Below are 57,360 nucleotides of genomic sequence, written 5' to 3' on the forward strand. Positions count from 1 at the left end.
CGCGTTGTCCACGAGGTTGGTGACGACCTGCTGCAGGCGGTCGGTGTCGCCCAGGACGGTCGCGGCCGCGCCGTTGACGGTGAGCGTCACCTCGCGGTCCTCCAGCAGCGGCTCGAGCATCGCCGCGGCACGATCCGCGGCCAAGCGCAGGTCGACCTGGGTTATCGGCAGCTCGCCCGTCGCGCCCTCGATGCGCTGCAGCGTGAGCAGGTCGTTCGCGAGCCTGCCGAGCCGCTCGGCCTCGAGCGCGATCGTCGAGAGGAAGCGCTGCTGGTCCTCGGCCTCGACATCGCCGTCGAGGAGTGTCTCGGCGGCGCCACGGATCGCGGTGAGCGGGGTGCGCAGCTCATGGCTGACATCGCTGACGAACTGCGTCTTGCGCCGCTCCTCGCGCTTGAGCTCCTCGAGCGCGTCGTCGATCTGGCCGGCCATCTGGTTGAACGCCTCGGCGACGATGCGCGTCTCGCGCGGTCCGCTGACGTCGGCACGTGCGGCGTGGTTGCCCGAGGCGAAGGCGCGTGCGGACACGCCGAGACGCTCGAGTGGGGCGACGATGCGCTGGCCCACGAGTCGGCCGATCAGCCAGCCCGTGATCGGTGCCGCGACGACGACGCCGATGCCGGTGCCGGTGCCGCCGAAGTCGAGGAGGACGTAGGCTGCGGTCGCCGCCGCAAGTGCGACGAGCCCCATCCAGATCGCGATCTTCGAGCGCAGGGTGGTGCCCATGTCAGGTCTCCTCGGGGTGGCAGGGCGACGGTGTCGCTCGAGCCGGTCGTGGGCGCTAGACGCGGAACCGGTAGCCGTAGCCGCGGACCGTCTCGACGAGCGCGGGGTCGCATCCGGCGGCCTCGAGCTTGTCGCGCAGGCGCTTGACGTGCGTGTCGACGGTCTTGGTCTCGACGAGGAACTCCCAGCCCCACGCCTCGCGCAGCAGTTGGTCGCGTGAGAGTACCTTGCCGCCGTGGCGCATGAGGCAGGCGAGGAGCTCGAACTCGCGGGGCGTGAGGTCGATGAGCGTCTCGCCGGCGGTCGCCTGGTGCGCGCCCTCGTCGAGGACGACGCCCGCGAGGTCGATACGCTCGCCGGCGACGCCGGGCTCGCGGCTGCCGGAGGGTGCGCGACGCAGCAGCGCCTTGACGCGGGCGGTCAGCTCGCGCACACCGAACGGCTTGGCGAGGTAGTCGTCGCCGCCGATCTCGAGGCCCACGACCTTGTCGAGCTCGGTGTCGCGTGCCGAGAGGAACAGCACCGGCACGCTCGAGTCCTGCCGCAGCCGGCGACAGACCTCGTAGCCGTCGATGCCGGGGAGCATGACGTCGAGGACGACGAGGTCGAACGGATGCTGCTTCGCGAGCGCCAGAGCGCTGTCGCCATCCTCGGCGACGGTGACGTCGTAGCCCTCCTTGCGAAGGTTGTAACTCACGAATTCGGTGATCGATGGTTCGTCGTCGACGACGAGGATACGAGCGGGGGAGTCGGTCAACGGAGGCCTCCAGACCGTCGGTGTCAGTGCATTGCCGCTGCTCAGACGCTTGACGGAAGCGCCGTGCTTGCAGGTGCGGGTATCTCGGCCGATGATAGCACCGGCGCTCGGGGTCAACCCGCCCGCGTCACCGTGCCGTGAAGAACTCCTACCACCCCGGAGGGGATTCGACCATGTTGCTCGCTGTCGACGTAGGCAATACCCAGACCGTGATCGGCCTGTTCGCCGCCGAGCGACTCGCCGGACACTGGCGCATCTCAAGCAACGCATCGCTGACCGCCGACGAGCTGCGCGTCAAGCTCGCGGGTCTGCTCGCGCTCGACGGCCTGTCGTGGGAGGACGTCAGCGACGTCATCCTCGCCTCGGTGGTGCCTCGGCTCACCGCCGCGTGGGAGGACCTCGTCGCCATCGCGTGCCGCTGCGAGGTCATGGTGGTCGGGCCGGGACTGAAGACCGGTATGCCCATCCGCTACGACAACCCCCACGAGGTCGGCGCCGACCGTATCGTCAACGGCGTGGCGGCGTTCGCGCGTCTCGGCGGGCCCGTCGTCGTCGTCGACTTCGGCACCGCGACCACGATCGACGTGATCGCCGAGGACGGCGGCTATCTGGGCGGTGCGATCGCGCCGGGCGTCGAGACGAGTGCAGAAGCGCTGTTCAGCAAGGCGGCCCGGCTCTCCAAGGTCGACCTCGAGGCGCCCTCGGCGGTCATCGGCACCAACACCCGCATGAGTGTGCAGGCGGGGCTGCTTCTTGGCGAGGCGGCGATGGTCGATGGACTCGTGCGCCGTGTGTGGGCCGAACTCGGCACCGAGACGCCCGTGCTTGCGACCGGAGGGCTCGCGGAGCGCATGGGCTCGTTGTGCGACACGATCACCGACGTCGACATGGACCTCACGCTCGAGGGGTTGCGCATGATCTTCGATCGCAACCGCGCCTAGGGCGTCTTCGGCGGCTTGGCTCCCATGTCAGCATCGTGCAGCGGACTCGTCTCCAGCAGATGGTCGCGCGCCAGCGTGACGACCGCTTCTCGCCGCGACTTGGACCACTTGAGGTAGAGCGCGAGCCGTTCCACGATCTCTGCGCCGAGCAGGTCGTGCTTGTGGTAGACGCTCCGGTCGGGCTTCTCGGCGCGCACGAAGGGCTTCGCGATGTCGTGCAGCAGGGCCGCCCACCGCAACGCCGGCTCCGGCTCGACGGCCGCGACCACCGCAAGGGTGTGCTCGAAGAGCGTGCGGTCGTGATGCGGCGAGTTCTGGTCGTAGCCGATCTGTAGCTCGAGCTCGGGCACCATGAAGCGCAGCAGGCCGGTACGCGCTAGCACGCCGAGTCCGTACGCCACGTTGTCGCCCACGAGCAGCTTGTCGAGCTCGATCATCCAACGCTCTCGCGCCACGTGCAGGATGCGGTGCGCGTAGCGCTCCATGGCGGCGGTGGTGTCGTGCTCGACGGTGAAGTCGAGCTGTGACGCGAAGCGGGCGGCGCGCAGCATACGCAGCGGGTCCTCTCGGAAGCGCTCACGCGGGTCGCCGACGGCGCGGATGATGCGCGCGTCGATGTCGGCTCGTCCACCGAACAGGTCGATGACCTCCTCGGCCTGCATCGCCATGGCGTTGATCGTGAAGTCGCGTCGGCCGAGGTCGCCCGAGAGCTCGGTGAGGAACTCGACGTTTGGCTTGCGCGTGTCGTCGGGGTAGACCTCCGAGCGGAACGTCGTCACTTCGACAAGGCGCCCATCGGCCTTGAACCCCACCGTGCCGTACTTCTTTCCGATGAGGTAGGGCTTGCGCCCCGCCTCGCGGACGGCAGCCTCGATGCGGTCGGGCAGAAGCGGCGTGGTGAAGTCGTAGTCGCTGCACGCTCGGCCCATGACCACGTCGCGCACCGAGCCGCCGACCAGGTAGACCGGGTCGACCACTCGCGCCACCGCCTCGTAAATCTCCAGCGCGTGCTTCAACGGGCAGCCCTCCTTCTGAATCTCACACCATGACCATACCCGAGACAGTCGATCGCGGCGCGCGAATCGGCGCTTCCAACCGCCCGTGCTCGCGTATACTCGGCGATGCACACACTTGTGTGTACACGCTTGAGGCGAGGAGGGGCGCGAGTGCGGCTGTACCGGATCGGCGATAAGGTCGTGAGCGAGGACAAGCTGCGCGACGCCATCGCCTCCATCCTCGAGGACCGCGAGGCCGGAGCCACGCAAGACGACGTCGCCAAAAGCCACGGGGTGCAGCGCTCGTTCGTGAGCTTCCTCGAGACCCTGGGCGAGGTGCGCAAAGGCAACCGGGTGGCGATGGTGGGCTTCCCGATCGCCAACGCCGCCGAGGTCAAGGCACTCGCCGAGAACCACGCGCTCGACTTCGTGCTTGTGCTCTCGCAAGAGGAGCGCGAGAACATCGAATCGGGCGAGGTCACGGCGGTCTTCAACACGCTGCTGGAGACCATCGCCACGCTGCGCGACTACGACACGCTCGTCCTGCTCGCCAGCGACTGGCGCATCAAGACCATGGAACGAATCCTCGGCACGGAAGTCGTCGGGGTACCACTCGGATCGTCCCCGCTTCGCGAGGCGGTCACAGTCGACGTCGAGGAGCTCGACGCGATCCTGACAGGCGTCATGTCGGCCCGACCGGCCCACGGCTCGACCAGCCGCGGTTCGGCGGCGCTCAAGGACGCATCCGGACTCCCCGGGAGGTGGCAGCCATCAAGGAAGTCGTAAGCGTGTCCATCGGCTCGTCCAGCCGAGACCACGAGGTCGAGATCGATCTGCTCGGCGAGCGATTCAAGATCCGCCGAGAAGGCCACAACGGCGACCTCGCGAAGGCGGCAGCGCGCTTCGCTGAGCTCGACGGCACCGTCGCGGCGTTCGGGATGGGCGGCATCGACGTCTACCTGCGCGCTGATGGCCGCAAGTACTTCTTCCGCGAGGCGAAGCGACTGCTGGCCGGCGTCAAGCAGACGCCTGTGGTCGACGGCAGCGGTCTCAAGGGGCCGGTAGAGGGCTCGACCATCGAGTACCTGCAGACGGCTCACGGCCTGGACTTCGCGGGCAAGAAGGTACTGATGACCTCTGCGGTCGACCGCTGGGGCATGGCCGAAGCGCTTCAGAACGCGGGCACGGAGCAGGTCTTCGGCGACCTGTTCTACGCGCTCGACCTGCCGATCATCATCAAGAAGTGGGGCACGCTCAAGACCGTCGTGCGCCTGCTCACGCCGGCCGTGGCTCAGCTGCCGTTCTCGGTGCTGTACCCGGTGGGGGACAAGCAAGACGAGGCGACGAAGGTCAACCCCACCGCGGGCAAGCTCTACACATGGGCCGACATCATCGCCGGTGACTGGCAGTACGTAAAGAAGTACATGCCGCCCGACATGCGCGGCAAGTGGATCATCACCAACACGACCACACCGGTTGACGTCGAGTTGTGCCGCGAGCGGGGTGTCGAGTTGCTCGTGACCTCGACGCCGAGGCTCTCCGGCCGTTCGTTCGGGACGAACCTCATCGAGGCGACCATGGTCGCGCTCGACAACGCGAAAGGTGAGTTGTCGCCTGAGCGGTATCGCGAGCTGCTCGACAGTGTCGGCTTCAAGCCCGACGTCGCCTGGCTGCAAAAGGACGTCGCCGCCGATAAGTAGGCGCGTTCTTTGCTGATGGCTCCACACAAACGGCACATCTTAAGGTGCCTTCAGCCTAGCCCCGAGGTCCTGACGGTGCTAGTATCCATGTGTTCAGGCAGGCGGTTCGGAAAAGCGGTGTGGTCCCTGCGCAGGGTCGTGCGCGGACGCCCATTCCAAGGATGTGCTCGGCTGTGCGCTGCAGTCGCGAGCATTAGGGAGTGAAGTACGTGAACAAGCGGGCTCGAATTCGTCTCATCGGCGTGACAGCGGCGATTCTCATCGCCGTTGCTGCGATGGTCTACTACACGGGTGGCAAGCAGGGTGCCTACGAGGCGGATATCGCCGCGATCACCACCGACAAGTCGCTCGTCGGTGAGCAGGTCAAGGTCGGCGGCACCGTGGTCGCAGGTTCGTGGGACAAGAAGTCCAACCCCATGCGCTTCACGATCAGGGGCGAGCAGGACAGTGCGAACACCGGTCCCACTCTGAAGGTCGTCTACACCGGCACCGTGCCCGCCACGTTCGGTGACGGCGTCGTCGCCATCGTCACCGGCAAGATCGATGACCAGGGCGTACTCACGGCCGGTGACATGATCACCAAGTGCCCGTCGAAGTACGAGTCCGCCACCGGCGCCACGCCGATCGCTGACGTCGTCGCGGGCGGCGCCACGCTCGAGGGCAAGCCGATGCGCGTGACCGGCTACCTCAAGCCTGCCTCGCTCGCGCCGGCCGGCTCGACCGGGGATCGCTTCATCATCGCCCAGAACGCCGACGGCAGCGGGCAGGCGGTTCCCGTCACGTTCGCCGGTGTACTGCCCGACGGCATCAAGGACGGCGTGCAGCTCGTACTGGGTGGAGAGCTCTCGGACGGCAAGTTCGTCGCCACGAGCGTCGCCCTCGAGCAGAGCCAGCAGTAAGCAAGGCAGCCCCGCCGAGACCGGCGCCGCCGGACTCGGCTTGTCGTGAATCGTGTACGAACGGAGTTGAGGTATGGCTACGCTCGGATTGGTGATGCTCGGACTCGCGCTGATAGCCAGCGTGTTGGCGGTGGGCTCGTTGCTTGCGGGTCACAACCGCAAGGGCGGCGAGATGATCTCGAAGCTCGGCTACTGGGGCACCTACGTCGCGGCGGGTTCTCTTACCATCGCCGTGACCATCATGGTGGTGGCGTTCTACACCAAGGACTTCACGTTCCTCTACGTCGCCGAGAACCACAGCCCGGACGTCTCGAGCCTCGCGTGGCTCTACACGCTCTCCGCGCTGTGGGCCGGTCGTGAAGGATCGTTCCTGTTCTGGACGTGGCTGATCTCGCTGTTCGCGGCGTGGATCGCCTATCGCCGCATCAACCTCATGGATTCGCTGTCGAACATGGGCCTCATGGTGACCAACGTCGTCATGACACTGTTCGCCTCGGGCATGCTGTTTTCGCAGCCCAACAACCCCTTCAAGCTCACCGACGCCGGGTTCCTCGGACCCGCGGGCGAGCTCGTCGGTGAGGCGGCCGCGTGGGGCATGAACCCGCTGCTGCAGCACTGGGCGATGATCGCTCACCCGCCCACACTGTTCATCGGCTATGCCGGTCTTACGATCCCGTTCGCGTTCGCCGTCGCCGCGATCATCGTCAACGACGGATCCGATGCATGGGTTCGTATCGTCGACCGCATCACGGTCTTCTCGTGGCTGTTCCTGGGCGCCGGCATCGGCCTGGGTTCGGTCTGGGCGTACGTCGTCCTCGGCTGGGGTGGCTACTGGGGCTGGGACCCGGTGGAGAACGCATCACTGCTTCCGTGGCTGACAGGCGTTGGTCTGCTCCATAGCTTCACGATCTATCGCAAGCGCGGCGGCTTCAAGAAGTGGGCGATCGCGCTGTCCTCGGTCACCTTCGCGCTCGTGATTCTCGGTACCTTCATCACGCGCTCGGGCATCGTGCAGTCGGTGCACGCGTTTGAGGCCGACCCGGTCTCGCTCTACCTGTTCCTCGCCATGATCCTTGTCGCGTTCGCGGTCGCGATCTTCGGCCCGATGCTCCGCAAGGGCACCTTCGAGGGCAACGACGAGTTCGAGTCGCTCACCGGTAAGGAAGCGGCGTACTACTTCAACAACGTCATCATGCTCGTCGCGGGCCTGCTCGTGGCCTACCTGACGATCACTTCGGCGCTCCCGTCGTGGATGCTGTTCGGCAAGCGCTCCATCCCGCCGAGCACCTTCGACGCGGTCGCGCGCCCCGTCGGCGTGCTCTACGTCTTCATCGTGGCGCTGTGCCCGATGCTCTCGTGGCGCACGACCGAGGGCAAGCTGCTGTGGAGCCGCATCAAGTGGCCGCTCGTCTCGGCGGCGGCGATTTTCGCGCTGCTCGTGGTCGAGTTCTCCACGACACTCAAGCCGATCTACGACCGCATGGTGCTGCTGACCTCGTCGCCGGGTCTCAAGATGGCTGAGGCCGGCCCGGCGTGGTACTACCACGCGATCGGCCTCCTCGGCCTGTTCGCGGGCTCACTGCTCATCTCCACTACCGGCGCGATGTTCATCACCGGTGCCAAGAAGCGTGCCGAGGCGCGCGGCGAGAGCTTCGGCGCAGCGCTGTGGAGCATCCTGTCCAAGGCTCGCAGCCAGTCGGGTGGTTACCTGGCCCACATCGGTATCGGCATCATCCTGATCGGCCTTGTGGGTTCGGCCATGTACGTCTACGACAACACCTACACGATCCCGCAGCAGCAGGGTGCCAAGTTCACTGTCGACCAGTACACGTTCAACTTCGTGGGCACCGATTCCGAGACCCTGAAGAACGGCAACACGGTCGATACCATCAATCTGCAGGTCACCCGTGGCGGTAAGGTCGTCGGCACCATCAACCCGGGTCAGACCACCTTCGCTGCCACACAGCAGACCCGTACCGACGCCCGTGTACTCTCCGAGCCTCTGCGCGACATCTTCGTCACCATGCAGGGCGCCGATGAGAGCGGCATCAGCATCAACGTGAAGATCAACCCGCTCATCTGGTTCTCATGGGGCGGCTTCATCATCCTGCTGATCGGCACGAGCATCGCGACCTGGCCCAAGGCCGGCGCGCGTGAGCTCGTCGTCGCGGGCGCACCGCTGCCCAAGACCGGCAAAGCCGTGGCCAAGACCGGCAAGCAGGGCAAGCGCTAAGGCATGACCGAAACCAACCAGACAGAATTCGCGTTGGAGGTCCGGGAGCTTTCCCGGACCTTCGGCGCGCGCAAGGCGCTCGACAAGGTCAGCTTCGAGCTGCCCCGGGGCGCCTTTCTCTCGATCTTCGGCCCCAACGGCGCCGGCAAGACCACCATGCTCAAGGTGCTCTCGACGCTGACAACGCCGTCGAGCGGCAAGGCGTTCGTGACCGGCCTCGACGTGGTCGAGGATGCGGTGGAGCTTCGCGAGCGGATCGGCTTTATCAGCCACAACCCGCTGCTCTACCCCGACCTCACCGCCGAGGAGAACCTCGAGTTCTTCGCGGACCTCTACTGCATCGATGACCCGAAGGGGCGCGTCAAAGAGCTGCTGACCGCGGTCGAGCTCGACCACCGGCGCCTCGATGCCGTGCGCACGTTCTCGCGCGGCATGATCCAGCGCCTCTCGATCGCGCGCTCACTGCTGCACAAGCCCGACGTCATCTTCCTCGACGAGCCGTACTCCGGCCTCGACCCGCACGCGATGGACATCCTCGACTCGCTCATCGCGCAGGTCCGTGCCGAGCACACCTTCGTGATGATCAGCCACGACCTGCAGAAGGGTCTTGAGCTCTGCAGCCACGCGCTCATCCTGGCGCGCGGCAAGATTGTGCTCTTCGACGAGCGCGAGGCCATCGACCCCGACGCTTTTGCGGCGACGTATCGCGCGACCGTCGGCATGGGGGTGTCGTAAGCCCATGGCCGAGCAGAAGCAGGGTTCCCACATCTCGAGCATGCGTCAGTTCAAGGCGATCCTGAAGAAGGACATCGTCATGGAGCTGCGCACCAAAGAGATGCTCACCTCGATGGGCCTCTACGCGTTGCTCGTGCTGCTCATCTACTACATCGCACTTTCGCAGGCGGGCAGCGAGTTCGACGTCACCAACATCGCGGGCGGGCTCTTGTGGCTCGCCATCGTGTTCACGTCGCTTCTTGGGCTGAACCGTTCGCTCGTGCATGAGAAGGACCAGGGGTGTCTCGACGCGCTCCTTCTCGCGCCGGTCGACCGACCGGTCATCTTCTTCGGCAAGGCGATCGGCAACCTGCTGTTTCTGCTGATCGTTGAAGTGTTCGTCACGCCGCTGTTCATGCTGATTTTCAACGCGGGCAAGTACTCTAGTGGCATCGCGACGTGGGGCTATCTATCGCTGATATTGATCGTCGGTTCGATCGGCATCGCGGGAGTCGGCACGCTGCTTGCGACCATGTCGGTGAACACGACCGGCAAGGACTTCGTGCTTGCGGTGCTGTTCATCCCGGTCATGTTCCCGCTCTTGCTTGCCGTGGTCGCCGCTACGTGGGCGATACTGAACGCGAGCCCGGACATGGCCGTGTACTGGAAGATGCTCGGTATCGCGGGTGGCTACGATGCAATCATGCTGCTCGCGGCGTACGCTCTTTACGAGTTCGTTCTCGGCGCGTAACTCGCGTCGAGTCGTTGTGACGAAGGGTCGGGAATGAAGCAGATTCGAATCGCTTTGTGGCTCGCGATCGTGGGTGGTATCGCGACTACCGCAGCGTTCCTCATGGCGTTCTTCACCGCCGAGGTCCAGCTGTTCGGTACCGTCTCGCTCGCCGAGCAGATCCAAACGGCGTTCCCGCTGCTGGGGCAGGACGCTTCCGGGTTCATGTTCGGGCGGCCGTGGTTCTCTCAGAAGATCTTCTACTTCCACGTTCCGTTCGCCGAGGCCTCGTTCCTGGTGTTCACGGTGGCCGCGTTCTTCGCCATCCGGTTCCTCATGACCAAGGACAAGGGCTACGACACCAAGTCGCGCGTCGCGATGGAAGTCGCACTTGTCTTCGTCGTGCTCACCCTCATCACCGGCGACCTGTGGACCAAGGCGTCCTGGGGCGTGTGGTGGGAGTGGGAGCCGCGCCTGACGACGTACTTCATCATGACGCTCTTGATGATCGCGTACTTCGTGCTGCGCAACTCGCTCGAAGACGAGGAGCGCCGCGCCGTGTACGCCTCGGTGTACGGCATCATGGCGTGGATCACCGCGCCGATCTCGTTCTTCATCACGCGCGTCATCCCGTCCGATCACCCCGTCGTGTTCAAGTCGGGTATGGCGACGTCGAACCTGCTGCCGTTCATCGTGGCGCAGCTGGGGATGCTTGCGATCGGCTATGCGGTGTACACGATCCGCGTTCGCGAAGAGCGCATGCGCGAGCGGCTGGACGTCATCAAGGACTCACTGGAAGGTTAGTCGCGGCAGCGAAACGCCGCTTACGAGGAGGTAACAGGCAATGAATGTCGACCCCACCAACATGGAGCTTTACCGGCTGGTCATCGCCGATGCGCCGTACGTCATCGCCGCATACGCGATCCTCTGGGCCGCTCTGATCGTCTACATCACGATGGTGCTTCGCCGTCTCATGCGCCTCGAGAAGGAGATGGTCGTTCTCGAGGAGACCGCCGCTCGCCGTAGCGGTTCCGACGCCAAGACCGTCTAGTAGTACCCTAGTCACCACACATCCGCGACGCTGGGAGGAGGGCGAACGTGGCACAAGCATCGGTTGTTCTGTTCTGGTTCTCGCTCGCGCTCTACATCGCCGCGACGGTGTTGTATTCGTATCAGTTCGTCCTCAAGCGTTCGAAAGTGGGCTGGTGGGCGCGGTTCATGACCGGCGCCGGCTTCATCTGCCAGACGCTGTCGATCGGCGCGCACTCGATCTCGACCGGGGGCACGCAGCTCAACGGCCCCAACCAGCTCATGCTCGCGTCGTGGGCGCTCGTGCTTCTGTACTTCGTCATGGAGCACCTCATCAAAATCAAGATCTACGGCACGTTCCTCATCCCGGTGGCGGTCGTCTTCATGGGCGCGGCACAGCTCATGGGCGGACTCATGGAGCCTGCCCAGCTCACCGAGGTTCAGGCTATGCAGCTCGACAGCTGGCGCGTCACGTTTCACGTCGCGCTCATCGTGTTCGCTAACGCGGGTTTTGCCTTTGGGGCGGTCTCGGCGGGCATCTTCCTGTTCCAGGAGGGCAAGCTCAAGAGCCACACTTCCAACATCGTCACCCGTCGCCTGCCTTCGCTCTCGACGCTTCAGATGATGGCGCGCCGCGCGATCGCGTTCTCGTTCCCGGTCTACACGGCGGGCCTGCTGCTCGGCATACTTCGCGCTGTTGAGCTCGACGTCGATGGCTGGTGGCTCGATCCGAGAATCATGCTGTCAGGCTTTGTCTGGCTGCTCTTCGGCATCTACCTCATGCTCGTCTACCGCGGCAGCGTCTCGAGCCGCGTCACCTCGCGCGTCGCTCTCCTGGGCTTCGTGCTCGTGGTCGCACTCGCGATCATCGCGCGCACGGTACCGGTCGGCTTCCACATCTTCGGACGTTAGCCACCGATGAGCTCGCGCCCCACCGTCATCGTCACCGGAGGTAGCAGCGGGATCGGTCTTGCGACCGCGAAGCTCGTCGCCGCGCGCGGCTACGACGTCGCAATCGTGGGTCGCTCTCCCGAGAAACTCGCGGCCGCCGCCGCCGAGCTGCGCGCCGTTGCCACCGATCCCGAGCAGAAGATCGAGACCCGCGCCGCCGACCTCTCGGATTTCGAGGCCGCGCGCGCAGCGATCGATTCGCTGGTCGAGGCGGGCTTCGGCCCCGACATCCTCGTGAACTCCGCGGGCGTCATCGTGCCGGGCGAGTTCGCCACGATGCCGCTTGAGAACTTCGAGTCGAACATGGACAACGGCTACTGGAGCGTCGTCTACCCGTGCCGGGCCGCCGTGCCACACATGCTCAAGCGCGGCCAAGGCCACATCGTCAACGTGAGCTCGGTCGCGGGGTACCTGGGCATCTACGGCTACACCGGCTACTCATCGGCGAAGTTCGCGATCATGGGCTTCACGGAAGCGCTGCGCTTCGAGCTCAAGCCGGCCGGCATCAGCGTGCACATCGTGTGCCCGCCCGACACCGACACGCCGGCGCTCGCTTACGAGCACACGCTGCGCCCCAAAGAGACCGACGTCATCGCCGGCAACATCAAGCCGATCTCTCCCGAGAAGGTCGCGGCTGCGATCGCCAAGGGTGTGGCGACGGGGAAGTACTACATCATCCCCGACGCGCTCTCGAGCTTCTACTTCCGGCTCAAGGGGATCCTGCCCGAGGTGTTCTTCGCGATCGTCGATGGCGACGTGAAGAAGGCGCGGGCGGGGAAGTAGCTCAAACTCCTCTCGGCACGCGTTTCGCTCTGCCTCTGAGCGGCTGCGCTAATTGCCGTTAAGGGTTGTTCGGTGCTAGAATTCGAGCGTTCAGGCACAAAGCAGTGGTGCGTTCCATAGCACGCTTTACATCGCCCTCGCCGGGCCTGCTTGCCTGAACAACACGCACCGCACCGGCGAGGGCGCATCTTTGTCCGATAACGGCCACATGAGAAGCGAATCGATGCATCTGACCCTCGTCGGTCTGAGTCACAAGACCGCCCCAGTCGAGATACGCGAGAAGCTCACCTTCCCGGCGAATCGCCAGGAAGAGTCGTTGGCGTTGCTCACATCATCACCTGCGGTCAACGAGGCGGTCATCGTCTCGACGTGCAACCGCACCGAGATCTACTGCGTGACCTCAACGGAGTTCGACGGTCCGGCCGCAGTCATCGACTTCATCTGTGACTACCACGGCCTCGACCGAGACGAGCTCGTCCGCTACCTCTACGTCTCGGAGGGCGAAGCGGTCATCCGCCACCTCTTCCGCGTCGTCGCGTCGCTCGACTCGATGGTGCTGGGCGAGGCGCAGATCCTCGGCCAGGTGAAAGAGGCGTACGACCACGCGTTCGTGAACGGTGGGTGCGCGCGCATCTTCAACAAGCTGTTCCGCCAGTCTTTCGAGGTGGGCAAGCGCGTGCGCACCGAGACCGAGATCGGCGAGAACGCGGTCTCCATCAGCTACGCCGCCGTCGAGCTCGCGAAGAAGGTCTTCGAGACGCTCGAGGGCCGCACGATTCTCGTGCTCGGCGCCGGCAAGATGAGCGAGCTCACGGCCAAGCACCTCGTCTCCAACGGCGTGAAGAAGGTCCTCGTCGCGAACCGCACCTACGAGCGCGCCGAGGAGCTCGCCGCCAAGTTCGACGGCGAAGCGATCCTCTACGATCAGCTCTTCGATCGCATGGGCGAGGCCGACATCGTCATCTCCTCGACCGCTGCGACCCACTACGTCGTCACCAAGGACAAGGTCGCCGCGTCGCGCAAGGGCCGCAAGGGCAGCCCGCTGTTCCTCATCGACATCGCCGTGCCGCGTGACATCGACCCGGCCGTCAACGACCTCTCCGACGTCTACCTCTACGACATCGACGACCTCAATGGCGTCGTGTCACAGAACCTCGAGGAGCGCATGCAAGAGGCCGAGCGCGCCGAGGTCATCATCGGCGAGGAGATGATCGAGTTCGAGCACTGGCTCGAGTCACTCGAGGTCGTCCCCACCGTCGCCGCGATCCGCGCGAAGGCCGAGACGATCCGTCAGGCCGAGCTCGAGAAGGCGATCAAGCGCCTCGGGGGTCTCTCGGAGAAGGAACTCAAGACCGTCGAGATGCTCACCGGCTCCATCGTCAACAAGATGCTGCACGGCCCCACCGAGCGTCTCAAGTCCGTCGCATCCGAGAAAGACGGCTACACCTACGTCGAGTCCGCGCGTTACCTCTACGGCCTCGACTCCAACCCTGAGGGCAAGAGCCCGCACGGGCTGGGACTTATCAAGACGATCCTCGGGCGGACCGGCGAGAAGGCCGCCGCCCCGAAGAAGAATGAGATGGGAGATTCCGTTGGCGTCTAGCCGAGAGAAGCTGGTCATCGGCACCCGGGGCAGCAAGCTCGCCCTCTGGCAGTCGGAGTACATCAAGGGGCTGGTGGAAGAGATCACCGGCCTTCCTGTTGAACTGAAGATCATCAAGACCACGGGCGACAAGATCCTCGATGTGCCGCTCGCCAAGGTGGGCGGCAAGGGCCTGTTCACCAAAGAGCTCGAAGTCGAGCTCATGGCCGGCACGGTCGACCTGTGCGTCCACTCGATGAAGGACGTCCCCACCGAGCTTCCCGAGGGGCTCTACATCTCGGCGATGCCCGAGCGCGTCGACCCGCGTGACGCTCTCGTGAGCGGCGCGGGCTACTCGCTCGACACGCTGCCGCAGGGCGCGAAGGTCGGCACCAGCTCGCTTCGCCGCATCGCCCAGGTGCGCGCGCTTCGTCCCGACGTCGAGATCGTGGACGTGCGCGGCAACCTCGACACCCGCATGAAGAAGGCCGAGAACGGCGAGCTCGATGTCGTCATCCTTGCTTCCGCCGGCATCACCCGCATGGGCTGGGCCGAGCGCATCAGCGGCTACATCGCCACCGAGCAGATGGTCTCGGCGGTCGGTCAGGGCGCCATCGGCATCGAGATCCGCGAGGACGACGAGTTCATGCGCGAGGTCAGCGCCAAGATCTGCCACGCCGATACCTTCACGTGCGTCACCGCCGAGCGCGTCGTCATGCGCAAGCTCGAGGGCGGCTGCCAGGTGCCGATCGGTGCCTACGCGGTGCTTAACGGCGACACGATGCACATGGACGCGATCGTGGGCAGCGTCGCGGGCGACCGCATCCTGCGCGCCGAGCTCGATGGGCCGGCAGATCAGCCGATCGCGCTGGGCGAGGCGATGGTCGCCAAGCTGCTCGAGATGGGCGCGCACGAGATTCTCGCCGAGATTCGCGCCGAAAGCGTCGACTCACTGCTCGAGACCTAGGCGCGCGCCGTGACCGACTCCGGTCCCGAAATCACCCCTAGCGCCGCCGACGCGGCCGCTGCGCCGCGCTCGCTCGCGGGCGTCAGCGTGCTCGTGACGCGCACCCGCGCGCAGGCGCACTCGCTCGTGGAGCCGCTTGAGGCGCTCGGCGCCGAGGTGCTCGCGATGCCGGTGCTTGAGACCGTCGACCCCGAGGACTGGACGCCGGTCGACGCGGCGATCGACTCGATCGGCACCTACGACTGGATCGTCTTCACGTCGACCAACGGCGTCGACCGCTTCCTGCACCGATTCCGCGAGCGTCACGGCAACTACGACGATCTCGCGAGCACGTGCATGGCCGCCGTGGGTTCGGCGACCGCGCACCGCATGCGCTCCGAGGGCCACCCGCCCACGATCGTCCCCGAGGACTTCCGCGCGGAAGGGCTCGTCGACGCATTCGCCGAGCTCGACTCCGATACGTGCCGTCGCGTTCTGATCGCTCGTGCCGAGGAGGCCCGCGAGGTCTTCCCGGACGCGCTGCGCGCGATGGGCTGCGACGTCGAGGTCGTGGTGGTGTACCGCACCGCACCCGCTACGCCTGACGCGGACGTCGTCGCGCGCCTTGCGGCCGGCACCGTCGACGTACTCACGTTCACCTCCGGCGCGATCGCCGAGGCGTTTCTCGGCGTGGTGACCGATGCCGGGCTCGACCCGCGAGCGGTCATGTCGGGTGCGACGGTCGCGAGCATCGGGCCGGTCACGACCGCGGCGCTCGCCAGGCTCGGCTACGAGGCCGACGTCGAGGCCGCCGAGTCGACGATGGCGTCGCTGGTCGATGCGGTTGCCGCAGCTCGCGGTACGGACGCCGCCGAGGCATAGCAGTAACTCGCGGATGCTTCGTGTCAGTGGTCGGCGGTATCATGTTGCCACGCACCGTGTCGTTGTGAGGTGAAGCGTCATGACCATCGAAGAGCTCAAGCGCGAGGCACTGCGTCTCGATCCGTCCGGTCGCGCGAATCTGGCCCGAGAACTACTCGAAAGCCTCGATGATCTGCCCGTCGATGACGTTGAGCGCCTGTGGCTCGAGGAAGCAGAGCGTCGTCGTCTGGAGGCTCTAGCCGGGAACACGGTTCCAATCCCGATGGATGAGGTCTTTGCGAGGGCGCGGGCATCACGCGCATGAGCCTCGAGGTCACCTTCGAGCCTGCTGCGGCATTCGAACTGAACGAGGCGGCCGACTTCTACGATCTTGAGCGCGCGGGGCTGGGAAGTGAGTTTCTGGATGCGGTTGGCCACGCACTCAGTCTCGTGAGCGGTGCACCAGAGGCGTACCCGGTCGAGTTGGGTGAGACCCGCAAGTGCGTTGTTGGGCGGTTTCCCTACTCGGTCATGTACTGGGTCGATGCCAGGGGCGTTCACGTGTCCGCCATCGCCCATCACCGCCGCCGTCCTGCGTATTGGGATGATCGCGCGTAGCGCAATCCATCGCACGTCCCGCGCGCCTTCGCGTTACAGTTGCCTCCTGACGTTTCTGGGGAGGCTACATGCCGTACATTCTCGCGCTCGACCAGGGAACCACGAGCACGCGCTCGATCGTCTTCGACGGTGACGGCGTGCGTCTGGCGCAGTCGCAGATCGCCCTCGAGCAGATCTTCCCGAAGCCCGGTTGGGTCGAGCACGACGCGAACCTCATCTGGAGCAATCAGCTTGAGACCGCACGCGAGGCCATCGAGCACGCTGGCATCGACCCGGACGAGCTGTGCGCCATCGGGGTCACCAACCAGCGCGAGACCGTCGTCATCTGGAACCGCGCGACCGGCGAGCCGATTCACAACGCAATCGTGTGGCAGGACCGTCGCACCTCTGCCGCGTGTGACCTGCTCATGGCGGCGGGTCACGACGAGTTCGTGCGTGACCGCACGGGGCTGGGCATCGACCCGTACTTCTCGGCGACGAAGATCGCGTGGATGCTCGACGAGGTCGAGGGCGCTCGGGAGGCGGCCGAGCGTGGCGAACTCGCATGCGGCACCATCGACTGCTGGCTCGTGTACAACCTCACGGGCGGGCGCGTGCACGTCACAGACATCACGAACGCGTCTCGCACACTGCTCATGAACATCGAGACCGGGGAGTGGGACGAGGAGCTGTGCGCCGTGTTCCGCGTGGTGCCCGGCATGCTGCCGCGCATCGTGCGTTCCGCCGAGGTCGTGGGGGAGAGCGACGAGGCGCTACTTGGCGCTGCGGTTCCGATCGCGGGCATCTGCGGCGACCAGCAGGCGGCGCTCGTGGGCAACGGCTGCTTCGAGGCCGGCGACGCGAAGGCGACGTTCGGCACCGGCGTGTTCGCGCTCATGCACACGGGCAGCAAGCGCGTGCGGTCCAAGAGCCTCGCGACGACCGTCCCAGCCCGCACCGGCGACGCGATCGAGTACGCACTCGAGGGCTCCATCTTCATGGGAGGCGCCGTGGTGCAGTGGCTCGTCGAGGGGCTCGAACTGGGTGCGACTCCGGCCGAGGTCCAGGCGCTCGCAGAGAGCGTGCCCGACTCCGGCGGCGTGGTGCTCGTGCCGGCACTCACGGGCTTGGGCGCGCCGCTGTGGGATCCATACGCTCGTGGTGCGATGTTCGGGCTCACACGCGGCGCCACGCGCGCACACATCGCGCGCGCCGGCATGGAGGCCATCCCGCTGCAGGTCATGGATCTTGTCGACGCGATGGCGACCGACTCGGGTCATGCGATGCCGGCGCTGCGCGTCGACGGGGGAGTGACCGTCAACGAACTCGTCATGCAGACGCTCGCCGATCTGCTCGGCGTGCCGGTGAATCGGGCGCTCGTCGCCGAGTCGACCGCGCTGGGCGTGGCGTACCTTGCGGGCCTCGCCGTCGGCGTGTGGACGCAGCCGACGGACCTGCCGGCGCTCACGGGCGTCAGCCGGACCTTCGAGCCTGCGCCTGAGGCTGCAGCGCGCTTCGCCGACCTCAAGATCCGGTGGGCCGAAGCCGTTAAACGATCGATGCGCTGGGAGCACGCATAAAGACCGTTCTTGGGTAGAGTACTCATGCACCGGCAGGTGAGCGCATGCTCATGACGAGAGGAAGATGACGTGAAGTATGGACCGGTCGACATAGTCGTCTTGGCGACGGGTGAGCCGCGGTTTGAGGGGGCCATCGTGGCCGAACTCGAGAGGCTTGCCGGCGCCGGGATCGTTCGCGTACTGGACGCGATGCTGCTCGTGATGGATGCCGACGGCGTAGTGCACGGACTCGACATCGAGGACCTGCCCGCCGAGCAGAAGGCGATGCTGGGGTTCATCGAGACCGATACGCGCGGGCTGTTCGACGCCGAGGACTCGGCGGCTCTGGCCGAGGGCATGGTTCCCGGCTCGGCGATCGTGGCTGTTGCGATCGAGAACACGTGGGCTGTCGGGCTCATGAACGCGGCGATCGAAGCGGGTGCCGAGATCGCGCTGTCCACCCGAATCCCCGCAGTAGCCGTTGAAGATGCGCTCGCCGCCGCTGCGGCGCGTGCTGAGTAGGAGGCAGACGATGGGACTTCTCGGAACAGTGGCTCGCACAGCGGTCATCTCGGGTACGGCACAAGCGACGGCGAACGCGGTCAACCGGCGCCAGGCCCAGAAGAACGTCGACGCGTATGCGAACGCGGCGAACCAATATCAGGCGCAGGCGCAGCAGCCCGCGCAGGTCTCGGCCGTACCCACGGGTGGCGGCATGGCCGTCGGCGTCCCCGGTGGCCAGGCCGGACCCGGCGAGGACATGATCAGCCAGCTCGAGCGCCTCGCGGCACTCAAGGCGCAAGGAATCCTGACCGACGAGGAGTTCGCGGCTCAGAAGGCGCGGATACTCGCGGGTTAGGCACGCGAACACGTAGAATCACGACGGGCTGCCCGCATCAGCGCAGGCGGCCCGTCTGCGATGTGAAGGGAGGGCGGTCGGCATGCAGGACACGTGGGTACTACCGGCGTTTGCGCTGCTGTTGCTGGCCTATGCCGCGTTCTCGGCGAAGCTGGCCGACTCGCCGCTCTCGCCCGCGATCGTCTTCACCGCCGTAGGCGTGTTGCTCGGCCCGCTGGTGCTCAGCATCGCGAACGTGCGACTCGAGGTTGAGAGCATCAAGCTGCTCGCCGAAGTCACGTTGTCGATCGCGCTGTTCACGGATGCCGCGCGCATCAACCTCCTCTCGCTTGAGCGGCAACTCTCGCTCCCGGGGAGGCTGCTCGGCGTCGGACTGCCGCTCACCATCGCTCTGGGCATGGGCGTCGCCGTTCTCGTCTTCCCGAACATGCTGCTCGTCGAGGCCGCGCTTGTCGCGATCATCCTTGCGCCGACTGACGCCGCGCTCGGCCAGAAGGTCGTCACCGACCCGTCGGTTCCGGCCTCGGTGCGGCAGGGGCTCAACGTCGAGAGCGGCTTGAACGACGGCATCGCGGTGCCGTTCTACCTCCTCGCACTCGAGATAGCGAAGGCGGAGCTGACCGGTCGCCCCGTGATGGAGTTCCTCGGGCTGGCTGCCGAGCAGATCGGGCTTGGTCTCGTGGCGGGACTCATCGGCGGTGCGATCGGTGGTGCGGTCATCCGCTGGGCCGACAGCCGCGGGGACGTCGAGGCGGGCTGGCGACAGCTCGTGATGTTCGCGGCAGCCGCGCTCGCGTACGGGCTGGGGCTTTCACTCGGCGGCAGCGTATTCATCGCGACGTTCACCGGCGGCGTGGCGTTCGCCGCGGTCTCCAAGCGCTCCAGCCTCCAGCTCGCTCACTTCTCCGAGCAGGCCGGTGCGGTCCTCTCGGCGATGACGTTCACGGCGTTCGGGCTGGTTGGCGTCGCCTACTTCCTTCCAAAGGTGACGTGGCCGATCATCGCCTACGCGCTTCTGAGCCTGACCGTCATTCGGATGGGGCCGGTCGCGCTCGCGCTGCTGGGTACGGGCACCAAGCTGCCAACGGTCGGGTTCATCGGCTGGTTCGGACCTCGGGGGCTGGCGTCCATCGTCTTCGGGCTGGGACTCGTCGAGTTCGGCCTGGTCCACAGCGCCGAGGTGCTCACCGTCATCTTCACGACGGTGTTGCTGAGCATCGTGGCGCACGGGCTGAGCGCTCCGCCGCTGACCAAGCGCTACTCCGCGTGGTATGACTCGTTCTCCGAGAAGCCCGCCGCTGAGGGCAAGCAGGTCGTTGCCGGCAGGACGCGTCTGGGTATCGACCCGTAGAGCAGGGGTTTCGCTCGACGGTTGGGGCGTACTCGCATACGCTGGGGGCGCCGATTGGGCGGGAGCGCCCTGGACGAAAGACAATCCACAAGAGGGGAATCTTCATGGCCAAACTCAGTGACCGCCTTCGCAGCGCGGGCAGCCAGTTTTCGAGCGGGGGATCGGCCTTCATGCCGGGCTGGATACTCAGCGCGGGCGTCGCGGGCTGGTCGTTCATTGGCGTCGTCGGGGCGCTGGTTATCATCGCTGCGTTCGTGGGCGCCAGCTCGAGCATCTCTGTGCCGCTGATCCTCGCCATCGTCATAGGCATGATCGCCTACCCGCTTGTCGAGAAGATGGTCGCCCGCGGCGTACCGGTTGCCGCCGCCGCCACGCTCGTGCTGCTGTTCCTTGCCGTCGTGGTTGGTATCGCCACCTGGGTGACGATCTCCGGGGTCATCTCGCAGTGGCCGAGCATCAACGAGCAGATTCACAAGGGCCTGACTCATGCCGCCGAGGGTCTGCAGGCGATCGGTATCGACGGCAACAAGCTTAAGGACAGCATCACGTCGCCCCAAGGCGCGACCAGCGCCGCCTCCGCCGCGTCCGGTGGTATCGCCTCGTGGCTTGGCTCGGCGGTCGCGAGTAGCCTCTCGAGCATCTTCGCGCTGTTCTTCGGCCTGTTCATGAGCGCCGTGCTGCTCTTCTACGTGCTCACCGACTTCCCCAACATCGCGAAATGGATCGGCGGGCACATGGGTGGCCTGCCGGTCGAGGTGGGCACCGGCATCGTCGGCGACGCCGTCTCCGCAATGCGGGGCTACTTCCGAGCCACCACCATTACCGGCGTCGTCGTGTCGGTCGTCATCGGTGCGGCAATGCTGCTCATGGGGATCCCGCTCGCAGGCGCGGTCGCGATCGTGACGTTCCTGACCTGCTACATCCCGTTCTTTGGGGCGATCATCTCGGGTGCATTCGCGTTCTTCGTCGCGCTCGGGTCGGGTGGACTGACGCAGGCGGTGGCAATACTCGTGGTTGTGCTCGTCGCGCAGAACCTGCTCCAGACCATCATCAACGCCCGCGTGATGGGTGACTCGCTGAACCTGAGTCCGCTGGTCGTGCTCGTCGTGACGATGTTGGGCGGCACGTTCGGTGGCCTGCTCGGCGCGGCGCTTGCTGCGCCGGTTGCAGCACTGCTCATCTCGGCGGGTAAGCGGCTGTCCTCGGTCGAATTCGAGGACATCGACGCCGATCCTGTCGTGCCATCGGAGGCATAACCCGGGGGCAACGCCACAATGATCGGCATTGCGGGTCAGCTCAAGATCGTGGTTCTGGTGCTCGCGGGCTGGGTCATGGCCGTGTGGGCATGCGGCGCGGTCTACATCGTGGTTACCTACATCGAGGCCACGCGGCACATCCCGCATCGCTCTGCGCTCGATACCGCGCGCTCCGTCCTGCGGGAGTGTTGGTGCGTCGCGTGGAGCCAGCCGCTGCTGCCACTGTTCCAGATCGCGGGCGAGCGCCTAAGCGGCAGCGGGCGGTCGGGCACGCCGATCGTGCTCGTGCATGGCTACTGCCAGAACCGCGTCGACTTCCTTTACCTCGCACACCGACTGCGCAACGCCGGCTGCGGACCTATCCACGCGTGCAACTTCTTCTGGCCGCAGCCGCTTGAAGCGTCCGCCGAGACTGTGGTGCGGTTCGTCGAGCGCATCCGCGAGGTAACCGGCGCCGAGCAGGTCGATCTGCTGACGCACTCCTCGGGAGGCTTGCTCGCGCTCGACGTGCTCGAGAAGCATCCGCACTGGGTGCGGCGCACCTGCGTCATCGCCATCCCATGGCGCGGTGTGACGTGGACGGGGCCGGTCATCGGGCGCGCCGGGTCGCAACTGCGCGCCGATTCGCTCTACACACGCAGTCGCCCGCACCAGATCATGGGCGGCCCGGTGCTCTCGATCTACTCGGCGCACGACAATCTGGTGCACCCGCCCGAGACCTCGCGAGTCGCGGGTCCATTCGTCAGCGCGCGCGAGGTCGAGAACCTCGGGCATCTGGCGATACTGTTCGATCGTACGGTGGGCGATGCCGTGTGCGAGTTCCTGCTGGCGCCGGATGAGGTGACCGGGGCCGCGGAAGCAGCCTCACCTGCCGAGTAGCTCCCGGACCCGCCGGGCCGCGTCGCGCCGAAGCGAGACGACGTAGGCGACCAGCGACACGCCGCTCAGTCCCAAGTACAGCGCGAGCGACAGGCGCAGTATGCGCCGCCCGTGGGTGGGACCGAAGACGATGGACAGCGCCGTCACCACTCCGATGAGCCCGCCGGCGTACAGCAGCCAGCGCGGGCGGGCGGACTGCTCGACCCGCATCGCCATGTAGAGATCCGCTGCGCCGCGCGCCATCGCATACACGGCGACGCTCACGCCGAAGAAGCGCCGGCCGAGGGCAGGGTCAGCGAACAGCGTCCCCGCGAGGGCGAGTCCTGCGAGCCCCATCAGCAGCGTCGGGAGCGCGGTCGTTGTGAACGTGTAGCGCGTGCCGCTTGTCTTGCGCCCCATGGTGAGCGCACCGACAACCGCGCTGGCCGAGGCGAGAGCGACCCACAACGCGAACCCGAGCGTCAGCCGCGTCTCGTTGAGCGGATGCAAGATGAGAATGAGCGCCGCCGCTGCAAGGTTGAGCACGCCTGACCGCAAGAGCGCGTTCTCGATGCCACCAAGCGCGCGCCCGAGGGGGTCGGCGTCGGGCCGCAAGGGTGCGGGGGAGAGTCGCTGCGCGAGCGCGATGCCGTCCGCGTCGCCGGGCTCGATGGCGCGCACGGCCTCGACCGGCTTCTCGGCGGGTATGCCGCGGCCGCCTTGGACGATACCGACATCGAATCCGTCGCGGGTCGCGCACGTCCGCTCGATGAAGCCACGTGGCGTCAGTGAGTCTTCGGCCGCGAGCACGAAGCGCACGGGCGGCGGTACCTGGCCGAGAAGTGCGGCGGCGTCGGTGGCGAGCACGCCGTTCTCGAGCGAGCGGACGATGGGCACGAGGCGCTGCTCGGCCGCCTCCGCCGCGCGACCAGTCGCGCGCTGCTCCTCGCCGATCCGGCGGGCGACATCGCGCAGGGCGAGAACGCGGGCCGACTGCTCGGTATGCGCCAGGTCGTCGACCGCCTCGCCCGGCTCGAGCATGATCGGCGAGAAGGCGATCACGCCGGCGCTGCGAGCGGGGACGGTCGCAGAGCAGTCGAGCGCGACCGTCGCGCCGAAGCCGTCGCCGGCGAAGCGGACGGCGACATCGGAGCCCCACAGCGAGCTCACGGTGCCGAGCACCGCCGCGACATGGTCAGCGAGCGTGTAGTGCATGGCGAGCGGAGCCGGCGAGTCGCCGAAGCCGAGCAGGTCCAGGACGGCGACATCGTTGTCGCGTGCAAGAATCTCGGCTGCCGGGATCCAGCGTTCCGAGGGCTCTTGGAGTGAGTGGAGCAGCACGAGCGGCTCGCCGGTACCGCCTCGCCAGGCGACGTTGAGCACACGGACTTCGTCTCGCATGATCTCTTCGGCGATCTTCTCGGGCATGTTCCACAGCGTCATGTGGTCGGCAGCCAGGCCGTAGATGGGCCGGATCTCGAGATCCGGCTTGAGGCGCTTGAGCGCCGGCGCCTGTCCGATCTTCACGATGGCGTCACGCACACCGATCGCGTGGACGACTGGCATGGAGAGCCTGGGCAGGTCGTCGACCCAGGTCGCGGTGTTGATCGTGTTCGTGAGGTTCTTGCTCATGATGTCCCAGTGGGTGGGCAGATCCTCGGCGTGGAAGGCCTCCTTGAGTGCGGTTGCACCGACCCCGGTCGCCATCTTGTACAGGATCGAGTCCTTCTGCTTGGAACCGGCGAGCATCCCCCAGAGTCTCTGCGAGGCGACCTCGTAGGCGTACTTGAGCCCGGTGTTCGAGACTCTGAGCGCCGATGGAGGCAGATAGAACGGCGCGTCAAGCAGGAAGAGCCGGCGAAGCCGGTGCGGGTAGGTCGACGCGTAACGCAGCGCGATGTCGCCGCCGAGCGAGTAGCCCGCGAGTAGGAACTCGTCGTCAACGCCGAGGTCGAGCAGTGTGTTCTCGATGACGAGTGCGTGCTCGTCGGCGGAGTAGTCGATATCGAGCGGTTTGGGGCTCATCCCAAAGCCGAGCAGGTCAAATGCGACGAAGCGATAGCCCGGCCCGATGGTGTCGATAACAGTGCGCCAGTCGCCGCCGTCTGAGTTGATGCCGTGCAGCATCACGATCGCCGGGCCGCTGCCCTCGTCGAAGTGCGCGTGGAGCCTGAGGCTGTTGATGTCGGTCGTCACGTGGTCAGTTCTTGGAGCGCGATTTCGACTTCGCGCCACCACCGTAGGTGCCGAGGTCGATGAAGAGGGCCAAAGCGAGCCACAGCCAGTCAAACCCGCCGATGCCGCCCGGGTAGACCATCACGTACATCAGCGTCGTCCACGGGACGAAGATGAGACCGAGAAGCGGCCACAGGAATCCGTCGAACGTCCGGCCGATGCGGCCCGGCTGAAAGAGCCACCAGAGCACGAACGCGAAGCGCGGCGCGCCGGCGAGTATCGAGGCGAACAAGCAGCAGCCCATGGTGTTCCTCCCGGATTCTGCGCGCGGCGCGGCGGTTCGCCGACGCGACCCCTCCAACGGTCTGTACCCCGAGCGGGCGCCAAACGTGACTTTGCAGCCCGCTTCAGCGTAACCGTGCGCACGCCGTAGGGCGAGAGCGCTCGCCTCGGGTATTCTCATACAGATGGTCGGTCCGAGCGTAGCGAAGGAGTCCACGTGGCGCGAACGCCCTCCGAGGGGCGCGGCTCGGTAGTCACCGACCTCATCGTCGGCGTGACGAACGGCGTCTCCAACATCCCCGATGCGATGGCTAACGCGCTGCTCGCCGGCGTCAGTCCGATTCTCGGGCTGTACTCGCTGCTTGTGGGTACGCCTGTCGCGGCGCTCACAACGGGCTCCCAGTACATGACGGTCGCGGTCACGGCGGCGATGGCGGTCACCGTGGGTGGGGCGCTCGATGCCGTACCTGCAGCGGGGCGCGACGGGGCGATAGCGCTCATGACGTTGCTCGTCGGCGCGTTCATGCTGCTCTTCGGTCTGTTGCGAGGTGGGCGGCTCCTGCGGTTCGTATCGAACGCCGTGATGAAAGGGTTCTTGAACGGCGTCGCTGTGCTCGTGATCATGGGACAGCTCGCGAACTTCACCGGCTTCAGCTCCCCATGGGGAATCCGGCTGGTGCGCGCAGTCGATACATTCCTACACGTTGGTCGATGGGACCTCGCGACGGTTGCCGTGGGGTGCGCGACTATCGCCATCATCCTTCTGGTTCGCCGCACCCCTCTGGCTGCGTTCGACATGCTCATCGCACTGGTCGCCGTCTCTGCGCTCGTGTATTTCGCGCACCTGGAGGTGCCGCTCGTGAGCAGTGTCTCCGCGATCCCGCGCGGTCTGCCGCTTCCGGCGTTGCCTGACGTTTCTCTCATTCGGACGCTGGCGATGCCCGCGCTCGCGGTCGCGCTCATCGGGTTGGTCCAGGGCGGTGGCATCAGCAAGTCGTTTGCGAACGCAGACGGCACGTACCCCGAACCCTCTCGCGACATGGTCGGACAGGGGCTCGGCAATCTCGCGGCGGGAGCGTTCGGCGGTATGCCGGTGGGTGCATCGGTCTCGAGTACGGCACTTGGCGTGACTGCGGGTGCGCGTACACGGCTCGCAAACGTCGTGATCGGAGTGGTGGTTGCGGCGGTGTTGCTGCTGCTCGGGCCGCTGGTCGAGCTCGTGCCGCTCGCGGTGCTCGCGGGCATCCTCATCGTGGTCGGGTTCTCGGCGATCGACATTCAGTCGATGGTGGACGTGTGGCGGGCGAGCAGGGAGTCCGCAGTGATCATGGCGATCACGCTCGCCACGATGCTGCTGGTTCCGGTGCAGTACGCGGTGCTCCTGGGGGCGGCGCTTTCGGCGGTACAGCACGTGTACGCCTCGTCAAAGGACGTCCTCGTCGTGTCGCTTCTCCAAATCGACGATGGTCGATGGGCCGAGACCGAGCCACCCGCGTTCCTGCCGAGTCGCGCTGTCACGGTGGTCGACATCTACGGCAGTGTCTTCTATGCCGGCGTCGAACTTGTCGACGCGTTGCTTCCGTCGGTCGGCGAGGCGGAGCGACCTGTGCTCGTGGTGCGCCTCCGTGCGCACGGCGAGATAGGCAGCACCTTCATCCTCATGCTGCGCCGCTACAACGAGCAGATTCGTGCGGCCGGCGGTCGGCTCATCCTCGCCGGCGTATCCGAGCGGCTCATGCGGCAGCTGCGCGCCACACGCGTGCTTGATGAGCTTGGTGCCGATAACGCGCTGCCGGCCACCGACATCGTGTTCGAGTCGACCGCAGCTGCGGTGGAGCTGGGCGAGGCGTGGCTTGCAGCTCGCCGAGACCCGCATCGGCCGTAGGTCGTATCCCCGCCAACACGCACGAGGGGCGCCCGTAGGCGCCCCTCGGTCACGCGATGCTGTGCGGCCCTACGACCCCTGCGACTGCTGGAGCTGCTCCAGGATCTTGTCGAGATTGAAGCTCGCGGGCTTCTGTCTCGGCGGGAACGCCTTGATGTCCTGGATCGCCTCGGCCACGGCCGACTGCGCCCAGACCACCAGGAAGAGGTGGTCCAGGAACCAGTCCCAGTACGAGTTCGAGTTCTCCGGCGCGCGCTCGAACGGGTCGCGCCGCAGGTTGAAGACGATCGGTGCGCGCAGATTCACGAACGGCTCAAGCCAGAGCTTGAGCTGGATGCCGCGCTGCTCCTTGAAGACGAACTTCCATTCGCCGAGGCGCAGGGCGACGAGCTCCGCGTCATCGTTGACGTAGAAGAACCGGTCGCGCGGGCTTTCCTCGACCTTGCCGGCCAGATAGTCGTTCATGTCCTTGCCGTCGAGCGCGACCTTGAACGTCTTGCCCATCGCCTGGTACCCGACACGCATCTTCTCGGCGATGTCGGGCTCTCCGGCGGCGGCGAGGAACGTCGTGGCCATGTCCTGGTGGGCGACGATACCGTTGCGCGTCACGCCGGCCTCGTAGTGACCCGGCCACCGCATGAAGCACGGCACTCGATAGGCGCCTTCCCAGTTCGAGTTCTTCTCCGAGCGGAACGGCGTGGTGGCGGCATCCGGCCACGAGTTGAAGTGCGGGCCGTTGTCGGTCGAGTACATGACGATGGTGTCATCGGTCAGCCCGAGCTCGTCGAGCTTGTCGAGGATCATCCCCACGTGACGGTCGTGTTCGACCATGCCGTCGCCGTACTCGTCCTGCCCGCTGATGCCACGGTTCTCTTCCTTCACGTGGGTGCGGAAGTGCATGCGCGTCGCGTTCCACCACAGGAAGAACGGCTTGTCTTCAGCGGCGCGCTCCTCGAGGTATTCGAGCGTGCGAGCCGTCACCTCGTCGTCGATGGTCTCCATGCGCTTCTTGGTGAGAGGACCGGTGTCCTCGATCTTCTGCGTACCATCAGGCTGCGCCCAAGAGTGGATGACGCCCCGCGGGCCGAAGTGCTCCTTGAACGCTGGATCCTTCGGGTAGTCCGGAAGCTCCGGCTCTTCCTCGGCGTTGAGGTGGTAGAGATTGCCGAGGAACTCGTCGAAGCCGTGGTTCGTGGGCAGGTGCTCATCGAGATCGCCCAGGTGGTTCTTGCCGAACTGCGCCGTGGCGTAACCGAGCGGCTTGAGCATCTCGGCGATGGTCGGGTCCTCGGGCTGGAGTCCGAAGTTCGCACCCGGCAGGCCGACCTTTGTCATTCCGGTCCGCAGTGGGTTCTGACCGGTGATGAATGCGGCGCGTCCGGCGGTACAGCTTTGCTGACCGTAGAAGTCCGTGAACGCGACACCCTCCTTGGCAATCCGGTCGATGTTGGGCGTGGTGTAGCCCATCATCCCGCGATTGTTGTGACTGATGTTCCAGGTGCCGATGTCGTCGCCCCAAAGGACGAGGATGTTCGGCTTGCCGTTCGGCATGCGCACCACCTCTGTCTGGTCGCAGGAGAAGGTCGAAGCCGCGACGCTCGCGGCCTCGTCTCGCTATATACCCCGCAAGCGCCCAGGAGCGGCGCCGTTGGCCCTATTCGCCCGCGGATACCAACTCGCGCTTCTTGCGTTCGAGATTGGCCTGGCGGCGGAAGTTGAGCGCTTCAACACCGAGTGAGAACAGGATGGCGAAGTAGACGTAGTTGCGGTCGAGTTCCTCACCGAAGGAGTCGGCGATGAGCAGCACGCCCACGAGCACGAGGAACGTGAGCGCAAGCATCTTGACCGACGGGTGTCGCTCAATGAAGTCGGCGAGCGGGCCTGCGAAGAACATCATCACGAAGATCGCGATCGACATGGCGATGATGATTACCGGCGTGCTCGACGTCAGCCCGACGGCGGTCAGCACCGAGTCGATGGCGAACACCATGTCGACGACCACAACCTGTGCGATGACCGCTGCCATCCCTGCGACGCCCGGGTTCTTCGCTCGCTTCTCCTGTTCCTCTTCCTTAAGCTCCGTCGCCTTGTAGATCTCAGTGACGGCTTTGTAGGTGAGGAATAGACCACCGGAGAGCAGGATCACATCCTTGATGCTGAAGTGGTGGCCGGCGATGGTGAAGAGCGTCTGATCGAGCCCCAGCAGCCACGTGACGCCGAGAACCATGCCGACCCGGCCGATGAGTGCCAGCCCGAGTCCGATCTTGCGTACTTTGTCGCGCTGGGCGAGTGGCACATCCTGCGTGACGATCGCGAGGAAGATGACGTTGTCCACACCGAGCACGAGCTCGAGCACGGTCAGCGTGAAGAGTGCGATCAGAATCTCAGGTGAGAAGGCACCGGCCATGTTCGAAATCCTCCCAGCAGCGAATTGACGCACCCATCATCGCTGAACAGCCCGCATCAGGGAACCCGCGGACGCCGACTCGGGCCGCCCTTACGCCTCCGCAGCATCGGGCGCGTCGTCGGCGCGTCGATACACGCCCGGTAGCGTCGGCGCGATTGCCTGGCGGACGACGTAGGCAGCCACCGCAGCCACCGCGATCACCGAGACGAGCTCGTTGTTGGAGATGAGCCCGAGGAAGACCGTCATGCTCAGCGGCGACACCGTGGCGGCAACGAGCATGCCGACGATGAGCGCCAGCACCGCGACCCCCTGCGGGATGACAGGCAGCGCAAGATTGAGTGCGAGTCCCAGGCACAGGCCAGCGAACATGAGAGGGAACAGCGGCCCGCCGAAGTAGGCGGTCGACAGACTCCACAAGCTCAGCGCGATCTTTCCCACTGCCAACAGCACGAGGGTCACAACACCCAGCGCCGTGGCCTTCTCGATGATGCCCGGCACCTGAGACTGACCGGAGAACAGCAGGTAGGGGCTTGCGACCGCCGCGAGTGCGACGAGCGAGCCGCCAGCCACGCCGGCCAGCAAGGGCTTCTCGCGCAGCGGCTGCAACGTGCCGCGCACCTTCACGAAGACGCCGCCGTACGCCAGGCCGATGAGGGCGCCTACGGCTCCGAGCACGAGCGCAAGCCCGAGGTCGGTGAAGGACATCGTCGTGTATGCGGGAAACGGAAACAGCTTGCCCAAGCGCTCGCCACCGAGCGCCACGTAAGTCGTCCACGCCGCAGCTCCTGCGGCAAGCCCTCCGACGAGTTGAAGGCGGCTCATGCTGATCGCCTTTGGGCTGATGAACTCCATCGCCAGAAGCGCGCCTACAGGTGCCCCGCCGAGAAACGCGGCCAGCGCGCCGGCTACACCGCCGTACGTCATCATCTTGACCTGCTCGGCTTTCAGGCCAAACCGGTCGCCGATGAGCGAGCCGAGCCCGCCGTTGATGTCCACGAGCGGGGCCTCGGGCCCAATGGGAGCGCCCGAGAACAGCGAGGCGAGCGAGAAGACGGCGCCGGGCAGGATGCGGCGGTACGACATGCGGCCCGTCAGGTCGTACTCATGCTCGGCCGCTCCGGTGTCGAAGGGCCGGCCTTTGCATGTGAGCGCTACAAGCGAGGCGATGGCGGTCATCGTCACGACCACCGCGACCGGTATCGCCCACTTGGGTAGCGATATGAAGCGTTCGGGCAGCGTCTCCCACAGGAATACGACGCCGAGGTGGTCGATCGCGAGGAACGCCCAGGTCGCCGCACCGCTGGCTACGCCCACGAGCAGCGCCAGCAGCAGCAGACGGGTGCCCACCCGCGCGATCTCGCGCGAGTCCATGCGCACAGCTTCGGCAGCCGTATCGGTGCTGATGTCCTCCACGCGACCCCCTCTGCGAAGCGACGCGAACCGAGAACATGATACTTGTTCGCCTGAGTGATGCGGTCGCGTAGGAGCAGCTGCGGACCCGCACCCTGTGTGGCGGTGAAGTACGATGCGCACATGAGTGAATCAGCGCAGCAGGCATTTCACGTGATGGCGAAGCCAACCGGGGCTCGCTGCAACCTTCGCTGCGATTACTGCTTCTTCCTCGAGAAGAGCGAGCTGTACCCGGACAGCGACTTCCGCATGAGCGATGAGGTCATGGAGGCTTTCGTCCGCCAGACTATCGAGGCGCAGCGTGTGCCGTTCGTGACGCTCGCCTGGCAGGGCGGCGAGCCAACGCTGATGGACCTCGACTTCTTCCGCCGCTCGCTTCTCGTGGAGCGCGACGCGCTGCCGTCGGGCTACAGCGTCGAGCGCACGCTGCAGACCAACGGCACGCTCCTGACCGACGAGTGGGCCGCGTTCCTCGCCGAGAACGACATCCTCGTGGGCTTGAGCATCGACGGCCCGCGTGACATTCACGATGCGTACCGGCACGACGGCGCGGGGCACTCGGTGTTTGACACCGTCGAAGCGGCCGCGCGGTTGCTCCAGAAGCACGGCGCCGAGTTCAACGTGCTGTGCACCGTCAACGCTGCGAATCAGGGCCGTCCTCTCGACGTGTACCGCTACTTCCGAGACGAACTCGGCGCTCGCTACGTGCAGTTCATCCCGATCGTCGAGGTCGCGAACGCGCCGAGCGCGCCGACCGCGAGTGCGCCCGGCATGCCCGGGACCGTGACAGACAGCAGCGTTGACCCGCTCGCATACGGCGAGTTCCTCTCGGCGATCTTCGACGAGTGGATTCGACGCGATGTGGGCGAGATGTTCGTGCAGTTCTTCGACGGCGTGCTCGCCGCCTACCTGCGCGGCTACTCGAGTCTGTGCGTGTTGCAGCCCACGTGCGGCGAGGGCGTCGCGCTCGAGCACAACGGTGACGTCTACTCGTGCGATCACTTCGTACAGCCTGCGCATCTGCTCGGCAACATCATGGAGACACCGCTCGGTGAGCTTGTGCGCTCAGACCAGCAGCGTGCATTCGGCGAGGCGAAGCGCGACACGCTGCCGCGCGCGTGCCGCGAGTGCGCGTTCCTGTTCGCGTGCAATGGCGAGTGTCCCAAGAACCGCATCCTCATCACGGCCGACGGCGAGCCGGGGCTCAACTGGCTGTGCGACGGGCTCACGCACTTCTTCACGCATACCGATCGTCGCATGCGTATGCTCGCCGAGCTGCTGCGCGAGGGGCGGCCGGCCGCCGACATCATGCAGGTTCTCGCCGATGAGGCCGCAAGCACGGGTCGCAACGACCCGTGCCCGTGCGGCAGTGGGCGCAAGTACAAAGCGTGCTGCGGGCGATAGACCTCCCGATGCGAATGCTTACCGCACGGCCACGCGCCCCGTGGTACCGTGTGCGGCGGGCATTTCGGGGTAGGGAATGCCGAGCACCTTCCGGATTGGGCATAAACCAATCGGTTATCGGGCTTCACAAAGGAGACAACGATGTTTAACGGTGGCTTTCTGAACTTCCTCTGGACGATGCTGATCATCTACATGTTCATGATGGTGATCATGATGTTCGTCCAGATCTTCGCGGACATCTTCCGCCGCGATAACCTCTCCGGCTGGGCGAAGGCCGGGTGGGTGTTCGTGCTCTTCGTGTTCCCGTTCATCGGCATCCTCATCTACGTGGCTGTCCGACCGAAGAACACCGAGCAGGATCAGCGCATGATCGCCGAGGCGAAGGCCACGCAGGCCCGCCTTACGGGCGGCTCGGCTGTCGACGACATCGCCAAGGCACAGGCGCTGCTCGACAAGGGATCGATCAGCCAGGCGGATTTCGACAAGATCAAGGCTGCCGCGCTCGCGAGCGTCTAGTTTCTGTGTTACACCACGCGCGTCACAGGGGTCGCCTCACCGGGCGGCCCCTTTCCATTCTCCAGGGTGCGGTCTATGGTGCTTGTGACTTGAGCTGGGTCGCTGCGCACGAGCGCCCACACCTCGGCAACAGGGGAGCGAATCGATGATCGTGGGACTTGCGTACGTCGCGATGTATCTGCTGGTCGTGGGCATGGCCGCTGGCTGGCTCGCGTGGATCGTGCTTGGCAAGAGCCGCGTGCTCAAGCGGGGCGGCAAGCCCAACTGGGCGGCACTCCTCGGGCTCGGGGCCATCGGTTCGTACGTTGGTGGGCTCGGCGTCAGCCTGCTCATGGGCCAGGGGCTCTCACTTCGACCGAGCGGCATGGTCGCATCGTTCTTGGGCGCGCTCGCGGTCGTGGCCCTCTACCTCGAGATGCAGAAGCGGTCGAAATAGCTAGCCGAGCAGGTTGAACAGGCCGCGCGCCGTCATCCCGATTCCGAGCAGGAAGAGGATGATCTCCATCACCGCAGCGGCGTGCGCTGTGACCATGGCCTTCCAGCGCTCGAGGACGGCAACGCTCTTGTTTCCGCCAACGAAGTAGAGCGCAACCGGGACAGCGAGCGTCAGGCTCGCGACCGCAAGGTAGAGCACCACTTCGAGCGCCGCCTCGGCAAGATTCAGCCCGTTCTTGGTGATGAGTGCGCCTGCGGTGATCGCGAGCGCGAGGTTCTTCGGGCTGGTCGTCGCGTTGAGGAACACCACCACGGCGCCGCCCATGGGCGAGAGGTTGTCGACGGAACTCACCCACGCGGGCGGTTGCTCGGGCTTGCCCTGCTGATGCCGGCCGCGCCGCGTGAGCACTCCGGTCGTGACGAGCCCAACGCCGATGAGTGCGGAGAACAGCCCCTCCCATGCGTAGTCAGTGCCTGCCGCGGGCGGGTGTATTCGCCCTGCGAACGCCATCGCGATAGCGAGCGCGAGCGCCACGCCCGAGATCCACGCGATCAGCAGCACCAGACTGCTGAAGCGCGCGCGCTTCGTGAGCAGCAGAACGATGACCGCGACCAACGGCAGGGGGCTGATGGCGACGCCGAGCGCCAGAGTCGCAACCTGCAGTGTGAGTGCGAGCACGTGCCCTCCCCGTAAGACCGTCGCAGCCGTCGCGACATCGATCACGCCAACTGTCCGGTGCAGCATATCCCGAAATCCTGGGCGTGCGCCCCGGGATGCTCACGGGTATTCTTGAGTCGGCCGCGGGCAACGCTCGCGGAGGGGGCGAAGCTGCCGCGTGCGCACGGCACCGCTCGATGAGCTTACGGAGGAGGGGTCATGGCCGATATGGATGCTGGGACCATCGCTGTCGAGACGGTGTTTCCGTTTCCGTGGTGGGTGGCGCTGCTTCAGGGCTTGGCGGCTCTTGGGATCGGGATCTTCCTTGTCTTGCAGCCGCTCGTCACGACCGTCGTGCTCGTCACGTTCCTGGGCTGGTACTGGCTCGTCTCGGGCTTCTTCACGTTCGGGTCGCTCTTCGTCGACCGCACGCAGTGGGGCTGGCGCGTCGCAAGCGGCCTGCTCAGCATCGTCGCGGGTGGCTACATCATCGGCGCGCCCTACATGGGGGCGGCTGTCGTGGTGGGCACCGCGACGCTGATTCTCGGCATCAACGGGATGATCATCGGCGCCGTCGACATCGCCAAAGCCTTCAAGGGAGGCGGCTGGGGTATCGGGATCCTCGGCGCCCTGAGTCTGGTGATCGGTACCGTGATCGCCTTCAACTTCACGACCTACATGTTGGCGTTGCCGTGGATATGGGGCCTGTTCGCGATCGTCTCCGGCGTGATGGGCATCCTCGGCGCTTTCCAGCTCAAGAAGGCCCAGTCGGCGTAGGCCGTAGCGGCCGCTCAGATTGACAAAGGCACGGTAGGTAGGCACACTACTCTCTGCTCTGCAGCCCCCTTGCTGCGGGCCGATCGGGGACGTGGCTCAGTTGGGAGAGCGCTGCCTTCGCACGGCAGAGGTCGGGAGTTCGAATCTCCTCGTCTCCACCACGTATTGAATGTCGAGGCGGCCTGCGATCTGCATGCCGCCTCGACTTGTCACGTCAGGTTCTCGCGCGTGCAGTGGTGCACGCCGACGGAAGGAGTGCATATGGACGGCGCCGCAGTTCAGACGGCAGCAGCGCCCGGCGGAATCATCGGCTGGGTCATGCAATACGGCAACGTGGTGTTCTTCTTCGCGCAGGTCGCGTACTGGTTCTTCATGGTGCTGTTCATCGGCTACGCCGTCGCGCAGTTCAAGCGCTGGGTCAACTTCCAGCTCGGCACGGGTGCGAGTGGTCAGCTGCGGGATGCCGCGGCAGCCGATGTTGACGAGGACGAGGATGACGACGACGCCGGCGAGGACAGCCGTGACTCGAAGTCCGAGGTCTCCATCGAAGAGTTCGTCGACTAAGGAGCGCTTCATGCAGTTCCCGAACTACCGCCCCCGCCGCCTTCGCGGTAATGCCACGATTCGCTCGATGGTCCGCGAGACTTCGCTCTCGGCCGCTGACTTCATCTACCCGCTGTTCGTGAAGCCCGGCGAGGGCAAGCGCGATGAGGTCTCCTCGATGCCCGGCGTCTTCCAGCTCTCGCTGGACATGCTACCGGCCGAGATCGACGAGCTGCGTTCGCTCGGTATCCCGGCCGTCATCCTGTTCGGCCTTCCCGCCGAGAAGGACGAGGTCGGCAGCGAAGCCTACGACGAGCACGGCATCGTGCAGGAGGCCATTCGCGCGATCAAAGCGCACGACCCGGACTTCTACGTCATCACCGACGTGTGCCTGTGCGAGTACACCAGCCACGGGCACTGCGGCATCCTCGACGCCGACGGCTACGTGCTCAACGACGTCACGCTCGAGCTGCTCGCGAAGGAGGCCGTGACGCACGCTGAGGCCGGCGCCGACATGGTCGCTCCGAGCGACATGATGGACGGTCGCGTCGCGGCGATTCGTGCAGCGCTCGACGCCGAGGGTTTCGTCAACGTGCCGATCATGGCCTACTCGGTGAAGTACGCGAGCGGCTACTACGGACCGTTCCGCGATGCTGCCGATAGTGCGCCCACCTTCGGCGACCGCAAGCAGTACCAGATGGATCCGGCCAATGCCGAGGAGGGCCTGCGCGAAGCGGCGCTCGATATCGACGAGGGTGCCGACATCGTCATGGTCAAGCCTGCGCTCGCCTATATGGACATGATCCGTCGCGTGAAGGACGAGTTCGGCTACCCCACCGCCGCCTACAACGTCTCCGGCGAGTACGCGATGGTCAAGGCCGCCGCCGCCAACGACTGGATCGACGAGAAGCGTGTCGTGCTCGAGACGATGCTCGGCTTCAAGCGCGCCGGAGCCGATCTCATCATCACGTATCACGCAAAGGATGCAGCACGCTGGCTCGCTGAAGGCTAGAACCCCGCGAGCACTCTTTCGGACGTACTGCGGCCCGGGCGACATCGTCGTCCGGGCCGCTTCATTACCCGTATCAGTTGCTACATCAAGTTCGACATCAGGCGAGACACTGAGTTGCGCAGCTTGAACGCGGCCGGCCAGTTCTCGACCGTCTCGAGCGTGACCTGTGAGCACTTGGTCATGTCGTCCTCGAAGATCGCGTCATGCTGCGCGGCGATGTCCTTGTTGAAGTACCACGCCATGACCTCTTTGTGCAGCGCAAGGCTGCGGATGTCCATGTTCATGGTGCCGATCACGCAGATCTCGCCGTCGATGGTCATCGTCTTGCCGTGGAAGAATCCGGCGTCGTACATGTAGATCTTCCCGCCCGCGAGCAGGAAGCGGTGGAAGAACGAGTGGGCGGCCCGCCACGGCAAGACCTTGTCGGGTACGCCGGTGATCATGAGGCGCACGTCTTTGCCCGCGAGCGCCTGATTGATCATGATCTCGTAGATGTCGGGGGTGGGGATGAAGTAGGGAGACTGGATCCAGATGCGCTCGCGCGCAGCCGCCATCGCGGACTCGTGGACGCGCCGCGCCGGGTCCCAGAGCAGCTCCACGCCCTGCGCGACCGTCAGCGTAGGTGTCATCACGCCGTCCTGCGGGTACGTGGCCGGGAAGAACCTTTCGGTGAACAGGTTCTCCTGGGTGTTCTCATGCCACCGCGCGGCGAATAGCTTCTGCAGATCCGCGACGGCCGGGCCGTGGAACTTGCTGTGCGTATCACGCCATGACTCGTAGTGCGGCTGACCGTCGATGTACTCCTGGCCAACATTCAGTCCGCCGATGTAGCCGATCACGCCATCGATCACGATGATCTTGCGGTGATCCATGTAGTTGATCTTGTGCCAGTCAGGCAGGTTGCTCTTGAACTTGACGCCAGCCGCCTGCATCTCCTTGATCTCATCCTTCTTGTAGGCCATGCAGCCGACGAAGTCGGTGAGAAGCCGCACCTCGACGCCGGCCTTGACCCGCTCGATCAGGATGTCCTTGAGTTCTGCCGTGAGCTTGTCCCGCTCCCATATGAACACCTGGAAGTTGATGGTTTCCTTCGCGTTGCGCAGGTCCTCCTTGAGCGCTGGGAACAGCACATCGCCGTTCTTGAGGATCGTCACGTCGTAGGCGGGCATCACGTGCGTCGTGTCCGCTGCGAGCGCGGTCTTGATGATCGGGTCGTAGCCGAGTGGCGCCACCTGCTCAAGGAGGTTGCGCTCGACGGCCGAATGCTCACCCCACAGGCGGTTCATCGTGGGCAGTGCGATTCGAGCGATCTCCTCGAACCACGGGCTGCGCTGCGCGATCTTCTTCCAGTTGCGTCCGAACAGGTAGTAGAAGAGCAGACCGGTGAGCGGGAACGCGATCAGCACGAGAATCCATGCGAGCGTCTCGGTGGGCTCACGCTCATCGCTGATGACGATGATGGCGACAGACACCCAGTACACGAGAAGTGCGAAGGTGGCGATCGACGGCCAAGACTGAATGAGTTGCCACGTCACGGTGGGCTCCATCTCATGGGCGATGCTCTACAGGGCACGCTCGGTGACGAGAGCGTGCCCTGTAGGCGGTGTGAAGGTCAAGCGATTCAGGAGCTAGCCGGCGGTCGCGTCGTCGGCCAGCGCCTCCTGCAGTTTGGCTGCAGCCTCGGGCGAGAGTGTCGTGCTCAGCACGGTCGCCTTCGTGCCTTGCAGTTCGGCCTGAATCGCCTCCGGAACGCTCTTCGCGACCAGAAGGAATAGCGCGGTGGAGCCGGGTGTGAGCGCGGCCGACGTCTCCTTGATGAAGGCGTCATCGATACCGTAGTCGCCCGAGAACGCACCAACAGCCGCGCCCGCAGCGGCACCTGCGGCTGCTCCAAGGAGCGGATTCAGGAACAGAACGCCCACTGCGACGCCGAGCATTCCGCCGATTGCGGCGTCGGCGCGTACAGACGAGAAGCCCTGGTGGAGCTTGGCCTTCCCGTCGCTGTTTACCGTCACTTTGACCGAATCTTCGAGGGCCAGAACACCCTCACCCTGCATCCGCTCAAGCTTCGGCTTGAACGCATCCGCTGCCGCCTCGTCCTCGAAGCCGAGGACCACAATGTCGCTCATGACTACCCCTTTCCCAAGCAGGCTCCGCATGCTGTAGGGCCTGCGCAATCGCCGGAGATGATTCACCGGTCTGGAGAGTTCATACCCCCGTTGGGGCCACGACTTGCGCCCGGAACCACGACTCGCGTGCGGCGCGCCCGGCCGTGAAGGCACGGGAATCGCTTGATGCATTCACCCTGAGACTGAAGTAGGGGATAATCTGTCGGCTTGTACCTTCCGCCCACAGCGGACGTTTCATAGAGGAGTGTGCTTGTGAGCCAGAACGTCGGAGATTCATCGGCCCGTCCGGACCTCGAGCTCGAAGAGGAGTTCGGCGAGGACGAGGGCACGATCAACGAGCAGGAGATGGCGGAGGCCGAGGCCGGGTGCGGCCAGGCTGCCGTGGGTATTCCGATGGGTGCAGGCCACCCGGGGGACCTACCCTCGCTGGCTTCGCACGCTCGGTCCGGTCACCCGGGTGGCCATCCCGCAGGTATCCCCGGCGGGCCAGGAGGCCACCCCGCGGGAATCCCGGGCGGCCCCGGCGATCGTCAGCGTCACGGCGGCGCGCGCAGCGTGGGCTTCCGTCCCGGTGGCGGGCCTGAGGCGATCGCCTATCAGGAGCGCACCGGCATCAAGGCGCCGCGCATCATCGCGTGGGAGATCACCCGCTCGTGCAACCTCAGTTGCGTGCACTGCCGCGCTGCTGCTGAGTTCGGCCACTACCACGGCGAGCTGTCGCTCGATGAGATCAAGGCGACGATCGACAACATCGTCACCATCTCCAACCCGATCATCATCCTCACCGGCGGCGAGCCGCTCATGCGCCCCGACATCTGGGAGATCGTCGACTACGCCCACGAGAAGGGCGCGATGCCGGTCATCGGCACCAACGCGACCCTCATCACCGAGGACATCGCGCAGAAGATGGCGGACCACAAGATCCCGCGCATCAGCGTGTCGGTCGACTTCCCGACCGCCGAGGGCCACGACGAGTTCCGCGCGCAGCCCGGTTGCTTCGATGCGACCATCGCGGGCATCAAGATGGCCAAGGCGCACGGCGTCGGTGTGCAGATCAACACCACCGTCACCACCCGTAACGCGCACCTCATCGAGGAGATCCACGACCTCGCCGAGTCGCTCAACGTCGATGCGTTCCACATCTTCATGCTCGTCCCCACGGGTCGCGGCTCGGAGATCCTTGCCGAGGAGCTTCCGCCGGAGGAGTACGAGAAGGTCCTCACCTGGGCGTATCACCGTCAGAAGACCAGCCCGCTGCACTTCAAGCCCACCGATGCGCCGCACTACTACCGCATCATCCGTCAGCTCGCCAAAGCCGAAGGCAAGAAGGTGACGCGCGAGGAGTACGGTCTGGATGCGATGACGCGCGGGTGTCTCGGCGGCATCACGTTCTGCTTCGTGAGCCACATTGGTGACATCCAGCCGTGCGGCTACTTCGACATGCAGCTCGGCAACGTCAAGGAGAAGCCGTTCTCGGAGATATGGACCGAGAGCAAGGTCTTCAACGACCTGCGCGACTATTCGCTCCTCAAAGGCAAGTGCGGCGCGTGTGAGTTCAAGGCCGTGTGCGGCGGGTGCCGCGCGCGCGCACTCGAGGCGACCGGGGACTACATGGAGGAGGAGCCGTACTGCGCGTACGAGCCGCCTGCGTGGAAGGGCGCCTGCTCGCTCGAGGAGGCCGCGGCCGACATGGGCGTCTCGGTGGTCGGCGACAACTAGGTCGATTCTGCCGACATAAGCAATCATGCGGGGCGGGCCGATGTGGCTCGCCCCGCGTTCGTTCTCGCGGCCTGCCGTCGCCGAGCGCCGCGCTCGGGACCAGCCGACTGATATACTCCGCATGACCTTCAGGGAGCCCCGCGCGGCACCGATTCCCACCACGCGAAAGAGGTTCACAGACCCATGCAGCATACAAAGTCATCCGAGTTCTTCGCGATCGCACAAAACGTCATTCCGGGCGGCGTGAACTCGCCGGTCCGCGCCTTCAAGAGTGTCGGCACCGACCCGGTCTTCTACGAGCGCGCCAAGGGTTCGCGCGTTTGGGACGCCGACGGCAACGAGTACATCGACTTCGTGGCGAGCTGGGGCCCGATGATCCTGGGCCATGCGCCCGACGTCGTGCACGAGGCGGTTCGCACGCAGCTCGACAAGGGCACCAGCTACGGCGCCCCCACGATGATCGAAGTCGAGATGGCCGAGAAGCTCGTCGAGATCGTGCCGTCCATCGAGATGGTGCGCATGGTGTCGAGCGGCACCGAGGCGACGATGAGCGCTATCCGCCTCGCTCGTGGCTACACGGGACGCGAGAAGTTCATCAAGTTCGATGGCAACTACCACGGCCACTCCGACGCGCTGCTCGTGGCCGCGGGCTCCGGTCTCGTCACGCTCGGCATCCCGTCGACGCCCGGCGTCACCAAGGGCGCGGCCGCCGATACGATCGTGCTTCCCTACAACGACATCGACGCGGTTCGCGAGTGTCTCGCGGCTAACAAGGATCAGGTCGCGGCGATTATCGTCGAGCCGATCGCGGGCAACATGGGCGTCGTCGCTCCGCAGCCGGGCTTCCTGCAGGGTCTACGCGACGCGTGTGATGAGCACGGTACTGTGCTCATCTTCGACGAGGTCATCAGCGGTTTCCGCGTCGCACTCGGCGGTGCGCAGCAGCTGTACGGCGTCAAGCCGGATCTCACCACCCTCGGCAAGATCATCGGCGGCGGCTTCCCGGTCGGCGCGTTCGGCGGCAAGGCCGAGATCATGAAGTCGCTTGCCCCGGTCGGCCCCGTCTACCAGGCGGGCACGCTTTCGGGCAACCCCATCGCCATGGTGGCCGGTCTCGCACTCATCGGCGAGCTGTCCAAGCCGGGCGTTTACGAGCGCCTCGACCACCTCGGCGCCAAGCTCGCTGGCGGGCTGTGCAAGGCTGCACAGAACGCCGGCATGGTGACCTGCTGCAACCGCGTCGGCTCGATGTCGACGATGTTCTTCACCAGCGAGGATGTGGTCGACTGGAAGACCGCCGCGACGAGCGATACAGCCGCGTACGGCCAGTACTTCCGCGGCATGCTCGAGGCTGGCTTCACGATCGCGCCGAGCCAGTTCGAGGCGTGCTTCGTCGGCCTGTCGCACACGGATGCAGAGATCGACGCGTTCGTCTCGGCGGCCGGGGACGTGCTTGCGAAGATGGCGGACTAGCCGATGAAGGCGATCATCCCCGCAGCAGGCATGGGCACGCGGTTCCTGCCGCTTACCAAGTCGCAGCCCAAGGAGATGCTTCCGGTCGTCGACAAGCCGGTCATCCAGTACGTGGTCGAGGAGGCCGTGTGCGGCGGAGCGAGTGACATCCTCATCGTCACCGGTCGCGGCAAGCGCGCGCTGGAGGACCACTTCGACCGCTCCGTCGAGCTCGAATCGCTGCTCGAGGAGACCGGCAAGACGGCAGAGCTCGCCGCGGTTCGTTCGATCGCCGATCTCGCCGAGGTCTTCTACGTTCGCCAGAAGCAGCCTCGCGGTTTGGGGCATGCGGTGCTGTGCGGCGCACCTTTCACCGACGGCGAGCCGTTCTTCGTGATGCTCGGCGATGAGCTCGTTCCCAGCTGCAGCATCCTTCCGCGCATGAAGGCGATACACGACCAGACCGGTGCGAGCGTCATTGCGGTGGTTGCAGCACCCGCCGACCAGGTCTCACGCTACGGCGTTATCGGCGGCGCAGAGATCGAGGAAGGCGTGTGGCGCGTCACAGAGCTCGTCGAGAAGCCGGCGCCGGGTGAAGAGCCGAGCAACCTGCGCATCTTCGGACGCTACCTGCTCACGCCCGCGGTCATGGAGATTCTCGCGTCAACGCCGCCGGGCAAGGGCGGGGAGATTCAGCTTACCGACGCACTCGTGAAGTTGCTCGAGCGCGAAGAGCTGTACGCGGTAGTGCTCGACCCCGCCGAGGGCCATGACACAGGTAACGTTCTCGCGTGGCTGGAGGCCAACGTGGCCCTCGCACTCAAGCGTCCCGAGTACGGCGAGCCACTGCGCGACGCCTTGCGCGGGCTGCTCGGCTGACCACGTCGCTCTGCTAAGATTACCCCTGCGAAATCCGCGACCAATCCGATTGGACGGCACCATGTCGAAGAGCGCGCTCATCACGGGAATCACCGGGCAGGACGGTTCGTATCTCGCCGAACTGCTGCTCGAGAAGGGCTACGACGTCTACGGCCTCGTCAGGCGTGCCGCCACTCCCTCGACCGAGCGCATCGACCACATCCTCGACAAGGTCACGCTGCTCGTCGGCGAGATGACCGATCAGACCTCGTTGCTCGACGCGATGGAAGCCTCGAAGGCCGATGAAGTCTACAACCTCGCAGCTCAGAGCTTCGTGGGCGACTCGTGGACCGTGCCCGTGTCGACCGGCGACGTCGACGGCCTTGGCGTCACGCGCATGCTCGAGGCGATTCGCCGCGTGAAGCCCGAGGCGCGCTTCTATCAGGCCGCCACCTCGGAGATGTATGGCAAGGTGCATGAGATCCCGCAGTCCGAGACCACGCCCTTCCACCCGCGCAGCCCGTATGGTGTGGGTAAGGTCTACGGCTTCTTCATCACGCTGAACTACCGTGAGTCCTACGGGATGCACGCGAGCAACGGCATCCTGTTCAACCACGAGTCGCCGCGCCGCGGGCTTGAGTTCGTGACGCGCAAGATCACCGACCACGTGGCGCAGATCAAGCTCGGCACGAAGAAGGAACTGCGCCTGGGCAACCTCGACTCCAAGCGCGACTGGGGCTTTGCCGGCGACTACGTCGAGATGATGTGGCGCATGCTCCAGCAGGACACGCCCAACGACTACGTGGCCGCCACCGGCGAGACCCACACAGTGCGCGAATTCTGCGAGATCGCATTCAACCGGGTCGGGCTCGATTGGGAAGAGCACGTCGTCATCGACCCGCGCTTCGTACGCCCGGCCGAGGTCGAGCTGCTGCTCGGTGACCCTGCGAAGGCGAAGGCCAACCTCGGGTGGGAGCCCACCGTCAGCTTCCAGGGACTCGTCGAGATGATGGTCGACGCCGACATGGAGCGTCGCACCCGCTAGCGCGGGCGGCTACTCATGCCTAAGCGCGCACTCATCACCGGCGTCGCCGGCCAGGACGGCTCCTACCTGAGCGACCTGCTGCTCGGGAAGGGCTACGAGGTGTTCGGCGTGGTCGGGCCGTATCCGGGTGACTTCTACGAGCGTGCTGAGCGATTCGACGGGCGCCTCAAGGCGATCGATGCGGACCTCACGGACATGGGTTCGCTTCTCACCGCCGTCGAGGAGTCGCAGCCCGACGAGGTCTACAACTTCGCCGCGCAGTCCTCGGTTGGGGACTCCTTCGACTCCGCGATCGCCACCACCGAGGTCAACGCCGTGGGTGTCCTGCGCATGCTTGAGGCGCTTCGTACGCTGGCACCGGAGGCCCGCTTCTTCCAGGCCGCATCCGCCGAGATGTTCGGCAACGCCGCCGAGATGCCGCAGCGAGAGACCACGCCGCTGCACCCGCGCTCTCCGTATGCTGCGTCCAAGACGTACGCGTTTCACATCGTCGGCAGCTACCGTGACTCGTACGGGATGCATGCGAGCAACGGGATCATGTTCAACCACGAGTCGCCCATGCGCCCGTCCCAGTTCGTGACCCGCAAGATCACCGATGGCGCGGTTCGCTGCAAGCTCGGACTCGCGACCGAACTGCGGCTGGGGAACCTCGACGCGCGTCGTGACTGGGGCTTCGCGGGCGACTACGTCGAGGCGATGTGGTTGATGCTTCAGCAAGATGAGCCGGGGGACTACGTTGTGGCGTCGGGCGTGACTCACACCGTGCGAGAGTTCTGCGACGCCGCATTCTCGCATCTCGGTCTGGACTACGAGCAGTTTGTCGTCGTCGACCCGGAGTTCTTCCGCCCGGTCGACGTCAACGTCTTGTACGGCGATCCTACCAAGGCTCGCGATGAACTCGGTTGGACGCCGAAGGTGACTTTCGAGCGTCTCGTCGAAATGATGGTCGATGCTGACTTGGAACGGCTGTCCGCGCAGGCGTGAGCGCCGCGCTGTCGTGTGAAAGGGACTGAACTGTGACCACACCGAATCTTCGAGCGACGATCCTTGCCGGCGGCAGTGGCCAGCGCTTCTGGCCCCTCTCGCGAGAGCTCAACCCCAAGCAGCTGCTGTCGATGTTCGGCACCGAGTCGCTCATCGCGGCCGCGGTTCATCGCGTGCTTCCCTTCGCTGAGAGTGGCTCGGCGGTCTCGATCGCGACCAATGAGCGCCTCTTCGACGAGCTGCGCAACCACCTCACCGCGCAAGACGATCCTGAGCTGCACAAGGTGCGCTACATCCAGGAACCGCTTCCCAAGAACACCGCTCCGGCTATCGCACTTGCGGCCGCCATCTTCGCCGCCGAGAACCCCGACGCGATCATGGCAGTGCTTCCCAGCGACCATCTGCTCGAGGGCGGTCACGTGTGGGAGGACTGCATGCAGGCGGCGCTCAAGGTCGCCGAGGACGGGTACCTCGTGACCATCGGCATCGAGCCGACGCGGCCCGAAGCCGGCTACGGCTACATCCGCGCCGGCGAGGATCTCACGGACTACTCGGTTGGTTCGGTCACGCCTCACCGCGTCATCGAGTTCGTTGAGAAGCCCGACGCTGAGCAGGCCGTCAGCCTGGTCGAGAGCGGCAACTACTACTGGAACGCGGGCATCTTCGTCATGCGCGCCGCGCGCGTACTCGAAGAGCTCGATGCGGCCGGCGGCGCCATCGCGCACATCGCCGATGTATGTCGCTGGATCGCCGAGCAGCCAGAGTCTGAGCGCAACGGCGACGAGGCCCGCGAGCGCTTCGCAACCATCGAGCCGATCTCGATCGACGTTGCGGTCATGGAGCGTTCCGATCGAGTCGCCGTGATTCCTGCACAGCTGACCTGGAGCGACGTGGGCTCGCTGTGCGCCCTCGAGTGCATTGCCGACCCCGACGCGAACGGCAACGTCCGCGTGGGTCGTGGCGTCGACATCGACACCACCAACTCGGTCATCTACTCGACCGACCGGCTGGTGGCCACGCTCGGGATCGACGACCTCATCGTCGTGGACACGACCGACGCCACGCTCGTCCTACCGCGCGAGCGCGCGCAAGACGTGCGCATGGTCGTCGACGCGCTGCGCGCACTCGATACGCCCGAGCTCACGCAACCCAAGGTGAGCCTGCGCCCGTGGGGTGCGTGGAGCAGCCTGCTCAAGGGGCCCGGCTATCAGATCAAGCTGCTCGAGGTGAAGGTGGGCGGCCGCCCGAGCCTGCAGAGCCACGCCCATCGCTCCGAGCACTGGATCGTTGTCGAGGGCACCGCGTGGGTCACTCGCGGCACCGAGCTCATCGAGGTGCCGACCAACCAGAGCATCTTCATCGCGCTGGGCGAGGTACACCGCATCGAAAACCGCGGGCCGGGCCCGCTCAAGGTCATCGAAGTCCAGGTGGGCGACTACCTCGGCGAGGACGACATCGTCCGGCTCGAGGACGACTGGGCGCGCGACAGCAAGTAGCCACGCTGCAACAACGCCCGCTGATATACTCAGCCCACGCTGGATGGCTCCGTTGTGAGGGATGGTTCCGTGAAGGTCGTCATTCTTGCAGGCGGGCTCGGGACGCGAATCTCCGAGGAGACCGCGACTCGCCCCAAGCCCATGACCGAGATCGGCGATAAGCCGATTCTCTGGCACATCATGAAGACCTACAGCCACTACGGCTTCAACGACTTCGTGATCTGTGCCGGCTACAAGGGCTACCAGATCAAGGAGTACTTCCACAACTACTGGCTGCACAACTGCGACGTGACGTTCGACATGCGCTCCCACGAGACCGAAGTACACCAGGACGCGAACGAGCCGTGGCGTGTCACAGTGGTCGATACCGGTGCCGAGACGATGACCGGCGGCCGGGTGAAGCGCATCGCTCCCTACGTCGACGGTGAGACGTTTCTGCTGACCTACGGTGATGGCGTCGCGGATGTCGACATCGCTTCGCTGGTGGCACATCACCGCGCGGCAGGCTTGGAAGCGACACTTACAGCGGTCCAGCCTTCTGGCCGATTCGGGGCGCTTCAGCTCGACGAAGAGGGCGCTGCAGTACGCTGCTTCCGGGAGAAGCCTTTGGGGGATGGCGACTGGATCAACGGCGGCTTCTTCGTTCTGGAGCCGAGCGTATTCTCCCGACTCGCCGATGACGCAACCATTCTCGAGGCCGAGCCGCTCGAGTCACTCGCTGACGACGGTCAACTCGGCGCGTACAAGCACCGTGGCTTCTGGCAGCCGATGGACACGCTTCGTGACAAGCGCATGCTTGAGCGTCTGTGGGATTCGGGACAAGCCCCTTGGAAGGTCTGGTGACCCGAGTGACATCCGGCGAGCTGTTCGGCGGGGTGTTTCGGGGTCGCAGGGTCTTCCTCACCGGGCACACCGGCTTCAAGGGTTCGTGGCTTGCGTACTGGCTCACCGAGATGGGCGCTGAAGTCACTGGCTTCGCACTTGAGCCTCCCACCAACCCGTCGCTCTTCGTGCTCGCGGGTATCGAGGCGCGTCTTGCGCGACACGTCATCGGTGACGTTCGTGACGCCGAAACGCTTGCGAGCGCCGTGGCGGGTGCCCGGCCGGAGATCGTCATCCACATGGCCGCCCAGCCACTCGTGCGCCTTTCCTATGAACAGCCCGCCGAGACGTTCGCCGCGAATGTCATGGGCACGGTCAACCTGTTTGAGGCGATCCGACCCTGTGAGTCCGTTCGCGTGGTGCTCAACGTCACGAGCGATAAGTGCTACGAGAACCGAGAGTGGGAGCGTGCGTATCGCGAGGACGACGCCATGGGCGGCTTCGACCCGTACAGCGCCTCGAAGGGGTGTTCAGAGCTCGTGACTGCGGCGTACCGTCGTTCGTTCTTCGACTCCGGATCCGGCGTTCGCGTCGCGAGCGCTCGTGCAGGCAACGTCATCGGCGGCGGCGACTGGGCGGTCGACCGCATCGTGCCGGACTGCATCCGCGCACTGACCGCTGGTGAGACCGTGTTTGTGCGAAACCCGGGCGCGGTACGTCCGTGGCAGCACGTGCTCGAGCCGCTCTCTGGCTATCTGCTTCTCGGGCAGCGACTCTGGGAGTCCGATGGCGATCGGTTCGCGGAGGGTTGGAACTTCGGTCCCGCCGACGAGAACGGCGTCGAGGTGGCGCAGCTCGTGGACGGTGTGATCGCGGCGTGGGGCTCGGGGCAGTGGGGCTCGCCCGATACGTCACTTCAGCCACCGCACGAGGCGACGTTACTTCGGCTCGACATCAGCAAGGCTCGCGAGCGGCTCTCGTGGGCACCGCTGTGGGACGTCGAATCCACACTTGAGCGCACCGCGCGCTGGTACGGACGCTGGCACGCCGATTCCGCTGATGCTGTGGCGGCGACGAGCGATGACCTGAACGACTACATCACTTTGGCTCGTGCCGCCGACGCGGTGTGGGCTCGACAGGAGGACGTGTGAGCGGTTCCGCCGACGAAGCGAAGCGCCTGCGTGAGGAGATCCTCGAGAAGGTGCGCGAGTATCACGCCGCGGCCTTCGCCGAGCAGCCCGAGTTCGTGCCCGGGTCTTCTCGGGTCGCCTACGCGAGCCGCGTGTTCGACGACCGTGAGCTCGTCAACCTCGTGGACTCGTCGCTCGACTTCTGGCTGACCTACGGCCGCTATTCGGCCCAGTTCGAGCGCGGCCTGGGTGCGTATCTCGGCGTGAAGCACGCACTACTGGTGAACTCGGGCTCGAGCGCGAATCTGCTTGCGCTCGCTGCGCTCACGAGCGACCGCCTCGGGCAGCGCGCGATCCGACCCGGCGACGAGGTCATCACCGTCGCGGCAGGCTTCCCCACGACGGTCGCGCCGATCGTGCAGTACGGCGCCGTGCCGGTGTTCGTCGACGTGACGTTGGGCACCTACAACGTCGACGTGGCGCAGCTCGAGGCGGCTCTGTCATCCCGCAGTAAGGCCGTGATGCTCGCGCACACGCTGGGTAACCCGTTCGACGTGGACGCGGTGCGCGCCTTCTGCGACGCCAACGGCCTGTGGCTCATCGAGGACAACTGCGACGCGCTCGGCGGGGAGTATCGCGGGCGCAAGCTCGGGACCTTCGGGGATATCGGCACGTCAAGCTTCTACCCGCCGCACCACATGACGATGGGCGAGGGCGGCGCGGTCTACACCAACGACGACACGCTCGCCGAGATCATGCTCTCGATGCGCGACTGGGGGCGCGACTGCGTCTGCCCATCGGGCAAGGACAACGCGTGCGGCAAGCGGTTCACGCAGCAGTTCGGGACGTTGCCGCTCGGCTATGACCACAAGTACGTCTACTCGGAGTTCGGCTACAACCTCAAGGCGACCGACATACAGGCCGCCATCGGTGTTGCACAGCTCGAGAAGCTCCCCGAGTTCACCGCACGGCGCCGCGCGAACTACGCGTACCTGCGCGAGGCCCTGCGTCCGCTCGAGGATGTGCTGATCATGCCTGAGGCGACCGAGGGCGCCGATCCCAGCTGGTTCGGCTACCTGATGACGCTGCGCGAGGGTACGGGGGTGACGCGCGACGCGCTCGTCGCGGCGATGGAGGCGGCCAAGGTGCAGACCCGCATGCTCTTCGCGGGCAACATCGTGCGCCAGCCGGTGTTCGACCGCATGCGCGAGTCCGGCGAGGGCTACCGCGTCGTCGGCGAACTCACGAACACCGACCGCATCATGCGCGACGCGTTCTGGATCGGCGTGTATCCGGGGATGACCGAGGAGATGCTCGCGCACATGGCGAGCACGCTCACGTCGGCGGTTCGCGGCTAGCGTGAAGGCCAGCGACTACATCGCTGCGTTCCTCGCCGAGCAGGGCGTGACGACCGTCTACGAGATGACGGGCGGCATGATCACGCACATGCTCGATTCGCTGGGTGCTCGCGATGACATCCGTGTCGTGAGCGTGCATCACGAGCAGGCCGCCGCGTTCGCGGCTGAGGCCGGCGCGCGCATGACCGGAGTCCCGGGCGTGGCGATGGCGACCAGCGGTCCTGGTGCGACGAACCTCATCACGGGCATCGGCAGCTGCTTCTTCGATTCGGTGCCCGCGGTGTTCATCACCGGTCAGGTCAACACGCACGAACTGCGAGGCGACAGCGGTGTCCGCCAGGCGGGCTTCCAGGAGACTGACATCGTCGCGGTCGCGACGCCGCTGACCAAGGCTGCCTGGCAAGTTGCTTCCGCGATCGAGTTGCCGGGCATGCTGGCTGCCGCCTTCCGGCTTGCGCTCGAGGGTAGGCCCGGCCCGGTGCTCGTCGATATCCCGATGAACGTGCAGCGCGAGGACGTGGACGCCGTTCCATCGCGCGTCGTGTCGCCCGCCGCTGGGGCGGCGCTTGGGCTCCCGGAGGTACTTGAAGCGCTTGCGTCGTCACAGCGACCGCTGATTCTTGCCGGTGGTGGTGTGCGAGCCGCGGGTGCGACGGATGCGGTGCGCGCACTCGCTGAGGCGCTCGACATCCCCGTCGCTTCGTCGCTCATGGGCGTGGACGTGTTGCCGTTTGCACACCCCCTGCACGTCGGGATGATCGGCACATACGGCAACCGATGGGCGAACCTCGCCATGCGCGATGCCGACTGCCTTCTTCTGCTCGGCGCTCGACTCGACGTGCGCCAGACCGGTGCAGACGTCGAATCGTTCAGGGCCGGCAAGAAGTTGCTTCGCGTCGACGTGGACGGTGCTCAGTCACGGTGGAGGGTGCCGGCCGATATCGACGTGCGCGCAGACATCGATGTGTTCGCCCGACTCGCGCTTGAAGGGGTCGTCGGCGCTGCGCAGACTGATCGCTCGGAGTGGCGTGATCGCATCGACTCGTACCGCGAAAGCTGGCCGGACTCGGGCGAGCTTGCGCAAGGCGACGGAATCAACCCGGCGACGTTCATGCATGAGCTGTCGGCGCACGGCGAAACGGTGTCTGCCTACGTCGCTGATGTCGGGCAGAACCAGATGTGGGCTGCACAGTCGCTGCGCCTCCGAGAAGGCCAGCGATTCCTGACGTCCGGCGGCATGGGGGCGATGGGATTCTCCCTTCCCTCCGCCATTGGGGCGGCGCTGGCTCGCCCCGGCGCGCCGGTTGTCGCCATTGCCGGGGACGGCGGACTGCAGGTAAACATCCAGGAGCTTGAGACGGTTGCCCGTCTCGGGCTGCCGCTCAAGATTATCGTGATGAACAACCGCTGCCTTGGGATGGTTCGCCAGTTCCAAGACGAGCTGTTCGACTCTCGCTATCAGTCGACGGTGTGGGGGTATGGGGCGCCTGATTTCGTGGCGGTCTCAGAGGCGTTCGGCATTCCCGCGCGCAAGGTGGAGCGGCCAAGCGACGTGGGTGCAGCACTTGTGTGGCTGATGGACGACCCCGCCGCATGTGGTCTGCTCGAGGTCGAACTGACTACCGACAGCTGCGTGCGTCCGAAAGTCTCGTTCGGTAGCCCCGTGTACGAGATGGACCCGCCGCCCTCGGCTGATTCGTGATGGGCGTCCCGCGAAGGATAGCGATACTGGGCGCGACCGGGCACGTCGGGAAGTGCTTGATGGCTGAGCTGCTCGGTAGGGACGGGTTCGAAGTCGTCGGAGTCGGTCGGGACAGCGCCCGCGTCAGTCGCCTCCTGGACTCCCACCCCCTCGGCTCTGAGGGAAGTGCGCTGGCCCTCGAGGAGTTTCCGGCCGAGGAGTTTGACGCCGTGGTCAACTGCCTAGGGGTCGGCTCACCGGCGGCGGTGGCTGCGGCGGGCAAGGCGGTGATTGAGCTCACCGAGTACTTCGATCGAATCGCGCTCGACTACATCGAGGCGAACCCGGAGACACGCTACGTGGCCTTCAGTAGCGGAGCGGCGTACGGAGGCGACTTCTCGGAGCCCGCATCCCGGACGACCCGGACACCCGCATCATCAGACGGTGACAGCGAGACCGAGTACTACGGACTCTCGAAGCGGCAGGCGGAGGCTCGACACCGCGCCGCGAGCGAGCTGGCGATAGTCGACCTACGGCTGTTCGGGCTCTTCTCGCGCTACGCAGACCTCTCGGCCGGCTACTTCATGTGCGACGTCTATCGCGCGATCGCATCCGGAGAGGTGGTTCAAGTCGGCCCGGAGAACATCGTGCGGGACTACGTGTCACCGGCCGACCTAGCGGCCCTCGTCGTCGCCGCGCTGGATGCGGCGCCCCACAACGACGTGTTCGACGTCTACAGCGCAGCGCCGGTCAGCAAGTTCGATGCGCTTGAGCGGTTCGCTCGGGAGTATGGGCTGAAGTACGATGTGCTCGGTGAGCCGTCTGTCGCGGGTGCGACCGGCCTCAAGCCAAACTACTACTCGACTAACGAGCGCGCTGCGTCCCTCGGCTATGCGCCGAGCCGCACTTCGCTCCAGACGCTTACCGAGGAGATCGATGCGCTGCTCGGACCGAACAGAGATGGCCTGGCATGAGTGACGGGGCTTCGCGCAAGCTCATCTCGATCGTCACGCCCGTCTTCAACGAAGCGGAGAACGTGGCCGAGCTGACCCGACGGCTGCAAGCAGTATTCGCCGAGAACAGCGCGTATGACTTCGAGGTCATCGCGGTCGAGAACGGGTCATCGGATTCGACCTACGATCTGCTGATGGCGACGCGTCAGGCCGACGCCCGCTTCAAGATCGTCCAGCTTTCGCGCAACTTCGGGCCCGACGGTGCGGTCACGGCGGGACTTGCGCATGCCGCCGGTGACGCGTGCGTGATCATGTGCGCGGATCTGCAGGATCCCCCGGAGCTCATCCCCGAGTTCATTGAGGCGTGGGAGCAGGGTTTCGAGAACGTCTATCAGATCGTGACGAAGCGTCAGGGGACCGGGGCGCTGAGGCGATTCAACTCAAACACCTTTTACTGGCTCATCAATGCGATGACGGGCGGCCTCTTCCCGCGGAACGTGTCCGACTTCCGCCTTGTGGACAGGCGCGTCTACGCCACCATCAACTCTATGCACGAGCACAATCGATTCATGCGCGGGATGTTCTACTGGGCCGGTTTCCGTTCGAAAGGAATCCCACACGACAGGCCGCCGAGATTCGCGGGCGAGTCGAAGGCCAACACCGCCTCTGTGATCGCGCTCGCGATCAAGGGGATCCTGTCCTACTCGTACCTTCCTCTGAGAACGATCACGTACATGGGCCTTGCGGTGTCGGCGTTCGCGTTCGCGTTTCTCTTCTACATCGTCTACCGCGCCGTATTCCACGGAGTGCCCTTTGCCGGGTTCGGCACGATCATGGGCGTCATGCTGCTTATGTTCGGGTTCCTCTTCACGATGCTCGGCGTGGTCGCTGAGTACATCGGGCTCATCTACGAAGAGGTCAAAGAGCGCCCAAATTACGTGGTTCGGGAGAAGGTCGGGCTGTAGGGCGGGGTCTTGGCCGGTCTGCCGACGAATCGCTGGCGTTAATGGCGTAGCGCAGCGATCAGGGTCTCGCTCATGCGATCGACAAAGTGTGCTTGCGTGTAGCGGGCGGCCGTATTGGACTCGACGAACGTTCGCGCCGCGCTCAGCCTCTCTGCTGCCTCGTCGTCGGTCATGCTCCGAAGGTGCTGTTCAAGTGACAGGTAGTCGCTGAACTGACGAAGGTCGATGAACGAACCCTTCGGGATGTAGTCCTCGATATCCGGTGCGCCGAGGTAGATCGGTACGGTCCCCGCGGCGAAGCAGTCGAAGATCTTCTCGGTGACGTAGCCGGGGAACGCGGTGTTCTCGAGGCACAGCGAGAAGCGGTACTCCGACAACTTCTCGACCTTCCCAAGCGCCGACACCTCGCCGCGGTAGCTCCGACGAATCGACTCACGTGTCGCAGAGTCGGCACCTGAAACCGGTTGATCCCACCCGCGTCCGAGCAGGTCGAAGTCGGTCGCGGCGCCGAAGTGGCGGATGGCTGCAAGTCGCTCAACGTAAAGCTCGCTTTGCATCCAGCTGTTCTTCGCACGTGCGGAACGCGCCTCGAGCGCGCGGAACCATCTGCCGGCCGATGGCTTGGGCTGTGACAGATCGAACGCCGGCTTAGGCCAGCCGAAGGCGCGCTTGTTCGCACTGACCATCGCAAGGAATCCGCGAGGTCTTCCCTCTCCAGCCCCGGCGGGAGTGAGGTCCGGATACGGCCAGTAGTGGTCGTGGAACGATCCCGTGCCGGTAGCCAGATCCCTGGCCCCGGGGAACAGGTACAGGTGCTCATACCAGGAGGAGACCTCGGGCAGGCTGCGGTAAAAGCGCCAGGAGATTATCGGTGACTCGCCGCTGAAGCAGGCTGCTCCCGTGAGGTTGTTCTCGAAGAGCAGAGCATGCGTAAATCGGCTGGTCTCGTGCCCCAACACGACCGTCTTTCGTGCGGCAGGCTTCTCGGCCAGGTACACATCGGCAGTCATCATCGCGATGCCCGAAGCGCGCAGCTGTTGGGCAAGCACCGCGATCGCGTCGGCGCCGGGATACTGCCGCATCAGTTCGATATTGAACACGCGATTCTTGAGGAACGGTTCGCCGTCTATGTCGAAGACGACGAGGTCCTCAGTGTGGTTCGGCATTACGGTGCCTCTTCCGGTGAACAACGGGTAGTGAAGGTTGCCGATGATATAGTTGCAGACCAGTCGTCGCGAGGTGCGACGCACAGTAGACGCCGTACACCCTCAAGGAGCCTTTCGCGTGGAAGTTCTCTCGCACGGGAGTGACCTGTGAGCATTGCGCGCAAGTCGGCTCTTGGCTTCGTTGGTCAAGTCTACATGTTGGCCATAGGGCTGCTCTCCACCATCATCGTAGCCAGGTTGCTCGGCCCCGAGGGCAAGGGCGTTTTGGCAATCGTGAGTGCGATTCCTGCGCTCGCGTTGGGAGTCGCATCTTTTGGGCTGGGCCCCTCGCTTGCCTATATGTCGGGCAAGGACCGCTACCCTGCGCGTGATCTCGCTTCCAGCGCGATTGCTTGGTCGCTCCTGCTGGGACTTGCGCTGGGCGTGTTGGTCTGGCTGTGCCGGGGCGTGCTGCTATCGTCCGTACTCAAGGGCTTGGGCTCATTCGAACTCATCGTCGTCCTGGCTTCACTGCCTGCGTTCTACCTCAGCGCGTTTCTGGGGGCATTGTTTATCGGACACGACAGGGCCGTGGAGTTCGCAGGTCTGCAGGCGGTTTCAGCGACTCTGAACTTCATTGCGGTAGTAGGGGCCTCGGTCTTCTACACTCGCAATGCGACCGCTATGGTGCTCGCTCTCGGCGTTGCGAGCCTGCTCGCCGCGCTGTACGGCCTGGTTGCCTATCGTGCATCCTTGACCCTTTCGCCCCGCAGGATTGCAGCTGTGACCAAGGAGGCCATCCCATACGCGGCCAAGTCGTATGTGGGACAAGCGACCACGATGTTCTTTCTTCGCGCAGACGTGTTCTTTCTCAACTACTTTGCTGGCCCTGCCGCGGTTGGCGTGTACAGCGTGGCAACCAACCTCGCCGAGAAGCTGTGGCTACTGAGCAACCCGGTCTCCAGTGCAATCTACAGCCAGATCACCGGCTCAGACCGTGAGGACGCACTCCGGATCACGACCCTGACCGGCCGCGCGCTACTCGTGCTCAACGGACTTGCGGCGGTGGCACTCGCTCTCATCGCGATTCCACTCGTGCCGCTGATCTACGGTTCCCAGTTCGCCAGCGCGACCACGTACCTCGCACTGTTGCTCCCCGGCGTCGTGGCCTACGCAATGTGCCAGCCCTACATTCACTTCTTCGCTGGTCAGCTCGGGCGACCGGCTGTCACATCCGCGCTCTCCGCAGTGATGATGGCCCTCAGTGCGGCGCTCTACCTGTGGCTGATCCCGATCATGGGCCCCGCCGGTGCCGCTGTGGGTTCGACACTCTCGTACAGCGTCGCGCTCATCGGCTATGCGTGGCTCTTGCCGCGAGCTACAGGAATCAGCGTGCGCGAGATGCTCGTACCGTCGCGCACGGATTGGGAGCTTTACCGATCGGTTGCAGCATCGATGCTTCGTCGCATGAGGCATCGAGGCGCGGCCTCAGCGAGCGAGGAGTAGGGCGTGCGCCTTCTGCGTCTGGTCAACAGGATTACGCCACCATTCATCTGGGACCTAGCGAAGCGGGTGATCGTCAGCGCAGACGATGTCGCGCTGGCACCCTTCACAGGCGATGCCATCGGGTCCTTCAGCCAGTACGGCGAGGACCTTGTGGTCGACGCGATTCTCGGCTCGCCAGCAGAGGGAGTCTACGTCGACGTCGGAGCCAACGATCCTGAGCTGCTGAGCAACACCATGCGCTTCTATCGTCGTGGATGGCGTGGCATCAGCGTGGAGCCGAACACTGAGTTGTGGACGGCCCTAGGACGGATGCGGCCGGAGGATATCAACCTCAATCTCGGGATTGCATCGGAGTCAGGGGAGATGACGTTCTACCGGATGGATCCGCCGACGCTGTCCACGTTCGACGAGGGAGCTTCCAGAGACAACCTCGAGCATCCTGGGTCGCGCGTGGTCGAAGAGCTGCCGGTCCGTGTCGAGCCGCTCGCCAAGATCCTTGGTGAGCATCTCGGCAACAGGATTATCGATCTTCTCTCCGTCGACACCGAGGGTCTCGACCTGCAGGTGCTCGGCAGCAACGACTGGAGTGTCTACCGCCCCCGGCTCGTCTTGGTGGAGGTGGCGTGGCGCGGGGCAGAGGTCGTGGCCTTCATGCAGGCACAGGAGTACGAGTTTGTATGGTGCAACGGCCCCAACGGGATATTCGCCGACTCCCGATGGCTGCTTAGCAGTGACGCGCGCTAGTACTTCCTGAATAGGCAGTCGAGTTGGTTAAGGCGCCAGCGCACATCGGGATCACTCTGTTCGACCTCGAAGATGTAGGCGGGTGCGAAACCGAGCTCGTGCATCTGCGTGAACAGATTCAGGTACGACCCCTCGTTGCGATCATGCCGGACGAATGACATCTCCATGATGACCGCGTCCACGATCGTCGAGAGGGTGTCGGCACCTCCCGCGAGCACCTGATCCTCCACACCCTCGACGTCGATCTTGACCAAGTCGATGTGATCGATGCCCTCCGAGCGAACGAAATCGTCCATGCGCACGAGCGACACAGATTCGGTGGCGCCGAGACTTATGTGCGGATTGGCTGTGTGATATGCATCGCTGATTCCGATGAGGGAGTTCGCCCCATGGTGTGATGCAAGGTTGAGCTCGGCATCCGTCTCTTGGTCGAAGAAGCCGATCTGGTGAGGCCTGAACCTGTCCGAGAAGCCCGCTTCGCTGATGCGCTGGTTCATCTCGGCGTACATCTGGGTTGCGGGTTCGAAGCCGTGGACGATGGCCGCCGGGAACCAGCGCAGGAAGTGCAACGATACGTTGCCGACGTTGGCCCCGACATCGAAGATCACGCGGATGTCCCTGTCGAGCGACAGGAGGGCACCGCCCAGGTCGTTGCTACCCCCGTGTCGGCTCTCTCTGACTCTGCGCTTCACATCGTCGGGGAGTGAGTCCTTGAGTCGCTGCGCCAAGCTCATCGTCGCTCGCTTTCGGGTGGGAACCGGGTGCCGGGCACTGTGGTGACCGTGGTGAGATGCAGACTATCGCAATTCTAGCTGCGAACCGAGCGCTTGATCTTGCCGAGCGTGGGTCGAATGCGTTCGAAAGCGCCTCCGAGCCCTGCCATCCTGGCAAGTGCGGAGACGCCCTGGCCGTCGATCCTGCTCCAACTGAAGAGCCCTTGCCCCGCAGCGCCGCGAGTGATCGCGCTAAACGGTTGCCTGGCGGACGGCGGAACCATAGCCCGAGCGTGGAGCAGATAGTTCGTCGAGTGCTGGAGGAGTGTCGTTGCGTCCGCGTTGCTGTGCGGCTCGGGTAGTACGTGCGAGTAATAGGACATCAGTGCGAGCGCATGCTGCTCGCGAAACACCGGGTTGTGGGTGTCCTGGGCGGCGTGGTGTCGGTAGAGCACGAGGGGCTCCGCAATCAATGCGGTCGGCGACTGAGCGGCGATGTCGAGCAGGAAGACCCTGTCGGCGACGATCTCGAACTCCTCGATCCGATAGGGGATATCGGTGAGCGCTGCGCTTCTGAACATGACCGACCCATAGTTGAGGCGTGCGCCCTGTAGGAGGCGGCGGGCAAGCTCCGCGCGCGTCTCGTAGCGCTCGACAACAGGCTCGCTAATCGTATCCCATCGATCAGCGGGCGGCGTCTGGCCGTCGTTGAAGGGTGTGTCCTCAGCAGCCGCCCAGCACAGGTCGTCCTGACCCTCGAGCAGGTCCAGTTCCCACTCGATCATGCGGGGGTGCATCAGGTCGTCGTCGTGAAAGACGAGCGCATACT

At 65.2% G+C, this 57,360-nt stretch carries 57 protein-coding genes and 1 tRNA gene (1 of these 58 only partly in view); 44 read left to right on the forward strand and 14 right to left on the reverse strand.

Going from position 1 to position 57,360, the window contains the following annotated elements:
* Both HGB10_02625 and HGB10_02630 read right to left on the reverse strand, forming a co-directional pair.
* Positions 1-726: HAMP domain-containing protein (locus tag HGB10_02625; protein ID NTU70701.1), on the reverse strand; the 726-nt coding region annotated here is incomplete at its 3' end.
* A 55-nt stretch (positions 727-781) separates the two neighbouring features.
* A complete protein-coding gene (locus tag HGB10_02630; protein NTU70702.1) occupies positions 782-1,483 on the reverse strand; it encodes a response regulator transcription factor in 702 nt (233 codons plus the stop codon).
* Positions 1,484-1,656: 173 nt separating this feature from the next.
* On the opposite strand from HGB10_02630, the gene HGB10_02635 reads away from it, so the two are divergent.
* The gene (locus HGB10_02635) at positions 1,657-2,424 is read left to right on the forward strand and encodes a type III pantothenate kinase (GenBank protein NTU70703.1); all 768 of its coding nucleotides are present in this window, start codon (positions 1,657-1,659) and stop codon (positions 2,422-2,424) included.
* On the opposite strand, the gene HGB10_02640 is transcribed toward HGB10_02635, so the two are convergent.
* Positions 2,421-3,440 carry an HDIG domain-containing protein gene (locus HGB10_02640; protein ID NTU70704.1) on the reverse strand — a complete coding sequence of 340 codons (1,020 nt, stop codon included), beginning with the start codon at positions 3,438-3,440 and terminating at the stop codon, positions 2,421-2,423. The genes HGB10_02635 and HGB10_02640 overlap by 4 nt on opposite strands.
* Positions 3,441-3,590: 150 nt before the next feature.
* Between HGB10_02640 and HGB10_02645 the strand changes: the two genes are divergently transcribed.
* The 21 genes from HGB10_02645 (at position 3,591) to HGB10_02745 (ending at position 22,348) form a co-directional block, all read left to right on the forward strand.
* Entirely contained in the window at positions 3,591-4,205 is a 615-nt protein-coding gene (locus HGB10_02645; GenBank protein NTU70705.1) for a transcriptional regulator, read from the forward strand.
* Positions 4,190-5,119, forward strand: a complete 930-nt coding sequence (locus tag HGB10_02650; protein ID NTU70706.1) for a quinate 5-dehydrogenase — start codon at positions 4,190-4,192, stop codon at positions 5,117-5,119. The genes HGB10_02645 and HGB10_02650 overlap by 16 nt, the downstream gene beginning before the upstream one ends.
* Positions 5,120-5,328: 209 nt before the next feature.
* Positions 5,329-6,018, forward strand: coding sequence for a cytochrome c maturation protein CcmE (locus tag HGB10_02655; GenBank protein NTU70707.1), 690 nt, complete (start codon positions 5,329-5,331; stop codon positions 6,016-6,018).
* Between the two features lie 73 nt (positions 6,019-6,091).
* On the forward strand, positions 6,092-8,251 hold the full coding sequence (gene ccsA / locus HGB10_02660) for a cytochrome c biogenesis protein CcsA (GenBank protein ID NTU70708.1): 2,160 nt from the start codon (positions 6,092-6,094) through the stop codon (positions 8,249-8,251).
* Between the two features lie 3 nt (positions 8,252-8,254).
* The gene (locus HGB10_02665) at positions 8,255-8,986 is read left to right on the forward strand and encodes an ABC transporter ATP-binding protein (protein NTU70709.1); all 732 of its coding nucleotides are present in this window, start codon (positions 8,255-8,257) and stop codon (positions 8,984-8,986) included.
* A 4-nt stretch (positions 8,987-8,990) separates the two neighbouring features.
* Complete coding sequence (locus HGB10_02670; GenBank protein ID NTU70710.1) at positions 8,991-9,716, forward strand: ABC transporter permease; 726 nt, start codon at positions 8,991-8,993, stop codon at positions 9,714-9,716.
* A 33-nt stretch (positions 9,717-9,749) separates the two neighbouring features.
* Entirely contained in the window at positions 9,750-10,499 is a 750-nt protein-coding gene (ccsA, locus tag HGB10_02675) for a cytochrome c biogenesis protein CcsA (protein ID NTU70711.1), read from the forward strand.
* 40 nt (positions 10,500-10,539) lie between these two features.
* Positions 10,540-10,746, forward strand: coding sequence for a hypothetical protein (locus HGB10_02680; GenBank protein NTU70712.1), 207 nt, complete (start codon positions 10,540-10,542; stop codon positions 10,744-10,746).
* A gap of 47 nt (positions 10,747-10,793) precedes the next feature.
* A complete protein-coding gene (gene ccsA, locus HGB10_02685) occupies positions 10,794-11,636 on the forward strand; it encodes a cytochrome c biogenesis protein CcsA (GenBank protein ID NTU70713.1) in 843 nt (280 codons plus the stop codon).
* Positions 11,637-11,642: 6 nt separating this feature from the next.
* Positions 11,643-12,458 (forward strand): SDR family oxidoreductase, encoded by an 816-nt coding sequence (locus HGB10_02690; protein ID NTU70714.1) that lies wholly within the window; start codon positions 11,643-11,645, stop codon positions 12,456-12,458.
* A 223-nt stretch (positions 12,459-12,681) separates the two neighbouring features.
* Positions 12,682-14,061: a glutamyl-tRNA reductase gene (locus HGB10_02695; GenBank protein ID NTU70715.1), complete on the forward strand. Its 1,380-nt coding sequence runs from the start codon at positions 12,682-12,684 to the stop codon at positions 14,059-14,061.
* Complete coding sequence (gene hemC, locus HGB10_02700; GenBank protein NTU70716.1) at positions 14,033-15,007, forward strand: hydroxymethylbilane synthase; 975 nt, start codon at positions 14,033-14,035, stop codon at positions 15,005-15,007. Before HGB10_02695 ends, hemC begins: the two co-directional genes overlap by 29 nt.
* Positions 15,008-15,016: 9 nt before the next feature.
* Positions 15,017-15,868, forward strand: a complete 852-nt coding sequence (locus tag HGB10_02705; protein ID NTU70717.1) for a uroporphyrinogen-III synthase — start codon at positions 15,017-15,019, stop codon at positions 15,866-15,868.
* 79 nt (positions 15,869-15,947) lie between these two features.
* Complete coding sequence (locus HGB10_02710) at positions 15,948-16,172, forward strand: addiction module protein (protein ID NTU70718.1); 225 nt, start codon at positions 15,948-15,950, stop codon at positions 16,170-16,172.
* Entirely contained in the window at positions 16,169-16,465 is a 297-nt protein-coding gene (locus HGB10_02715) for a type II toxin-antitoxin system RelE/ParE family toxin (protein NTU70719.1), read from the forward strand. Before HGB10_02710 ends, HGB10_02715 begins: the two co-directional genes overlap by 4 nt.
* A 68-nt stretch (positions 16,466-16,533) precedes the next feature.
* A complete protein-coding gene (glpK, locus tag HGB10_02720) occupies positions 16,534-18,024 on the forward strand; it encodes a glycerol kinase GlpK (protein ID NTU70720.1) in 1,491 nt (496 codons plus the stop codon).
* 69 nt (positions 18,025-18,093) lie between these two features.
* On the forward strand, positions 18,094-18,525 hold the full coding sequence (locus HGB10_02725) for a DUF1269 domain-containing protein (protein NTU70721.1): 432 nt from the start codon (positions 18,094-18,096) through the stop codon (positions 18,523-18,525).
* Positions 18,491-18,862 carry an SHOCT domain-containing protein gene (locus tag HGB10_02730; protein ID NTU70722.1) on the forward strand — a complete coding sequence of 124 codons (372 nt, stop codon included), beginning with the start codon at positions 18,491-18,493 and terminating at the stop codon, positions 18,860-18,862. Before HGB10_02725 ends, HGB10_02730 begins: the two co-directional genes overlap by 35 nt.
* Positions 18,863-18,944: 82 nt before the next feature.
* Entirely contained in the window at positions 18,945-20,213 is a 1,269-nt protein-coding gene (locus tag HGB10_02735; protein ID NTU70723.1) for a sodium:proton antiporter, read from the forward strand.
* A gap of 104 nt (positions 20,214-20,317) precedes the next feature.
* On the forward strand, positions 20,318-21,469 hold the full coding sequence (locus HGB10_02740) for an AI-2E family transporter (GenBank protein NTU70724.1): 1,152 nt from the start codon (positions 20,318-20,320) through the stop codon (positions 21,467-21,469).
* 18 nt (positions 21,470-21,487) lie between these two features.
* On the forward strand, positions 21,488-22,348 hold the full coding sequence (locus tag HGB10_02745) for an alpha/beta fold hydrolase (GenBank protein NTU70725.1): 861 nt from the start codon (positions 21,488-21,490) through the stop codon (positions 22,346-22,348).
* Here the strand turns inward: HGB10_02745 and HGB10_02750 are convergent.
* Positions 22,334-24,523: an alpha/beta fold hydrolase gene (locus tag HGB10_02750; protein NTU70726.1), complete on the reverse strand. Its 2,190-nt coding sequence runs from the start codon at positions 24,521-24,523 to the stop codon at positions 22,334-22,336. The genes HGB10_02745 and HGB10_02750 overlap by 15 nt on opposite strands.
* Before the next feature lie 4 nt (positions 24,524-24,527).
* On the reverse strand, positions 24,528-24,806 hold the full coding sequence (locus HGB10_02755; protein ID NTU70727.1) for a hypothetical protein: 279 nt from the start codon (positions 24,804-24,806) through the stop codon (positions 24,528-24,530).
* A 195-nt stretch (positions 24,807-25,001) separates the two neighbouring features.
* On the opposite strand from HGB10_02755, the gene HGB10_02760 reads away from it, so the two are divergent.
* Positions 25,002-26,669 carry a SulP family inorganic anion transporter gene (locus HGB10_02760; GenBank protein NTU70728.1) on the forward strand — a complete coding sequence of 556 codons (1,668 nt, stop codon included), beginning with the start codon at positions 25,002-25,004 and terminating at the stop codon, positions 26,667-26,669.
* Between the two features lie 69 nt (positions 26,670-26,738).
* Here HGB10_02760 and HGB10_02765 read toward each other — a convergent pair whose 3' ends face one another.
* From HGB10_02765 to HGB10_02775, 3 genes are all read right to left on the reverse strand, one after another.
* On the reverse strand, positions 26,739-28,220 hold the full coding sequence (locus HGB10_02765; GenBank protein NTU70729.1) for an arylsulfatase: 1,482 nt from the start codon (positions 28,218-28,220) through the stop codon (positions 26,739-26,741).
* 103 nt (positions 28,221-28,323) lie between these two features.
* Positions 28,324-29,076 (reverse strand): TerC family protein, encoded by a 753-nt coding sequence (locus tag HGB10_02770; protein ID NTU70730.1) that lies wholly within the window; start codon positions 29,074-29,076, stop codon positions 28,324-28,326.
* 90 nt (positions 29,077-29,166) lie between these two features.
* Positions 29,167-30,489: a chloride channel protein gene (locus HGB10_02775; GenBank protein NTU70731.1), complete on the reverse strand. Its 1,323-nt coding sequence runs from the start codon at positions 30,487-30,489 to the stop codon at positions 29,167-29,169.
* 120 nt (positions 30,490-30,609) lie between these two features.
* Between HGB10_02775 and HGB10_02780 the strand changes: the two genes are divergently transcribed.
* From HGB10_02780 to HGB10_02790, 3 genes are all read left to right on the forward strand, one after another.
* Positions 30,610-31,890 (forward strand): anaerobic sulfatase maturase, encoded by a 1,281-nt coding sequence (locus tag HGB10_02780; GenBank protein ID NTU70732.1) that lies wholly within the window; start codon positions 30,610-30,612, stop codon positions 31,888-31,890.
* A 141-nt stretch (positions 31,891-32,031) separates the two neighbouring features.
* On the forward strand, positions 32,032-32,406 hold the full coding sequence (locus HGB10_02785; GenBank protein ID NTU70733.1) for a hypothetical protein: 375 nt from the start codon (positions 32,032-32,034) through the stop codon (positions 32,404-32,406).
* Positions 32,407-32,551: 145 nt separating this feature from the next.
* Positions 32,552-32,842, forward strand: a complete 291-nt coding sequence (locus HGB10_02790; protein ID NTU70734.1) for a GlsB/YeaQ/YmgE family stress response membrane protein — start codon at positions 32,552-32,554, stop codon at positions 32,840-32,842.
* On the opposite strand, the gene HGB10_02795 is transcribed toward HGB10_02790, so the two are convergent.
* On the reverse strand, positions 32,843-33,520 hold the full coding sequence (locus tag HGB10_02795; protein NTU70735.1) for a hypothetical protein: 678 nt from the start codon (positions 33,518-33,520) through the stop codon (positions 32,843-32,845).
* A gap of 198 nt (positions 33,521-33,718) precedes the next feature.
* On the opposite strand from HGB10_02795, the gene HGB10_02800 reads away from it, so the two are divergent.
* The 4 genes from HGB10_02800 to hemB all read left to right on the forward strand — a co-directional run bounded on the left by HGB10_02800 (position 33,719) and on the right by hemB (position 35,831).
* Positions 33,719-34,276 carry a hypothetical protein gene (locus tag HGB10_02800; GenBank protein ID NTU70736.1) on the forward strand — a complete coding sequence of 186 codons (558 nt, stop codon included), beginning with the start codon at positions 33,719-33,721 and terminating at the stop codon, positions 34,274-34,276.
* Between the two features lie 85 nt (positions 34,277-34,361).
* Positions 34,362-34,437 (forward strand) — tRNA-Ala (locus HGB10_02805).
* A gap of 100 nt (positions 34,438-34,537) precedes the next feature.
* Positions 34,538-34,840 carry a hypothetical protein gene (locus HGB10_02810; GenBank protein ID NTU70737.1) on the forward strand — a complete coding sequence of 101 codons (303 nt, stop codon included), beginning with the start codon at positions 34,538-34,540 and terminating at the stop codon, positions 34,838-34,840.
* A gap of 10 nt (positions 34,841-34,850) precedes the next feature.
* On the forward strand, positions 34,851-35,831 hold the full coding sequence (hemB, locus tag HGB10_02815) for a porphobilinogen synthase (protein NTU70738.1): 981 nt from the start codon (positions 34,851-34,853) through the stop codon (positions 35,829-35,831).
* A gap of 80 nt (positions 35,832-35,911) precedes the next feature.
* Here hemB and cls read toward each other — a convergent pair whose 3' ends face one another.
* Both cls and HGB10_02825 read right to left on the reverse strand, forming a co-directional pair.
* The gene (cls, locus tag HGB10_02820; GenBank protein ID NTU70739.1) at positions 35,912-37,366 is read right to left on the reverse strand and encodes a cardiolipin synthase; all 1,455 of its coding nucleotides are present in this window, start codon (positions 37,364-37,366) and stop codon (positions 35,912-35,914) included.
* 93 nt (positions 37,367-37,459) lie between these two features.
* Entirely contained in the window at positions 37,460-37,960 is a 501-nt protein-coding gene (locus HGB10_02825; protein NTU70740.1) for a DUF1269 domain-containing protein, read from the reverse strand.
* 393 nt (positions 37,961-38,353) lie between these two features.
* Between HGB10_02825 and HGB10_02830 the strand changes: the two genes are divergently transcribed.
* The 12 genes from HGB10_02830 to HGB10_02885 all read left to right on the forward strand — a co-directional run bounded on the left by HGB10_02830 (position 38,354) and on the right by HGB10_02885 (position 52,423).
* The gene (locus HGB10_02830) at positions 38,354-39,679 is read left to right on the forward strand and encodes a radical SAM protein (GenBank protein ID NTU70741.1); all 1,326 of its coding nucleotides are present in this window, start codon (positions 38,354-38,356) and stop codon (positions 39,677-39,679) included.
* Positions 39,680-39,862: 183 nt separating this feature from the next.
* The gene (gene hemL / locus HGB10_02835) at positions 39,863-41,152 is read left to right on the forward strand and encodes a glutamate-1-semialdehyde 2,1-aminomutase (GenBank protein ID NTU70742.1); all 1,290 of its coding nucleotides are present in this window, start codon (positions 39,863-39,865) and stop codon (positions 41,150-41,152) included.
* Positions 41,153-41,155: 3 nt separating this feature from the next.
* On the forward strand, positions 41,156-42,010 hold the full coding sequence (locus HGB10_02840; GenBank protein ID NTU70743.1) for a UTP--glucose-1-phosphate uridylyltransferase: 855 nt from the start codon (positions 41,156-41,158) through the stop codon (positions 42,008-42,010).
* 61 nt (positions 42,011-42,071) lie between these two features.
* Entirely contained in the window at positions 42,072-43,034 is a 963-nt protein-coding gene (gene gmd, locus HGB10_02845) for a GDP-mannose 4,6-dehydratase (protein ID NTU70744.1), read from the forward strand.
* Between the two features lie 15 nt (positions 43,035-43,049).
* Positions 43,050-44,018 (forward strand): GDP-mannose 4,6-dehydratase, encoded by a 969-nt coding sequence (locus tag HGB10_02850; GenBank protein ID NTU70745.1) that lies wholly within the window; start codon positions 43,050-43,052, stop codon positions 44,016-44,018.
* A 32-nt stretch (positions 44,019-44,050) separates the two neighbouring features.
* On the forward strand, positions 44,051-45,514 hold the full coding sequence (locus HGB10_02855) for a mannose-1-phosphate guanylyltransferase/mannose-6-phosphate isomerase (protein NTU70746.1): 1,464 nt from the start codon (positions 44,051-44,053) through the stop codon (positions 45,512-45,514).
* Between the two features lie 69 nt (positions 45,515-45,583).
* Complete coding sequence (gene rfbF / locus HGB10_02860) at positions 45,584-46,357, forward strand: glucose-1-phosphate cytidylyltransferase (GenBank protein NTU70747.1); 774 nt, start codon at positions 45,584-45,586, stop codon at positions 46,355-46,357.
* The gene (rfbG, locus tag HGB10_02865) at positions 46,321-47,487 is read left to right on the forward strand and encodes a CDP-glucose 4,6-dehydratase (GenBank protein NTU70748.1); all 1,167 of its coding nucleotides are present in this window, start codon (positions 46,321-46,323) and stop codon (positions 47,485-47,487) included. The genes rfbF and rfbG overlap by 37 nt, the downstream gene beginning before the upstream one ends.
* Complete coding sequence (gene rfbH, locus HGB10_02870; protein ID NTU70749.1) at positions 47,484-48,824, forward strand: lipopolysaccharide biosynthesis protein RfbH; 1,341 nt, start codon at positions 47,484-47,486, stop codon at positions 48,822-48,824. The genes rfbG and rfbH overlap by 4 nt, the downstream gene beginning before the upstream one ends.
* 1 nt (position 48,825) lies before the next feature.
* Positions 48,826-50,526, forward strand: a complete 1,701-nt coding sequence (locus HGB10_02875; GenBank protein NTU70750.1) for a thiamine pyrophosphate-binding protein — start codon at positions 48,826-48,828, stop codon at positions 50,524-50,526.
* A gap of 56 nt (positions 50,527-50,582) precedes the next feature.
* Positions 50,583-51,479: an NAD-dependent epimerase/dehydratase family protein gene (locus HGB10_02880; GenBank protein ID NTU70751.1), complete on the forward strand. Its 897-nt coding sequence runs from the start codon at positions 50,583-50,585 to the stop codon at positions 51,477-51,479.
* A complete protein-coding gene (locus tag HGB10_02885) occupies positions 51,476-52,423 on the forward strand; it encodes a glycosyltransferase family 2 protein (GenBank protein ID NTU70752.1) in 948 nt (315 codons plus the stop codon). The genes HGB10_02880 and HGB10_02885 overlap by 4 nt, the downstream gene beginning before the upstream one ends.
* A gap of 38 nt (positions 52,424-52,461) precedes the next feature.
* Here the strand turns inward: HGB10_02885 and HGB10_02890 are convergent, their stop codons facing one another.
* The gene (locus tag HGB10_02890) at positions 52,462-53,589 is read right to left on the reverse strand and encodes a hypothetical protein (GenBank protein ID NTU70753.1); all 1,128 of its coding nucleotides are present in this window, start codon (positions 53,587-53,589) and stop codon (positions 52,462-52,464) included.
* A 147-nt stretch (positions 53,590-53,736) separates the two neighbouring features.
* Between HGB10_02890 and HGB10_02895 the strand changes: the two genes are divergently transcribed.
* Together HGB10_02895 and HGB10_02900 are read left to right on the forward strand one after the other, a co-directional pair.
* The gene (locus HGB10_02895; protein NTU70754.1) at positions 53,737-55,074 is read left to right on the forward strand and encodes an oligosaccharide flippase family protein; all 1,338 of its coding nucleotides are present in this window, start codon (positions 53,737-53,739) and stop codon (positions 55,072-55,074) included.
* A 3-nt stretch (positions 55,075-55,077) separates the two neighbouring features.
* Entirely contained in the window at positions 55,078-55,818 is a 741-nt protein-coding gene (locus HGB10_02900; protein ID NTU70755.1) for an FkbM family methyltransferase, read from the forward strand.
* Here HGB10_02900 and HGB10_02905 read toward each other — a convergent pair.
* On the reverse strand, positions 55,815-56,552 hold the full coding sequence (locus tag HGB10_02905; GenBank protein ID NTU70756.1) for an FkbM family methyltransferase: 738 nt from the start codon (positions 56,550-56,552) through the stop codon (positions 55,815-55,817). The genes HGB10_02900 and HGB10_02905 overlap by 4 nt on opposite strands.
* A gap of 74 nt (positions 56,553-56,626) precedes the next feature.
* Positions 56,627-57,360 carry the 3' portion of a glycosyltransferase gene (locus tag HGB10_02910; protein ID NTU70757.1) on the reverse strand. Its footprint extends 247 nt past the window's final position, so 734 of the gene's 981 nt are visible here — the last part of the coding sequence; the start codon falls outside the window, past its right edge; it ends in the stop codon at positions 56,627-56,629.

This window comes from Coriobacteriia bacterium (genome assembly GCA_013334745.1).
GTDB lineage: Bacteria > Actinomycetota > Coriobacteriia > Anaerosomatales > JAAXUF01 > JAAXWY01.

Bases quoted from the DNA above. Each gene is read 5' to 3' on its own strand.
- HGB10_02635 (NTU70703.1), top strand. From the start codon at position 1,657: ATGTTGCTCGCTGTCGACGTAGGCAATACCCAGACCGTGATCGGCCTG.
- ccsA (NTU70708.1), top strand. From the start codon at position 6,092: ATGGCTACGCTCGGATTGGTGATGCTCGGACTCGCGCTGATAGCCAGC.
- HGB10_02665 (NTU70709.1), top strand. From the start codon at position 8,255: ATGACCGAAACCAACCAGACAGAATTCGCGTTGGAGGTCCGGGAGCTT.
- HGB10_02670 (NTU70710.1), top strand. From the start codon at position 8,991: ATGGCCGAGCAGAAGCAGGGTTCCCACATCTCGAGCATGCGTCAGTTC.
- ccsA (NTU70711.1), top strand. From the start codon at position 9,750: ATGAAGCAGATTCGAATCGCTTTGTGGCTCGCGATCGTGGGTGGTATC.
- HGB10_02680 (NTU70712.1), top strand. From the start codon at position 10,540: ATGAATGTCGACCCCACCAACATGGAGCTTTACCGGCTGGTCATCGCC.
- HGB10_02690 (NTU70714.1), top strand. From the start codon at position 11,643: ATGAGCTCGCGCCCCACCGTCATCGTCACCGGAGGTAGCAGCGGGATC.
- HGB10_02695 (NTU70715.1), top strand. From the start codon at position 12,682: ATGCATCTGACCCTCGTCGGTCTGAGTCACAAGACCGCCCCAGTCGAG.
- hemC (NTU70716.1), top strand. From the start codon at position 14,033: ATGAGATGGGAGATTCCGTTGGCGTCTAGCCGAGAGAAGCTGGTCATC.
- HGB10_02710 (NTU70718.1), top strand. From the start codon at position 15,948: ATGACCATCGAAGAGCTCAAGCGCGAGGCACTGCGTCTCGATCCGTCC.
- HGB10_02715 (NTU70719.1), top strand. From the start codon at position 16,169: ATGAGCCTCGAGGTCACCTTCGAGCCTGCTGCGGCATTCGAACTGAAC.
- glpK (NTU70720.1), top strand. From the start codon at position 16,534: ATGCCGTACATTCTCGCGCTCGACCAGGGAACCACGAGCACGCGCTCG.
- HGB10_02730 (NTU70722.1), top strand. From the start codon at position 18,491: ATGCGCTCGCCGCCGCTGCGGCGCGTGCTGAGTAGGAGGCAGACGATG.
- HGB10_02735 (NTU70723.1), top strand. From the start codon at position 18,945: ATGCAGGACACGTGGGTACTACCGGCGTTTGCGCTGCTGTTGCTGGCC.
- HGB10_02740 (NTU70724.1), top strand. From the start codon at position 20,318: ATGGCCAAACTCAGTGACCGCCTTCGCAGCGCGGGCAGCCAGTTTTCG.
- HGB10_02745 (NTU70725.1), top strand. From the start codon at position 21,488: ATGATCGGCATTGCGGGTCAGCTCAAGATCGTGGTTCTGGTGCTCGCG.
- HGB10_02755 (NTU70727.1), bottom strand. From the start codon at position 24,806: ATGGGCTGCTGCTTGTTCGCCTCGATACTCGCCGGCGCGCCGCGCTTC.
- HGB10_02765 (NTU70729.1), bottom strand. From the start codon at position 28,220: ATGCCGAACGGCAAGCCGAACATCCTCGTCCTTTGGGGCGACGACATC.
- HGB10_02770 (NTU70730.1), bottom strand. From the start codon at position 29,076: ATGGCCGGTGCCTTCTCACCTGAGATTCTGATCGCACTCTTCACGCTG.
- HGB10_02780 (NTU70732.1), top strand. From the start codon at position 30,610: ATGAGTGAATCAGCGCAGCAGGCATTTCACGTGATGGCGAAGCCAACC.
- HGB10_02785 (NTU70733.1), top strand. From the start codon at position 32,032: ATGTTTAACGGTGGCTTTCTGAACTTCCTCTGGACGATGCTGATCATC.
- HGB10_02790 (NTU70734.1), top strand. From the start codon at position 32,552: ATGATCGTGGGACTTGCGTACGTCGCGATGTATCTGCTGGTCGTGGGC.
- HGB10_02800 (NTU70736.1), top strand. From the start codon at position 33,719: ATGGCCGATATGGATGCTGGGACCATCGCTGTCGAGACGGTGTTTCCG.
- HGB10_02810 (NTU70737.1), top strand. From the start codon at position 34,538: ATGGACGGCGCCGCAGTTCAGACGGCAGCAGCGCCCGGCGGAATCATC.
- hemB (NTU70738.1), top strand. From the start codon at position 34,851: ATGCAGTTCCCGAACTACCGCCCCCGCCGCCTTCGCGGTAATGCCACG.
- HGB10_02825 (NTU70740.1), bottom strand. From the start codon at position 37,960: ATGAGCGACATTGTGGTCCTCGGCTTCGAGGACGAGGCGGCAGCGGAT.
- HGB10_02830 (NTU70741.1), top strand. From the start codon at position 38,354: ATGGGTGCAGGCCACCCGGGGGACCTACCCTCGCTGGCTTCGCACGCT.
- hemL (NTU70742.1), top strand. From the start codon at position 39,863: ATGCAGCATACAAAGTCATCCGAGTTCTTCGCGATCGCACAAAACGTC.
- HGB10_02840 (NTU70743.1), top strand. From the start codon at position 41,156: ATGAAGGCGATCATCCCCGCAGCAGGCATGGGCACGCGGTTCCTGCCG.
- gmd (NTU70744.1), top strand. From the start codon at position 42,072: ATGTCGAAGAGCGCGCTCATCACGGGAATCACCGGGCAGGACGGTTCG.
- HGB10_02850 (NTU70745.1), top strand. From the start codon at position 43,050: ATGCCTAAGCGCGCACTCATCACCGGCGTCGCCGGCCAGGACGGCTCC.
- HGB10_02885 (NTU70752.1), top strand. From the start codon at position 51,476: ATGAGTGACGGGGCTTCGCGCAAGCTCATCTCGATCGTCACGCCCGTC.
- HGB10_02890 (NTU70753.1), bottom strand. From the start codon at position 53,589: ATGCCGAACCACACTGAGGACCTCGTCGTCTTCGACATAGACGGCGAA.
- HGB10_02905 (NTU70756.1), bottom strand. From the start codon at position 56,552: ATGAGCTTGGCGCAGCGACTCAAGGACTCACTCCCCGACGATGTGAAG.